The 56,989-nt window shown below is 60.9% G+C and carries 54 protein-coding genes (1 of these 54 running past the window's edge); 22 read left to right on the top strand and 32 right to left on the bottom strand.

Features of this window, described 5'->3' with window-relative positions; all coding sequences use genetic code 11:
• Window positions 1–131 precede the first annotated feature (131 nt).
• Window positions 132–377: a DUF982 domain-containing protein gene (locus tag AB4037_RS04135; protein WP_441770625.1), complete on the top strand. Its 246-nt coding sequence runs from the start codon at window positions 132–134 to the stop codon at window positions 375–377.
• A 175-nt stretch (window positions 378–552) separates the two neighbouring features.
• On the opposite strand, the gene AB4037_RS04130 is transcribed toward AB4037_RS04135, so the two are convergent.
• Window positions 553–1,056 carry a sigma-70 family RNA polymerase sigma factor gene (locus AB4037_RS04130; RefSeq protein ID WP_434960625.1) on the bottom strand — a complete coding sequence of 168 codons (504 nt, stop codon included), beginning with the start codon at window positions 1,054–1,056 and terminating at the stop codon, window positions 553–555.
• A gap of 269 nt (window positions 1,057–1,325) precedes the next feature.
• Here AB4037_RS04130 and AB4037_RS04125 point away from each other — a divergent pair, with 269 nt between their 5' ends.
• Window positions 1,326–2,216 carry a DUF72 domain-containing protein gene (locus AB4037_RS04125; protein WP_441770624.1) on the top strand — a complete coding sequence of 297 codons (891 nt, stop codon included), beginning with the start codon at window positions 1,326–1,328 and terminating at the stop codon, window positions 2,214–2,216.
• 101 nt (window positions 2,217–2,317) lie between these two features.
• On the opposite strand, the gene AB4037_RS04120 is transcribed toward AB4037_RS04125, so the two are convergent.
• Together AB4037_RS04120 and AB4037_RS04115 are read right to left on the bottom strand one after the other, a co-directional pair.
• Complete coding sequence (locus AB4037_RS04120; protein ID WP_434960623.1) at window positions 2,318–2,524, bottom strand: CsbD family protein; 207 nt, start codon at window positions 2,522–2,524, stop codon at window positions 2,318–2,320.
• A 63-nt stretch (window positions 2,525–2,587) separates the two neighbouring features.
• Entirely contained in the window at window positions 2,588–3,043 is a 456-nt protein-coding gene (locus tag AB4037_RS04115) for a hypothetical protein (RefSeq protein ID WP_434960622.1), read from the bottom strand.
• 35 nt (window positions 3,044–3,078) lie between these two features.
• Between AB4037_RS04115 and AB4037_RS04110 the strand changes: the two genes are divergently transcribed.
• From AB4037_RS04110 to AB4037_RS04080, 7 genes are all read left to right on the top strand, one after another.
• Entirely contained in the window at window positions 3,079–3,234 is a 156-nt protein-coding gene (locus AB4037_RS04110) for a DUF3309 family protein (RefSeq protein ID WP_434960621.1), read from the top strand.
• 528 nt (window positions 3,235–3,762) lie between these two features.
• Window positions 3,763–4,764, top strand: a complete 1,002-nt coding sequence (locus AB4037_RS04105) for a DNA topoisomerase IB (protein ID WP_441770623.1) — start codon at window positions 3,763–3,765, stop codon at window positions 4,762–4,764.
• Window positions 4,765–4,891: 127 nt separating this feature from the next.
• The gene (locus AB4037_RS04100) at window positions 4,892–5,206 is read left to right on the top strand and encodes a plasmid stabilization protein (protein WP_441770622.1); all 315 of its coding nucleotides are present in this window, start codon (window positions 4,892–4,894) and stop codon (window positions 5,204–5,206) included.
• Between the two features lie 32 nt (window positions 5,207–5,238).
• Window positions 5,239–5,436: a hypothetical protein gene (locus tag AB4037_RS04095; RefSeq protein ID WP_434960618.1), complete on the top strand. Its 198-nt coding sequence runs from the start codon at window positions 5,239–5,241 to the stop codon at window positions 5,434–5,436.
• Between the two features lie 29 nt (window positions 5,437–5,465).
• Window positions 5,466–6,119, top strand: a complete 654-nt coding sequence (locus AB4037_RS04090; RefSeq protein ID WP_441770621.1) for a UdgX family uracil-DNA binding protein — start codon at window positions 5,466–5,468, stop codon at window positions 6,117–6,119.
• 190 nt (window positions 6,120–6,309) lie between these two features.
• Entirely contained in the window at window positions 6,310–6,588 is a 279-nt protein-coding gene (locus AB4037_RS04085; RefSeq protein ID WP_441770620.1) for an aa3-type cytochrome c oxidase subunit IV, read from the top strand.
• Window positions 6,589–6,616: 28 nt separating this feature from the next.
• On the top strand, window positions 6,617–7,582 hold the full coding sequence (locus AB4037_RS04080) for a DUF6328 family protein (protein WP_441770619.1): 966 nt from the start codon (window positions 6,617–6,619) through the stop codon (window positions 7,580–7,582).
• On the opposite strand, the gene AB4037_RS04075 is transcribed toward AB4037_RS04080, so the two are convergent.
• The 5 genes from AB4037_RS04075 to AB4037_RS04055 form a co-directional block, all read right to left on the bottom strand.
• A complete protein-coding gene (locus AB4037_RS04075) occupies window positions 7,564–8,421 on the bottom strand; it encodes an alpha/beta fold hydrolase (RefSeq protein WP_441770618.1) in 858 nt (285 codons plus the stop codon). The two genes, AB4037_RS04080 and AB4037_RS04075, sit on opposite strands and share 19 nt — an antisense overlap.
• Before the next feature lie 163 nt (window positions 8,422–8,584).
• Window positions 8,585–8,845 carry a PepSY domain-containing protein gene (locus tag AB4037_RS04070; RefSeq protein ID WP_434960613.1) on the bottom strand — a complete coding sequence of 87 codons (261 nt, stop codon included), beginning with the start codon at window positions 8,843–8,845 and terminating at the stop codon, window positions 8,585–8,587.
• 89 nt (window positions 8,846–8,934) lie between these two features.
• Window positions 8,935–10,389 (bottom strand): PAS domain S-box protein, encoded by a 1,455-nt coding sequence (locus tag AB4037_RS04065; protein WP_434960612.1) that lies wholly within the window; start codon window positions 10,387–10,389, stop codon window positions 8,935–8,937.
• 343 nt (window positions 10,390–10,732) lie between these two features.
• Window positions 10,733–10,888: a hypothetical protein gene (locus tag AB4037_RS04060; protein ID WP_434960611.1), complete on the bottom strand. Its 156-nt coding sequence runs from the start codon at window positions 10,886–10,888 to the stop codon at window positions 10,733–10,735.
• Window positions 10,889–10,976: 88 nt separating this feature from the next.
• A complete protein-coding gene (locus AB4037_RS04055; RefSeq protein WP_441770617.1) occupies window positions 10,977–12,053 on the bottom strand; it encodes an ROK family protein in 1,077 nt (358 codons plus the stop codon).
• A gap of 255 nt (window positions 12,054–12,308) precedes the next feature.
• Here AB4037_RS04055 and AB4037_RS04050 point away from each other — a divergent pair, with 255 nt between their 5' ends.
• The 6 genes from AB4037_RS04050 to AB4037_RS04025 all read left to right on the top strand — a co-directional run bounded on the left by AB4037_RS04050 (window position 12,309) and on the right by AB4037_RS04025 (window position 15,426).
• The gene (locus AB4037_RS04050; RefSeq protein ID WP_434960609.1) at window positions 12,309–12,575 is read left to right on the top strand and encodes a hypothetical protein; all 267 of its coding nucleotides are present in this window, start codon (window positions 12,309–12,311) and stop codon (window positions 12,573–12,575) included.
• Window positions 12,576–12,857: 282 nt separating this feature from the next.
• A complete protein-coding gene (locus tag AB4037_RS04045) occupies window positions 12,858–13,274 on the top strand; it encodes a response regulator (RefSeq protein ID WP_441770616.1) in 417 nt (138 codons plus the stop codon).
• A 230-nt stretch (window positions 13,275–13,504) separates the two neighbouring features.
• Window positions 13,505–14,107: a response regulator gene (locus tag AB4037_RS04040; protein ID WP_434960607.1), complete on the top strand. Its 603-nt coding sequence runs from the start codon at window positions 13,505–13,507 to the stop codon at window positions 14,105–14,107.
• Between the two features lie 123 nt (window positions 14,108–14,230).
• Window positions 14,231–14,377 (top strand): hypothetical protein, encoded by a 147-nt coding sequence (locus AB4037_RS04035; protein ID WP_434960606.1) that lies wholly within the window; start codon window positions 14,231–14,233, stop codon window positions 14,375–14,377.
• 263 nt (window positions 14,378–14,640) lie between these two features.
• Window positions 14,641–14,853 carry a hypothetical protein gene (locus tag AB4037_RS04030; protein ID WP_434960605.1) on the top strand — a complete coding sequence of 71 codons (213 nt, stop codon included), beginning with the start codon at window positions 14,641–14,643 and terminating at the stop codon, window positions 14,851–14,853.
• 210 nt (window positions 14,854–15,063) lie between these two features.
• Window positions 15,064–15,426: a hypothetical protein gene (locus AB4037_RS04025; protein ID WP_441770615.1), complete on the top strand. Its 363-nt coding sequence runs from the start codon at window positions 15,064–15,066 to the stop codon at window positions 15,424–15,426.
• Between the two features lie 148 nt (window positions 15,427–15,574).
• Here the strand turns inward: AB4037_RS04025 and AB4037_RS04020 are convergent, their stop codons facing one another.
• Entirely contained in the window at window positions 15,575–16,090 is a 516-nt protein-coding gene (locus tag AB4037_RS04020) for a L,D-transpeptidase family protein (RefSeq protein ID WP_441770614.1), read from the bottom strand.
• Between the two features lie 91 nt (window positions 16,091–16,181).
• Window positions 16,182–17,507, bottom strand: a complete 1,326-nt coding sequence (gene lysA / locus AB4037_RS04015) for a diaminopimelate decarboxylase (protein ID WP_441770613.1) — start codon at window positions 17,505–17,507, stop codon at window positions 16,182–16,184.
• A gap of 128 nt (window positions 17,508–17,635) precedes the next feature.
• On the opposite strand from lysA, the gene AB4037_RS04010 reads away from it, so the two are divergent.
• Window positions 17,636–18,556, top strand: coding sequence for a LysR family transcriptional regulator (locus tag AB4037_RS04010; protein ID WP_441770612.1), 921 nt, complete (start codon window positions 17,636–17,638; stop codon window positions 18,554–18,556).
• A 324-nt stretch (window positions 18,557–18,880) separates the two neighbouring features.
• Window positions 18,881–19,864 (top strand): polysaccharide deacetylase family protein, encoded by a 984-nt coding sequence (locus AB4037_RS04005; protein ID WP_441770611.1) that lies wholly within the window; start codon window positions 18,881–18,883, stop codon window positions 19,862–19,864.
• Window positions 19,865–19,996: 132 nt separating this feature from the next.
• Here AB4037_RS04005 and AB4037_RS04000 read toward each other — a convergent pair whose 3' ends face one another.
• From AB4037_RS04000 to AB4037_RS03945, 12 genes are all read right to left on the bottom strand, one after another.
• The gene (locus AB4037_RS04000; protein WP_434960599.1) at window positions 19,997–20,833 is read right to left on the bottom strand and encodes a peptidoglycan-binding domain-containing protein; all 837 of its coding nucleotides are present in this window, start codon (window positions 20,831–20,833) and stop codon (window positions 19,997–19,999) included.
• Window positions 20,834–20,912: 79 nt separating this feature from the next.
• On the bottom strand, window positions 20,913–21,752 hold the full coding sequence (locus AB4037_RS03995) for a hypothetical protein (protein WP_441770610.1): 840 nt from the start codon (window positions 21,750–21,752) through the stop codon (window positions 20,913–20,915).
• A gap of 191 nt (window positions 21,753–21,943) precedes the next feature.
• On the bottom strand, window positions 21,944–23,368 hold the full coding sequence (locus AB4037_RS03990; RefSeq protein ID WP_434960597.1) for a peptidoglycan-binding domain-containing protein: 1,425 nt from the start codon (window positions 23,366–23,368) through the stop codon (window positions 21,944–21,946).
• Window positions 23,369–23,516: 148 nt separating this feature from the next.
• Window positions 23,517–26,150 carry a type VI secretion system ATPase TssH gene (gene tssH / locus AB4037_RS03985; RefSeq protein WP_441770609.1) on the bottom strand — a complete coding sequence of 878 codons (2,634 nt, stop codon included), beginning with the start codon at window positions 26,148–26,150 and terminating at the stop codon, window positions 23,517–23,519.
• 5 nt (window positions 26,151–26,155) lie between these two features.
• Window positions 26,156–27,184: a type VI secretion system baseplate subunit TssG gene (tssG, locus tag AB4037_RS03980; protein WP_441770608.1), complete on the bottom strand. Its 1,029-nt coding sequence runs from the start codon at window positions 27,182–27,184 to the stop codon at window positions 26,156–26,158.
• Window positions 27,181–29,145: a type VI secretion system baseplate subunit TssF gene (tssF, locus tag AB4037_RS03975; protein WP_434960594.1), complete on the bottom strand. Its 1,965-nt coding sequence runs from the start codon at window positions 29,143–29,145 to the stop codon at window positions 27,181–27,183. Before tssF ends, tssG begins: the two co-directional genes overlap by 4 nt.
• Before the next feature lie 4 nt (window positions 29,146–29,149).
• The gene (locus tag AB4037_RS03970; RefSeq protein WP_434960593.1) at window positions 29,150–29,704 is read right to left on the bottom strand and encodes a type VI secretion system baseplate subunit TssE; all 555 of its coding nucleotides are present in this window, start codon (window positions 29,702–29,704) and stop codon (window positions 29,150–29,152) included.
• A gap of 236 nt (window positions 29,705–29,940) precedes the next feature.
• On the bottom strand, window positions 29,941–30,429 hold the full coding sequence (locus tag AB4037_RS03965) for an Hcp family type VI secretion system effector (RefSeq protein WP_434960592.1): 489 nt from the start codon (window positions 30,427–30,429) through the stop codon (window positions 29,941–29,943).
• Between the two features lie 119 nt (window positions 30,430–30,548).
• On the bottom strand, window positions 30,549–32,042 hold the full coding sequence (tssC, locus tag AB4037_RS03960) for a type VI secretion system contractile sheath large subunit (RefSeq protein ID WP_434960591.1): 1,494 nt from the start codon (window positions 32,040–32,042) through the stop codon (window positions 30,549–30,551).
• Between the two features lie 54 nt (window positions 32,043–32,096).
• Window positions 32,097–32,615, bottom strand: coding sequence for a type VI secretion system contractile sheath small subunit (gene tssB / locus AB4037_RS03955; RefSeq protein ID WP_434960590.1), 519 nt, complete (start codon window positions 32,613–32,615; stop codon window positions 32,097–32,099).
• Between the two features lie 714 nt (window positions 32,616–33,329).
• Window positions 33,330–34,016: a response regulator gene (locus AB4037_RS03950; RefSeq protein WP_434960589.1), complete on the bottom strand. Its 687-nt coding sequence runs from the start codon at window positions 34,014–34,016 to the stop codon at window positions 33,330–33,332.
• 30 nt (window positions 34,017–34,046) lie between these two features.
• A complete protein-coding gene (locus AB4037_RS03945; protein WP_441770607.1) occupies window positions 34,047–34,580 on the bottom strand; it encodes a hypothetical protein in 534 nt (177 codons plus the stop codon).
• A gap of 155 nt (window positions 34,581–34,735) precedes the next feature.
• Here AB4037_RS03945 and AB4037_RS03940 point away from each other — a divergent pair, with 155 nt between their 5' ends.
• A complete protein-coding gene (locus AB4037_RS03940; protein ID WP_441770606.1) occupies window positions 34,736–35,128 on the top strand; it encodes a hypothetical protein in 393 nt (130 codons plus the stop codon).
• Between the two features lie 175 nt (window positions 35,129–35,303).
• Window positions 35,304–35,594, top strand: coding sequence for a PAAR domain-containing protein (locus AB4037_RS03935; RefSeq protein WP_434960587.1), 291 nt, complete (start codon window positions 35,304–35,306; stop codon window positions 35,592–35,594).
• Between the two features lie 93 nt (window positions 35,595–35,687).
• Here the strand turns inward: AB4037_RS03935 and AB4037_RS03930 are convergent, their stop codons facing one another.
• From AB4037_RS03930 to tssK, 7 genes are all read right to left on the bottom strand, one after another.
• On the bottom strand, window positions 35,688–37,163 hold the full coding sequence (locus AB4037_RS03930; RefSeq protein WP_441770605.1) for a PIN domain-containing protein: 1,476 nt from the start codon (window positions 37,161–37,163) through the stop codon (window positions 35,688–35,690).
• A 526-nt stretch (window positions 37,164–37,689) separates the two neighbouring features.
• Window positions 37,690–40,383, bottom strand: a complete 2,694-nt coding sequence (locus tag AB4037_RS03925) for a protein kinase domain-containing protein (RefSeq protein WP_441770604.1) — start codon at window positions 40,381–40,383, stop codon at window positions 37,690–37,692.
• A 21-nt stretch (window positions 40,384–40,404) separates the two neighbouring features.
• Window positions 40,405–41,172, bottom strand: a complete 768-nt coding sequence (locus AB4037_RS03920) for a PP2C family protein-serine/threonine phosphatase (RefSeq protein WP_441770603.1) — start codon at window positions 41,170–41,172, stop codon at window positions 40,405–40,407.
• Window positions 41,172–41,855, bottom strand: coding sequence for a type VI secretion system-associated protein TagF (gene tagF, locus AB4037_RS03915; protein WP_434960583.1), 684 nt, complete (start codon window positions 41,853–41,855; stop codon window positions 41,172–41,174). Before tagF ends, AB4037_RS03920 begins: the two co-directional genes overlap by 1 nt.
• Window positions 41,856–41,866: 11 nt before the next feature.
• Entirely contained in the window at window positions 41,867–45,433 is a 3,567-nt protein-coding gene (tssM, locus tag AB4037_RS03910; protein ID WP_441770602.1) for a type VI secretion system membrane subunit TssM, read from the bottom strand.
• Window positions 45,433–46,893 (bottom strand): type IVB secretion system protein IcmH/DotU, encoded by a 1,461-nt coding sequence (gene icmH / locus AB4037_RS03905; RefSeq protein WP_441770601.1) that lies wholly within the window; start codon window positions 46,891–46,893, stop codon window positions 45,433–45,435. The genes tssM and icmH overlap by 1 nt, the downstream gene beginning before the upstream one ends.
• Before the next feature lie 11 nt (window positions 46,894–46,904).
• Window positions 46,905–48,239, bottom strand: coding sequence for a type VI secretion system baseplate subunit TssK (gene tssK / locus AB4037_RS03900; protein WP_441770600.1), 1,335 nt, complete (start codon window positions 48,237–48,239; stop codon window positions 46,905–46,907).
• Window positions 48,240–48,503: 264 nt separating this feature from the next.
• Between tssK and AB4037_RS03895 the strand changes: the two genes are divergently transcribed.
• Both AB4037_RS03895 and AB4037_RS03890 read left to right on the top strand, forming a co-directional pair.
• Window positions 48,504–49,091, top strand: coding sequence for a DUF1036 domain-containing protein (locus AB4037_RS03895; protein ID WP_441770599.1), 588 nt, complete (start codon window positions 48,504–48,506; stop codon window positions 49,089–49,091).
• An 18-nt stretch (window positions 49,092–49,109) separates the two neighbouring features.
• Window positions 49,110–51,557 (top strand): peptidoglycan DD-metalloendopeptidase family protein, encoded by a 2,448-nt coding sequence (locus AB4037_RS03890; protein WP_441770598.1) that lies wholly within the window; start codon window positions 49,110–49,112, stop codon window positions 51,555–51,557.
• Window positions 51,558–52,014: 457 nt separating this feature from the next.
• Here AB4037_RS03890 and tagH read toward each other — a convergent pair whose 3' ends face one another.
• From tagH to AB4037_RS03875, 3 genes are all read right to left on the bottom strand, one after another.
• Complete coding sequence (gene tagH, locus AB4037_RS03885) at window positions 52,015–53,328, bottom strand: type VI secretion system-associated FHA domain protein TagH (protein WP_441770597.1); 1,314 nt, start codon at window positions 53,326–53,328, stop codon at window positions 52,015–52,017.
• Between the two features lie 46 nt (window positions 53,329–53,374).
• The gene (locus AB4037_RS03880) at window positions 53,375–53,929 is read right to left on the bottom strand and encodes a DUF6931 family protein (RefSeq protein WP_441770596.1); all 555 of its coding nucleotides are present in this window, start codon (window positions 53,927–53,929) and stop codon (window positions 53,375–53,377) included.
• A gap of 307 nt (window positions 53,930–54,236) precedes the next feature.
• Window positions 54,237–55,994: a type VI secretion system Vgr family protein gene (locus AB4037_RS03875; protein ID WP_434960575.1), complete on the bottom strand. Its 1,758-nt coding sequence runs from the start codon at window positions 55,992–55,994 to the stop codon at window positions 54,237–54,239.
• A gap of 281 nt (window positions 55,995–56,275) precedes the next feature.
• Here AB4037_RS03875 and AB4037_RS03870 point away from each other — a divergent pair, with 281 nt between their 5' ends.
• A protein-coding gene (locus AB4037_RS03870) for a sensor histidine kinase (RefSeq protein ID WP_441770595.1) crosses the window boundary here: on the top strand, window positions 56,276–56,989 show its 5' portion. 654 nt of this gene lie beyond the right edge of the window; 714 of the gene's 1,368 nt are visible here — the first part of the coding sequence; it begins with the start codon at window positions 56,276–56,278; its stop codon lies beyond the right edge, outside the window.

Raw genomic sequence — 56,989 nt, 5'->3', positions numbered from 1 at the left:
GTCGCCCCCAAACCCTTTTCCTGCCGATACGTTCCTCAAGGGCGGAGACTGCCTGCCTGCGCCAACCGGTCATGGCGCGCTCCGCCCGGAACCATCCGACCCTACCCGGGTTGTTAATCAGGAGATGTGATATGGACACCCAACCCTGGAGCCGCCCGGTCCAGCTCGGAGCCGACAGCGGAAACGTCAGGATTCTGACTTCCACCGAAGAGGCATCCTATTATTTGCAGAACGAATGGTCTGCTGATATCGGGCCGAAATTCATCGAAGCGCAGCGGACTTGTCTGGATGTTCTGGCCGGGATCGGGGGGCCCGACGATGCGCGAACCGCCTTCCTCGAAGCCTGCAAGGAAGCCGAAATTCCCGTGATGCCTTGAAATTCCCGTGATGCCTTGAGAAGGCATGCATGACGGCTACCCTGCCCGCTCCCCGGGAGTCGCCCGACAGGAGGCCTGCCAACACGGTGCCGCTACAAGCTTGTAACGGTTGGCTGGCGAGGCGCTCCGACTTCTACCAGGAACGCGGATATTGCGGCAGGCCGAGCGTGCGTGACTAGCTCGCTTGCCTATAATCCTCCTCGCCCATTTCAAAGGTCAGGCGGGCCCTCGCCCGGTTGAGCCTGCTTTTGACCGTGCCCACGGCACAGCCGCAGATCTGCGCCGCGTTCTCATAAGATTCGCCCAGGATCACGATGAGGGCGATGATCTCCTTGTATTTGTCGGGCAGGTTCTGGAACGCTCGGCCGACTTCACCCATCCTGACGTTCCATTCCTGTTCGCCCGACGGCACCGCACTATCGAACAGCGTGTCGTCGCCGCGCAGCACCTCACGGCTCCTCTTCTTGGCCTTTGTGCAATAGCTGTTGCGCATGATCGTGAAGAGCCAGGACTTCAACCGGGTTCCCGGTTCGAATTGATCGATATTGGCGAGAGCCTTGAGAAGCGTTTCCTGAACCAGGTCGTCGGCATCGGTGGGTTCCTGACAGAAGGTGCGTGCAAAAGCGCGCAAGGCAGGGATCAGCTTTACGATGTCGGTCCGCTCAGTGTTCTCGGTCACATGATTATCCGGCAAGGAAAATCCCCTTCCTTTGGCGGCTGAGATGGTGTGGTGTGCTAATTCAACGCAGGGAGCGCGAAGGTTGTTCCGCCCCTAAGCGATAAACCTCAACACCTTCATTCGAGTCGCCGCAGCCCGCCGTCCTTCATCTTCGATACCCGCGTCGTCCCGATTGCTGCCGCTCGTTCCTTTGGATAGCGCACTTGGAACAGCATGTGCCGGTGCCGGTTTGATCAAAAATGGGTTTGGACCGCGTGGGGGAGATCGGCATGCGCCGTGCAGATGTCCGCATCGGCATATCGGGTTGGAACTACCCGCCCTGGCGCGGCAAATTCTATCCCGAAGGACTGCCGCACAGGAGCGAACTCGCCTATGCCAGCAGTGTTTTCAAGACGATAGAGGTCAACAGCACTTTCTATCGTCTGCAGACGCCGACGACCTTCGCGCGATGGTTCGAGCAGACCCCCGATGATTTCGTCTTCGCCGTCAAGGCCCCGCGCTTCATCACCCACGTCAAGCGGCTGCGCGAGATTTCGGCGCCGCTCGCCAATTTCTTCGCTTCCGGCGTATTACGCCTGGAGCACAAGCTGGGCCCGATCCTGTGGCAGCTGCCGCCCAGTTTCCGGTTCGATGCGGATCTACTCGCGGATTTCCTGAAGCAACTGCCTCGCGATACCGCCGCCGCCGTGCATGCCGCCAGGAAGCATGACGACAAACTCCGCACCGAACCGTGGCTGAAGACGCCGAAAGAGCAGCCGATACGACATGCTCTCGAAATCCGACACGAAAGCTTCCTCGTCAGCGATTTCATCACACTGCTGCGCGAGCACGAGGTGGCCCTCGTCTGCGCTGACAGTGTCGACTGGCCGCTTGTCATGGATGTCACGTCGAAATTCATCTATTGCCGGCTGCATGGATCAAAGGAACTCTATCGCAGCGCTTACGATGCTGAGGCGATCGATCTCTGGGCAAGACGGGTAAAGGCGTGGGCCCTGGGCAGGACACCGGTCGAAAGCCGGCTGGTGGGACAGCCCGAGGACATATCGCGACGGCGCGACGTTTTCGTCTTCTTCGACAATACCGACAAGCTGCAGGCACCACATGATGCCCAGACCTTGATAGAGCGGGTCCAACGTTTTACGATTCAAGCAAAGAGTTAGACCTATTGTGCCGATTGAGGCGCTACGCGCCGCAGTGGCCGCGATTCCCCCGAAATCAAGCGCGCCCCGGACCACGCGAACGGTGATCCGAGGCGCTTGTTTTATTGCCAGTTCCGGCTGGCGTACCAGGAATCGATCTCCGAGCGGACCTTGTCCTTGGTAAGACCATAGCGCTCCTGGAGCTTGCCCTCGAGCTGCTCACGCTGACCCGCAATGACATCCAGGTCGTCGTCGGTGAGCTTGCCCCATTGCTCCTTCACCTGACCCTTGAGCTGCTTCCAGTTTCCTTCCACGCGATTCCAATCCATGTCGTCCTCCTGTTTCGAGACCGCTACCAAACTCGCCAGGAGCCGAAATGTTCTGAAGCCCATTCATGTCGTGCGGCGGCTATTGAAAGCGGGGGGATCGCTGGCGGGAAAGGATGCGTCCGCCGCCTCATCCACTTCATCCCACTGCCCAGGAGGATAGCGCATCGCCTCAGTCCCGGCATGGCGCTCCCCGCCCAATCCGCGCTTGGACTTCTCGTCCAAGATTGCTTCCCGGGCCATACGGGCGTCGAGTTCCACCCGTAGACGCCGATTTTCGTCGAGCAGCCTGACGATGGCGAATCCACCCGCAAGAGATACCAGTAGACGAAGGCGGGACATCGTATCCTCCCCAACCAGAAAGATTGCTGACTGGTCCGATATCGGCATCTGCAACAGGGCGAGCGTGCCGCGGAATGTCGATTTCAGCCAATCTTCACAAGGAATTCTCCAGATACCTGAATATGCCTTCAGAAATCTGTCAGTAATTATCATACATACACGGAACAATTTCCCAATCATGTGAGTTTCTACCCACCGATTGAAAGGAGATTAGCATGATTTACACAATTCTCCTCGTTATTCTTATACTTGCACTGCTTGGCGCCCTGCCAAGATGGCCTTATTCGACCGGCTGGGGATATTGGCCGAGTGGCGGCCTCGGCCTTGTCGTCGTCATTCTGCTCTTGCTGCTCCTGTTAGGTCGATTGTGATTCTATCGAGACTGGGACGACGGCGGTGCCCGCTTGCGTTTCGTGCCGCCTTCTTCCACGCTCCCTGGTTTGGGAGCCGATCTCTCTGCAGCCTGCCTGACGAGTGCGGGGGTAACGCCGCGCCGGATGGCATCAGCTGCCCTTCAGCATTTCGTTGTCCATCGCGACCAAGCGTGCGGATTTCGTGCCGAGACTCGGCCGCATAGGGCGCCATGCCGGTTCCGCCTTGTTTGGATCTCATGGTATCGCTCCTTTGAGCACAGCCATCCTTGCGGCAACCGTCTCGTGGACTACGCCACACATGGCTCGGTACACTCTCCCTAACCCTCGACAACCATAGGGGTTCCCTGGGCGGATAGCCTGATGTGTTCGCTGCGTTTGGAACCAGTCCCTTTTTGCGCCGTTGATCCGCTGCTAAAGCGTTTTGCGATTTGACCGGGTCACCTGGAATCGCAAAGACGCGTCGAAACAAAGAGTTAGAGTAAAAGTGCGGTTCGGAGAAATCGCACGTTGCTCTAGGAGGGAGCGATGCCAAGATTGAGGATCGTATCGCCCAATCAACTCGACCTTTGCCGGCGCCGCTGCGGGCGGGGGTTTTCATATCTCGATGCTCAGGGCCATCGGATCGCCGACAAGGCGGCCCTGGCGCGGTTTCGCGCCCTGGCCATTCCACCGGCCTATTCTCAGGTCCGCATCGCGTCCGACGAACGGGCGCATATCCAGGCGGTCGGTCGGGATGAAGCGGGACGGCTGCAATATCGCTATCATCCCGAGTGGGAACGCCGGCGGGAAAACCGCAAGGCCTTGAACATGGTAAAGCTGTTGCGCACGCTTCCCAGGATCCGGGCCGCTGTCCGCCGCGACCTCGCCTCTCCGAAGCTGGATCGGAACAAGGCCATCGCCTGCGCCGTCGCCCTGATCGACAGCACGCATATACGGGTCGGTGGCACCGCCTATGCGCGGGACAATGGCAGCCATGGCGCCGCCACCCTGCTCAAACGGCATCTCACTATCAAGGCGGGCCGGGTCGAACTGCGGTTTCGCGGCAAGGGCGGCAAGCCCATACGCTGCATGACGGACGATGCCGCCCTCGCCCGCGCCCTCGGCCGCCTGCGCGCCTTGTCGGGGCCGAGGCTGTTCCAGTTCGTAAGTGCGGACGGCGCCCTCCACCCCATCGAAGCAGGCGACATCAACGCCTATCTGCGCGACATTTCCGGCATCGACGTCACGGCCAAGGATCTGCGCCTGCTGGGCGCCAGCAAATGGGCCGTCCAGGAACTCGCCGCCCTGACGCCGGCTCTTAACATAACAGGCCGCAAACGGCAGATTGCCGCCGTCATACGCCAGGTATCATATCATCTCGTCAACACACCGGCGGTCGCCCGCAAGAGCTATGTCCCGGCCCTCATCCTCGACTCCTTCAAAACCGGCAAGCTGCGCGCAGCGTTCATGAAGGCCCGTTCGAGCAGCTATCGCCGCCGCGCGGAAGCGGCGCTGCATCTTCTGGCCACAAAAGAGCAGACCGTCTGATCGGATCGCTCGCGTCCGGACATGCGGGCCCTCCTCGATTTCCTCGACGATTTTCGCCATGTCGAGGCCATTCGGGAACCTGGCACGGCCGTATTGGTTTGGAGGACCAGCACAAAGGAGGCCCATCATGCCCCGTGGAGACAAGTCGAAATATACCGACAAGCAGGAACGCAAGGCCGACCATATCGCCGAGGGTTACGAGGCTCGCGGCGTATCCGAGAAGGAGGCCGAAAGGCGCGCCTGGGCCACCGTCAACAAGGACGATGGTGGCGGCAAGAAACCGGGCGGGTCGGGGCGTGGCAAAGCCACGATCCATCCGGCTTCCCATAAGGGCGGCAAGCTCGGAGGCGAGGCTTCCGCCTCGCGGCCAGCGGCGGCACGCTCCGCATCCGCCAAGAAAGCAGCCGCCACGCGCAAGCGCCACGAAGCGGGGCATGCCTGATACGGCATGCCCGCAGCGTGAGGGAAGACATCATGACCCGCAAGCCGAAGCCTTCGGACAGGGACCGCGACCAGCCCTACACCACCGAGCGAGAGGAATATCGGTTCGACAAGGTGAAACCACCGACCGATCCGGAAGAACGACGTGCCCACAGCAAGCCTGGCGGCGGAGTCAAGCGCGCACCGGACAAAGGTCGTCCCCCGCACCGATCAGGTGATCTGGATCGATGACGCTACGGCAAGCTCGAACGGGTACCGCCATGCGACCTCCAACCGGCGCAGAGACCCTGGACCCAGATCAGGACGAGATCATCACGCTCGCCGAGGTCAGACGATTGGTTGCTGTTTGCGAGCGCTGCGATCTTTACAAGCATGCCACCCAGGTGGTGATGGGAGAAGGTCGGGAAGATACCCGCCTGGTTCTGGTCGGCGAGCAGCCGGGCGATCAGGAGGACCGGCAGGGGCGCCCTTTTGTCGGGCCGGCCGGCCGGTTGCTCGACAGATGCCTCCAGGATGCAGAACTCGATCGCGACGCGTGCTACCTCACCAACGCCGTCAAGCATTTCAAATTCGAACGCCGGGGCAAGCGCCGGATTCATGAAAGGCCCAATGCCGGCGAGGTGCAGGCCTGCAAATGGTGGCTGGACAGGGAGTTGAAGATCATCAAGCCCGAATTGGTGGTGGCTCTCGGTGCGACGGCTGTCCAGGCCCTGCTCGGCCGTGGCGTCGGTGTGATGAAACAGCGCGGCCAGGTCCTGCCCGGGCCGGACGGGCTCCAGATTCTCGTGACTGTCCATCCCAGCTATCTGCTGCGCATCCCGGACTCCGATATGGCTGCGCGCGCCCGTTCTGCCTTCATCGAGGATCTACGCAAGGTCCACGCCATCCTCGCAAAAAGGGTACAGGCACGATGAAGTCACCTCAGGCACGCCCCGCTGTCCTAGCGTGAGACAGCCTCCAAACGCGCAGTCAATGGAACAAACCTGCCGCATCCGGCTTAGGAAACAGACTCGCGGCCGGCCTCCCCGGTTGCAGTCGAGGTCCGGCCCGCAGCCTGAGGAGCGGGTAAGGCCCAGATTTCATTCGTCGATGAGGGAGGTACGAATGATGCAACCGCATAGAAAATCCTTCGACTTCGCCGAGCATCGTCACGCCTATCAAGGCTTCGTGCGGCTCACACTGATCGTGGTCTTTCTCCTGCTCTCCCACCTCGTGGCACTCGCTGTCGGAGGGGTGGCCCATTTATGGCTTCTGGCTTGCCTGGAGGTCGCTCTATCGATCGTTGCCGCCGTGGTTGGCGCGGCGATCCCTGGCCTTGATTGGAAGCCTGGAGCCGCCGTACTGGCCTTTTGCCTGCTGACCCTGGCGATCGCCGCCGGTTGAGCGTGCCCGTTCGGGCCACGAGGTGAAGATGGGCAGGGTCAAGGCAGCTCTCGATGAATCCCGCACCTTGATGCTCGGGGCACAAATCCTGCTGGGTTTTCAATTGCAGGCTCCTTTCCAGGACGCCTTCGAACATCTCACGCCCGCCGAAAAGGCCATCGAGATCATCGTGCTCGGCCTCATGGTGCTGGTTCTGGGCTTTCTGGTCTTCCCCAGCGCGCACCATCGCATCGTCCACAAGGGGCACGCCGCTCCTGGGGTTGAAGAAACGGTCAAATGGGCGATGGTTGCAACCTTGCTGCCATTCGCACTGGCGCTGGGGTTCGCTCTTTACATAGCCGGGATCCGTGTCGCCGGCTTCGCCACCGGCGTGGCCGCAGCATTGGCCGGGTCCGTCCTCGCATTGGGCACCTGGTACGGCCTGCCGCTCTTTCAATGCCGGCAACAGCGGGAACAACCTATGCCGATCGCCCAGGAAACCTCCATTGGCACCAAGGTCGAACACGTCCTGACCGAGGCGCGCGTGGTTCTGCCCGGTGCACAGGCCCTTCTGGGCTTTCAACTGGCCATCATCCTGACCGAGGGCTTCGAACGCCTGCCCCCGTCTGCTAAGCTCGTGCACGGCTTGGCGCTCGGGCTGGTGGCGTTGTCCACCATTCTGCTGATGGCCCCGGCCTCCTACCACCGGCTGGGCTACCGCGGCCGTGATACCGAAGAGTTTTATGAGGTTGCGAGTCGGCTCGTCCTGGCTGCAACCGTCTTTCTGGCTCTCGGCCTCTGTGCGGACGTCCACGTGGTCGTGCAGAAGATCGCCCAAAGAGATGGGCTTGCAAATCTGCTCGCCGGCCTCTCGGCCGCACTGCTGCTGGGGCTGTGGTATGTGCTGCCTTTGTGGCATGCCCGGCGACGGCTGGGCGAGGAACAGTCAGAAGACACTCCTCCACCGAGACAAGGATCGAGGACAAGGCCCGGTTCTCACAATCTTCCAACGTGAATGACGGAAGTGTGGAGCAGGATTTCCCGTGCGATCTGCGGCCAGTCCTCGGCATGCAGTTCGTGGCCGCCGCCCTCGATGGAGACGAGGCGCGCTCCCTTGATGGCCGCCACCATGGCATGGGCATGGGCGATCGGAAACACCGGATCCGCCATGCCATGCACGACCAGGGTGGGAATCTGGATATCAGCGGCTTTGGCTCGGACGGGCGACGGGGCCGCCGCCGCCAAATGGTTCTGCAGGCTCGAAAAGGATGGCGAACGAGCCAGATCCCTTTCGATCAGACGCCGGGCTGCGCTGGCATCATGCGGGTGGCGTTTGCTTGCGACCGCCTCGGCGTCGCGGGCCAGAAAATCCGCCACCTGATCCCGATCATTCCAATCCAGATGGTCGAGCGTGGCCATGTGCCTCCTGTAGTCGTCGTCGGGCGGCGGCAACCACTCGACGCCGAGCGGCGTGGAGCTGACGATGGTCAACGTCTTGACCCGATGCGGCCTGATGAGTGCGGCCAACTGGGCAATGACCCCACCCATCGACATGCCGACCAGATGACCTGCCTGCAGATTGTAGCCACTGAGCACAGCCATGGCATCCTTCGCCATGTCCTCGAGTGTGTACTTGGCTGTTCCCGGCACATAGGCCGTCGACAGGCCGGTGTCCCTGTTGTCATAGCGGATGACATAACGGCCACCCGCGGCAAGCAATTCCGCGAAGTCATCGGGCCACCAGGCCATCGAGGCGAATGCGCCCATGATCAGAAGGATAGGCGGATCGTCGAGATTGCCGAAAGCCTGCGTCTGGATCTTCACCCCCTCGCCTTCAATGGTCCGCTCTTCCATCGCGCCAAACTCCTTCCTGGTAAGGCCGATCCCGCCATGCGATCGGCCTGGATGGGAAGATTGGGCGATAGCCCATGTCGGTACGACGATGATCCTCCGCCCGGGAGGAGCCAGCCCTGCGGCTCCATCGATACAATTGCCGCGTCAAATGAGCGTATCGGTCCTAACGTGTAGAGCCGGACATGGGATCGAGATGCAATTCGACCTTGGCCTTGTCGGTGGTCATGTAAGTGACCTCATAATAGCCGCTTTGGCTCCATTCCACCTCCGAGATATAGGCAAAGCCCTCGCGGGCTTCGACCTTCGCGATGATCTGCGACAGCTTGAGGCTGCCCTGTGGAGGTAGAGCGGTGCTGGTGGTCTGAGCGCTGGCCACCCCAGCAAGAAGCAGAAGGCCGGCAAGGGCCCCGACTAGTCTTCCCATTGCGCATCCCTCATGTTTCGAATGCACAACAAAAACCAAACAGAAGGCTTTAGGTTCCCAAGGACGTCGCCCCGGGACGTCGGCCAGGATCACGCGCCGACGCGGCTCAGATCCATCGTCAATTCGATGACCAGCCCTTCAGAATGCCATTGGCGCGAAAATCCGCCGAACTGGCTGGCGGCCAGTCGCACGAGACGGCTACCGAAACCTTCCGCGCCCGACGGCTGTACCTTCGGGCCGCCGAGCTCGCGCCACACGATGATGGCATCGCCGTCACGGCGCCCGCATTCGATCTCCACCCGGCCTGCCGATGTAGAAAAGCTGCCATATTTGGCAGCATTCGTAGCAAATTCATGCAGAAGAAGCGCAACCGGCGTAACCGCGCTTTCCGCAAGTTCGAAATCGACCCCCTCAACTGTGAACCGCTTGCGCTCACCTTGCGCTCCTTCCACATAGGGAGCCAGAATGGCCTCGATCAGCGCGTGCAGGGTCGCCGTTTTCCTGAAGCCGTTGTCGACGGTTCCGGAAGCCAGGGTCAGGGCATGCGCCCTCGACAGCGCGCCCAAGCGATCGGCGACGATCGAGGCGAGCATCGCCGGGGTTTCGGCGGAGGCCACGCTCAGATTGACGATGCTGGTTGCAAGGGCGAACAGGTTTTTGACCCGGTGATCCATCTCATGCAGGAGAAGTTGTTGCTGCTCCTGGGCCCGGCGTCGTTCGGTGATATCGCGCGCGATCTTGGATGCACCGATGATGATGCCATCGGCATCCTTGATCGGAGACACGCTCAGCGAGATATCGACCAGGCTGCCGTCCTTGCGCTGGCGGATGGTCTCATAATGGTCGATCCGCTCCCCTGCCCGGATGCGCGCCAGTATGGCGGGCTCCTCATTATGCCGGTCGGGAGGAATCAGCATCATCACCGATCGGCCGATCGCCTCGGAAACGCCATAGCCGAACAGATGCTCGGCCCCGGCATTCCAGCTGGTGATGATCCCCTCGAGATTCTTGGATATGATCGCGTCGTCCGAAGATTCCACGAGCGCGGCCAAGCGGCGGGCGGTCTGATCGCCGTGGTGACGCTCTATCGCAAAACCCAGTTGACGGGCAATGATCAGCGCCAGTTCGCGCTCTTCATCCGCGAAAAGATGGGGTGCCTCATAATAGAGGGTGAATTTGCCGGCCATGCCCTGGCTGACCATGACCGGAATGAAGGCCAACGCACCAATGCCCTCACGCCGGGTCAGCGCCGCAAGGTCGGGCGGTAGATCGGCCTGAGCGATGTCGTCTATATAGACGGGCGCCGGCTCCTCGTCGCCAGGCTCCCATGGCGAATGTCCCTCGACACCGGCCCTATATTCTTCCGAAAGCCACCGCCAGGCCGCAAAACGCAGGACGCCCCCGCCATCGAACCGCAAGATCGATGCACGCGTGCAGCCCAGCATGTCATCGATGGCATCCAGGGCCGCGCTATAGATCTGATCGAGATTGCGTGCGCGATAGAGCCGATCGGTGAAGTGGAAAAGCGAACTTTGCTGGCGCATCCGATGCACGAGCGGCACTTGTTCGTGCGAATCCGCCGCCCCAAAAGCGAGCGTCGGTTTTCCACTCAGCTCCTCCTTCTTGGTTTTCAACGCCGACCCAGCCCTACTTATCTCAAAGACCCGGCACTATTGCTCGATACCCGCTCCGAGATCGATCGGCATATGAGATGCACCACCCTGCCTCGAAGCACGGTAGAATACCACTATCACAATAGCGGCGCCCTTCGGATAAATACACTCCAAAACCCGGCCAGCCAAGTCTTCGACCGCCTGACAAAGGCAGGATCTGCTTCATGGTAAAAAGTGTCGCAGCCAGCAGCAACCTAGCCGGATTCATGCCTTTTCAGGAGGTGTTCTCACCGGCATTGCTGCGGTTCTTGCCTTTGGGCGCACCGGTCTGGTCTTTCGGTGTTTCGCCGTGCTTGAGCTTTTCCGCCTCTTCGTTCCGCCCCTTGTCGTTGGGGCGTCCCAGGGGCTCCATCGCCTTTTTCTCGGGCATCGTGCTCCACTCCGTTGATATATGGTTTTCCAACGGCCCGGAGACAATTCGGTTCCAACCTCATGAGGATGCTGTGTTCGCGGCGGCGTCAGCGGATGGAGGCTTTGCCCTCCTTCTTCTTGTTGGTGAAGCGCGCATTGCCCAGCCCCGTGCCGATCGTCAATATGCCCCAGCGCTTGACGTCGCCCATGCGAGGCACCTCCGACAGGCCCTGGACCACGGCGTCGTTGTGAAGAACGACGTGGCTTTGCTGCCCCCCGATCTTGGGCACGAATTTGAGCAAGGCTGCCGGCAGGTTGAAATTGTCGCTTTCCCAATTGGAGCCCGGCAGATTCTGGCCCCCGCGTGCGATGGATCCGTCGGATTTGATGGCGCCCGGACAACCGACACCGATCACCGGGGTAAGGCTGATCTTGTTCTTCTCCGCCCGCGAACGCAGATCCTGCAGCATCTCCCCAAGCCGACCAATTGCCGCCGTTCGCGCCGGCTCGTCATCGGCATGGCGCCAGATCAGGAGCTTTTCAACTTTTGCCCGGCCAAGATCGGCTTGCTTGTCGACCTGGCTCAACACGATGCCGGCCCGGATGTTGCGCCCGCCAATGTCCACCGCCAGCATGCCGTCGTGATTGGCCAGCACATAGGGCGGCAGCAGATGCAGGCTGCCGATCAACCCCGCTTCATCCGGATGATTGGTGATTGGCACCACCTCTACCGAGCCCTCGTCGGCGCTGAGCAGGGCCTGGGTTCTTGCAATCGCCAGTCTTCCCACACGGCTTTCCCGAAAGCCTCCGCCGATGACGATGCGTTCGGTGCGTCGCCAGGAGGCGGTTCGCAGGAAGCGCCGGATCACGCTCGACAGCGAGCGGGCAAATTCCTCCAACGCACCGTGCACGAGTGCGGCGCTGTTCAAATCGTCGCCGATCAGCATGTCGTCGATTTGCCTGCGCTTGATTTCCTCGGTGGCTTCCTCACCCAGGGGATCATTGCCCGTCTTGCGGTAGAGCAGGCGCAACTCCTCAAGCTTTCCGAGAAAGGCTCCCGTATTGGCCTTGTCGCCGACAAAGCCCTCCTTGTCGCGCAGGCCGATATTGTAGCCATCGACGCGGACGGAAGGCAGCATGTCGCCGCCGTGATTGAGAAATTGCCAGCCCGCTTGATCGTTCATTCCCGAACCCGTCGATCCCCTCGGCAACCGTTGTTGCTGGCGACAACCAATCGCGCACGGGAAGGTTCCCCCCAAAGTCTGCCCCGAGGCCGGCAAAAATGGCTCGCAGCCGGGGGAACCCTCTTCCGCGCGTGTCGTTCGGTAGGCAAGCAGGCATTGAAGCGGACCCTCGGGTTTGCCTGAAGTCGTCGAGGCTGAGCGGCCGACGCCCGCGGCTCACCCGTTTTGCAACCGATCCGACAAAGGAGACCGACGATGTCGCACGCATCCTATCGCATCATTGGCACCGCCGAAGGCTGGGTCATCGAGCACGATGGCCAGCGCGGCGGCGGATACGAACTTCCGGAAGCGGCTTTCGAAACCGCAGTCACTGCTGCCTCGCTGGATCTCAAAGACCGCCGAAACGTCAACATATCCGTGGAATTTCCGGAAGGTCCCGAAGATGGCGAGGCCCTGGCAACCGAATCCGAACCGGCCCGTCAGCGCAGCCAATTCGACAGCCCGAGCGGCAAAGCCGAGTGATGCTGAAAGCGGCAATCGCCATCGTCGGTTCGGGAGAGATTGGGAGAACGACCGACATGTCCCGCATCAAGGCTTTACGCGTCAGCATCGATCGGGGCGAAAGCGGGGGATGGGATTCCGTCTACAGATCGGATCATTATTCTGCCCGGTATGGATGGCGAACCGGGCGGTAATTCTCTAAGCCTGATCAGATACGTTTGGCCCAGGCGGCATCGACGTTCCCTGCCAGCGTCATTTTCCGAGGTGCCTCATTTATCGGTGCGCCGGAATCTGGCCGAATCCATGCTGGCCCTGCGGAAGGAGTACTCTATGATAAAGGACCAGCTGTCCTCCGGCGGCATCCTAGCAGGCAATACGATCCTGGTTGCCGACGATGAAATCATCATCGCGCTCGATATCGAGGATACGCTGGCATCCGCCGGCGCCCGGATCGCGGGTCCCTGCCTGACTTTGGCCTCCGCGCTGGAGATCACCGATCAGCAATCCATCACGGCCGCCGTTCTGGATATAAGCCTCGGAAGGGATACGAGCGAACCCATCGTCGACTTGCTCGCGGCCCGTGGCATTCCCATCGCATTCTGCACGGGCAAGATGCTTCCAGAAGCCTTCCGGCAGAAAGTTCCCGACGCGCCGGTTCTGGGCAAACCGGTTCAGCATCAGCTATTGCTGGAAACAATGGCCCGCCTGACCAGGCAGTAAAGGTCTGGGCAGTAAAGGTCTGGCGCGGCGCCATTCCTGGCGGATCCTTAGACTGTTCCAAACGCTCCATGGAACATGCACAAGTTTGGGTGGTTACAGGCAAGCACTGGTGGAAATCGTTAAGCGCCGGCCTCGAAAGAAAAGGCCACGGCGTTTTCACGCGAACTCCACCAGGGCAGAAGGTGCGGCAGCCGCATTCGGCCGGATTGACTCAAAACAAGTGACGACCCATGCAGCAACTCCACGGCCTACGTCTCCTCATCGTCGAAGACGAGATCTTTCTCGCGGGCGATCTGGCCGACTATTTCGAGCAGAAAGGGGCTGTGATCCTCGGGCCGGCATCAACGATCGAGGCGGCGCAATGCCATGTAAGTTCGGCGAATGCGGCCATCCTGGACGTCAACATCAATGGCAAGATGGTCTTCCCGATCGCGGACCGCCTGCTCGCACTGGGGATCCCGTTCGTCTTCTTCAGCAGCTATGACGAAGACGTCATCCCCTTGCATCTCAAACATGTCGACAATGTTCGCAAGTCGGGCGACCGTCACGCTTTGCTTGAAACCCTGTTTGCGGCGCGCCGCAGGACGCAGGATGAAATCAAGGGCCTCGCCGGGGATCCGACCAATGACGTGGCCGGTTTCCTTCCCGAACTCAGGCTCAGGGCACGCCAATATCTTCCCGGCAAGGCTGCCGCCGACCGGCTGGTCGAACAAACGCTGCTTGCCGCCATCGATCTGGCGGATGGCAAGCCCGGAGATCAGGATACGCTTCCCTGGCTTTGCGAGATCATGGATCGGGCTTTCATTGCCATCGGTCACCAACTGCTCGATTGAACGGCACAATCTTCGAGTTTCTTCCGCCGAAATTTCAGGCCAATCCGCCGGTCTTGGACACAGCGGAACCGTGAAGGGCAACGACGCGTTGATGTCCCGTAGTCGATCGCGTCGGGAGATTTCATGAGCCGCAACACCCTCATTTTGCTGATTGTCGTAATCGTGGCGGCTGCCGGTATTGGCGCCTACATTTACCATGAGCAAAACAAGAATACCGTTGAAATTACTATTGGCGGCCAGGGCGTCAAAGTTAAGGGGCCCTCCGATTGAGCGGCACGCGTCGCGTTTGAGCCTGAGAGGCCGCAGCCGTGATGAGACACCCGGCACCGTTGCATCAGTGCACATCCCTATGCCGAAGGTAATGCGAGGATTGCGTCCTGCGTCCGGAACATTGTTCGGTAAGGATGGTTAGCAAGGCCATATCGAGTCCGTCCCCGCGACTTGCGAGGACGACAAATACGACAGGACCTTTGCAAGTGACTTCCCCGCACAAACCTCTTAGTCTGTTGGCAGGCGACCGAGGAAACCGCTCCTTGACGTTCTTCGGCTCGAGCAAGTTGCCCCCGACCAACGGCGAGATGAGCAGTTCAGTGGACAACGATCAGAAGAGTGACAAGGCCAGATCCACAGACAAGGAAGTGGCACGCATTCTGGCCCGCGTCGAGCGGGAACCCATTCCGCAGCGTCTGCTGGAACTTGCCTTCAAGCTGCAAAGGGCTCTGAGGGACGCCAAGAAGGCTGGCTAGAGCGCGTGGGATTAGAGAGCCGACCAGCGTTCAGTTGCGAACGTGGCCTGGAACCAAGCCGCCTCGAGTGCGGTGGGGAATCCTCCATGCCGGGCCGCTCGCAACATATTCCGATCCACAAAATTGCCACCTGACGGGCAAACGATCGAACGCTTCTTGTGCGAGACTTGACGAAGATGATCCCTGACCATCTTCCGGAAAGGAGACATCATGTACAAGCTTCTGCCCGCAACGCTCGCACCGATCGTCCTGGCTGCCGGCATTGCCACCAGCCTGGCCCAACCCGCGACCAATCCGCCGGATTCGCCCGATGACGGCGTTATCGAGCGGGCTCCCGGCGAGATCAGAACGGTGACGGTCTCCACTCTTGACGAGCTGTCGATTCCTCAGCGGGTCATGGTCAATCAGCAGATTGCCCAAACAGGCCCGAACGAGCTGCAGCGCATGAGGAAGGTCATCGCCGATACACCCCGCCTGCAAGCCGCGCTAGAAGATCATGGCGCGGCGGCGTCCTCGGTGATCGCGATGACATTCGATGACACGAACGAGGTGACGCTGGTTATCGCCTCGTAAATGGCCTTGGTCCACGGCATGTTTGCCCTGGTTTTCGAGATCTCGGTTGTCCTGTCTGAACACTCGGGCACCGCAGACTGAACCGAGGTCTGATTGATCTTTGCGCCTTTGGCTCGGACAATGTGGCGCTGATTTGCCAGCTCCTTTGTCAGTTGTCTGCCTGGAAACAGAGCCGCGTTCCAGGTCTCGCCATTGCGAGGAATGCCAGCAGATCTTCTCGCCTCATCGAGGCGCAGCCCGCGGTCGGGCCGTATCCCTCGCTGGCAATATGAAGGAAGATCGCACTGCCTTCGCCGGGAACGATCGGCGCATCGTTCTGACCGAGAACCACGACGATGTCGTAAAGATCGTCGTGGCGCCACATCTCTTCGTGGCTGGCGTCGAACGGGAGCCGGACCGGGCGGTTATAGTCGGGATGATCGGGCGCGTCGCACCAGCCGTCCTGCGGATCGATGGCCGTCGTTTCGAAAACGGATACCGGGGCGGCCGGGAATTTATCGGCGCGATAAAGCACCCGGCGGATCGGCCAGCAGCCGACCGGGCTGACGCCGTCGCCCTCGGTCTTCTCTCGGCGGATGCCGCTGCGACCGACAGCCGCGCGCCAGACCTGGTCTGCATAGACAGCCTGCCAGCTTTCGCCACTGCGCTTCACGATCAAGTCCAAACGCGCCTCCTTCAAGATACAAGCGGGAAATGGCAGCTGACGACCCCACCACCCTCGACCAGGAAACACCACGCCGACACGATCGGCGACCTTATCCTGCCTGGGTGGTATTCTGCCATGGCCCGGCCTGCTCATGGGCCAAGACATCCGAAATGTCGACCCTGCGCCGGATGAGCCTGAACACTTCGCCGTCGATCAGAACCTCGGGTACCATATCGCGTGAATTATAGGTCGAAGACATCGAAGCGCCATAGGCTCCGGCATTGTCGAATACCACAAGGTCACCGCTCTGGATCTGCCCCAGCGTCCGGTATTTGCCGAAGACATCGGAGCTTTCGCAAATTGGACCGACAAGAAGGCTCGGCCGTGCATCCGCATCGGCCCGCGGATCGTGTACCGTCAGTGCAGGATGGCGAGCATCGTACAATGCCGGCCGCATGAGATCATTCATCGCGGCATCCAGAACGACGATGGAAACGCCCGCTCCATCCTTGACGTAGAGAACCTCGGTAACCAGCGCCCCAGCCCTGCCAACGAGCCAACGGCCCGGCTCGACATTGAGCGCGCAACCCAGGCCAGCCACCGTCTGCTTGATGATCGCGGCATATTCAGCAAGATCGGGGCCATCGCATACGTCGTCCCCGATGCCCAGCCCTCCGCCCAGATCCAAACGCTCGACCGACAGGCCTCTGGAACGCAGATCACGCACGAGTTCAGCCATGACAGTCCAGGCGTCGCGGAAGGGAGAGAGATCAAGGATCTGCGAGCCGATATGCACGGCCAGCCCCACCATATGCAGCTCGGCGCGGGAAGAGGCTGCGGCATAAAGGGCCGGGATGTCATCGATGGCAATGCCGAACTTGCTATCTTTTCTGGCTGTCGTGATCTTGGCGTGGGTCATGGCATCGACGTCGGGATTGACGCGCAACGCCACGGGCGCACGCAGGCCCATTTCACGCGCGACCGAGGCTACGGCTTCAAGCTCGGCAGGGCTTTCGACATTGATCTGATGCAAACCAGCGGCCAGCGCCTGGCGGATTTCCGCACGGGTCTTGCCCACCCCCGAGAAGATGATGCGGGAGGCAGGAACCCCGGCAGCCAATGCCCGCGTCAGCTCACCCCCGGAAACGATATCCATTCCGCACCCGAGCTGGGCGAATTCCTTCAGGACGCTCAGGTTTCCGTTGGCCTTGACTGCGAAACAGACACGCGCTCCCAAGGGCGCAATCGCCTCGGACAACTCGGCATAGGCCTGTCGCAGCGTCGAGGCGGAATAGCAGTAAAATGGCGTGCCTACCGTCCTGGCGATATCGCTCAGCGCGACACTTTCGCCATACAGCGCGCCGTCTCGCCGGGCGAGCCAACGCGGTGGCCTGTCGGTGGTGGCAGGAGGAGCGATCTCAATAATATCGGTCATGATGGCGCGCAGCACTCTGTTCGTGTCGCGAAGCCATTACAAATCGCCACCGGATTGTGAAATGCTTCATTCGCACCCCTTATTCATTCTCGATATATAGATATCGGTCGGGGACAATGGGGTGGAACATGAATTTGAGCCTGCGCCAGATCGATATCTTCAATGCGGTCATGGTCAATAAGAGCGTTACCGCTGCCGCGGCGCGGCTGGGTAGCTCACAACCGACCCTCAGCCGTGAAATCCGTGAAATGGAGCAACGTATCGGCTTCGACCTGTTTCAGCGTTTCGGCAAAAGGCTGACACCGACCGAACAGGCAATCCTGCTGCATGAAGTCGTCTTGCGTTCCTTTATCGGGCTTGACGAAATCAACCGTGCCGCTTCCGCGATCCGAACCCGCAACGCGGCGAATTTCCGCATCGCCAGCATTCCAGCCTATGCGGAATCCATCATTCCCCGCGCAATCCGGCTCCTTGTGAAAACCCGTCCCCCTGTCCATTTCTCGATCCATTCGCATGAGGAACATTCGCTGCGCCACGAGATGACAACACAGGTTTTCGATCTTGGCCTGGCCGAAAATCTATTTGGCCCCGAAGGGGCGACGACCGAGACCATCCCGGTAGGGGATATGGTCTGCGTTCTGCCGAACAATCATGCACTGGCAATGCATGAGGCGCTTTCGCCGACGGATTTCTCCGGGCAGCCCTTTATCTATTTCGGTCAGAACGATCCCTATCGCCACAAGCTTGACCATGTCTTCCTCGCTGGTGGCGTAGCCCGCAACTATGCCGCGGAGACGACCACGGCCGCCAGTGTTTGCGCAATGGTAGCGGCGGGAGTCGGAGTTTCTGTCATCAATCCCTTGACGGCTGCCAGCTACACGGGTCGTGACGTGATGTTCCGCCGCCTGACGGTTTCGGTACCCTACAGCCTGTCAGTCTGGCGTCCGATACGCAGCAAGCGCGCCGTCCAGGCTGAAAAATTCGTCGCCGCCCTGCGCCAGACCTCCACTGAAATGTCGGTAGAGCTGCAACGGATTTTGGGACCCTAGATGTGGTCTCGCGGTGCAAAAATGCGAATTGGCTTTGAGGATTGACGGCTTCCTCTTCAGGTCCCACATGCCCGGCAGCCTCGCCGATAGTCGGCAAGATCGGCCTTCGGAAAGCGGGGATAGTGCCGGGCCATTCTTATCGGGCCGACGGCGCGATGGCCGTATCCGTGATTGCCACGCCTGGGGCCGGTTCCTGCACCCTGCAGACCGCGCATGTTTTGTGGCCGTGCCATGACAAACGGAATCATGGCTGTGGCTTTTTCCCTCGAAAGGCCTTTTGATCGATCCGCGAGGTCTTATGCCAAGAGGCAATGAAAATGCCTCTTGGTTCCGTCCCACGATTTTCGCCAGATCTTTGATTGGGTGTCGAAAATCGTGAAGTTGTTCAAGTCTTGTATGTGTCGGAATGGTCGAGACTTGGTATTGGTGAGGTTCAAGGCAGTGTCACGTATCTGGAAGGGCAGTTCGAAGCAAAGGCATGGCAAAAGCCCGCACCGGATATGCATAGGCATGCTGACTTTCCTCGCGGCCTTGTCATGGATATTGCCGAGCCGCCCCGCCTTTGCCGGTCATCAGAGGCATGAAACACAGGCCCTGATACCTTGCGTGGCGCTAACCTTCGATGACGGGCCGGACGCGACGTTGACACCTCACCTTCTCGATATTCTGGCACGTGAGAAGGTGCACGCGACATTCTTCGTGGTCGGCAAACGACTGGCTTACTCGCCCGGCCTGGTACGACGCATGTTTCTTGAAGGCCATGAGATTGGCAACCACACGTTCGACCACCGGGCGCTCACCGAACTGACAGATGGCGAAGCCATCGCCGAAGTGGAAATGACGGACGAAGCCATCATGGCGGAAACGGGCCATAGGCCCGATGTTCTGCGCCCACCTTGGGGTAAGATCGATGCTCGTATCGAGACCGCATTGCGTGGCGCTGGCCTATGGCGCCAAATAGTCTTCTGGAACTTCGACTCCTTCGATTGGCTGGACGACGAAGCGCCCCTGACCAAGCTGATCGGCGCCGGTGCACCGGCAGGTGCTGTCATCTTGATGCATGATATCCATGCCAGCACCATCGAGGCCGTGCCAGACATCATCCACACCCTCAAAATGCGAGGCTTCCGGTTTGCCACGGTTGGTCAACTGCAGGCATGTCGGCACGGGACCGACCCCGCCACCGTATCGGCAGCGCCTTTTGTGCGGCCTGCACCGTCTCATGACTGGTCGCATGGCGCCTTCGCCCATGTCATGGATAGCATCGCCCCCTTGGAGGAATATCTCGCTCATCGGCTCGGCTCCTGATCGAGAGGCTCCAGATCCTCCCATCCGCCCGTCGCCTGGGAGCCTTGAGGGATATTGTCATGGTGCCGCTTCCAGAGCGGCGGGCCGTTGAAGGCGCCGTGCACACCGTCACCCTCGTTCCACTCACATGCATCAAACCGCGCGGCAAACCGGTGAGCTGCGGATTTGCTTTAGCTGCTTTTCGGTCAGTGCCAATGGCGTCGGCCCGTTGCTCGATGTTGCGAACATCAGGTTGCGCGTGCTGCCCGAATGCACGGGTGAGAAAGAACTCGTCAGCATGACGTGGCCGATCTCGTGCGCCGGATCCCAACGCGAGCAATCATGCGTGACGGCGCAGGCTGGCTTGCCGATGGCATGGCCGCCGCAGCCCAGCACGTTATTCTCCTGGAACCTGTTGACGAAGAACAGCTTCACGTCGCTGACGGGAACCGGGGTTCCAAGAGCGTGAAGCTCTGCGAACTCGCCCGAATCCATCTGCCAGGTGCAGTTCTGACCCACCACGTTGAAGCGGTTCTCTTCCTCCTGCGTCAGGCCGAGCGACTCGCCGGAGGCGAAGAAGATCTCGATGCCATATTGGGCGTAGACGGCCTGGGCACTCGACAGGATGCGCTCGAACGGCACGTCGCTCAGGGCCAGCGAACGGAAATGCACTTTCACACGGTGCTTGAATCCGCCAATCTGCTTGTCGATCTCGCGGATGGTCGCCTGCCCCAGCTTGCCATCGTCGACGAGAGGCGGGTTGCGCCGCTGGAACGCCTTCACCACCGATTCCGTCTCGATGCCGTAGACCCCGTCGGGGCTGTAATCCTGGCTCTGGGTCGAGACCGGCATGGCGAAGCCGAGATCGATCAAGGCCATCTGCAGGAGATGGACATGACGGCCGGACATGCCGCGCAACAGAACGTCGTTGCCGGCCTCGATGCGCTGCAGAGAGGGTTCATTCTTGAAACGAACTGATGTCAAAGCCATGATGGCTTTCCTTTTCGCTGTCTTCTTGACGATGTTTCCGAATAATTCCAAGCACTATCCAGGTCTTCGATATGGAAGATCATGACCATCCATGCGGCTCTTCATCATTTGGGCGCTTGAATATGTATCTGAAGGAATCAACCGGCTTGACGTTGCTTCTGGCTGCCCAACCGATGCCATAGGCCTTTTCCGGCCCCTGGATGATGGAATAGGCCTTCGCTTCCTTCGAATAGTGGACTTCCTCGCCGCCATACCAGCCCCATTCGACCAGTTGGATGTTCGCTGTCGAACCGCTGACGGTGCAGGAGTCGATCAGGGCGATATGCTCATAGGGTGAGGCCGCACAATGGGTGACGACCACATCGCCCTGCTGGATATCCCCGATCCTGGTCCGGCGCCGGGCGGTCGAGGCATAGGCATCGATGGAGGCAGAGGGGCTGCCGCCATAATAGTTGCCGACCAGCCCGTTGCAGTCGAGCGTGATGAAATCCGTCGCATAGGCCTGGGCCGTCGCCCGGGCGCAGGGCTGTCCCGCAACATCCTTGCCAGTGCCGATACGGCCGATCGCATAAGCGAGGCGGAGCGTATCGATGATCTCGTCGGGGCTGCCCTTGCCGACAAAGGCCTGGATGAAGGTGGTGGCGTAGAAGTCCTCGGTCGGCTGGATCAGGCCGAGCGGCTGCTGGTCGAAGAAGAACTTGGTCCCGCACGGCTTGTTGACATTGCCATGGTGAGCCATTCGGAGCGCCGCCGCGAAGGCCGCGTGCTCGCGCTGCATCACCTGGCCGGTGCCGGCTTTGCCGTTTCGGAAGTCCCAGCCCGAGCCATACATGCTGATGCCGGCCGAGATCAGCTCATTGTTGAGCGGGCTGTAGAACTTCAGATAGGTGTATCGGTCCAGATATTCTTTTGGTGTCACATTGTCTCCTCCGCCTTCGATGACCGAAGAAATACTTCCAACTCACCGACAGACGATCGAATAGATTTATCGATGTCTTATATTACGTGTCCAGCACCAGCCGAACATCCTACAAAGACAGGAGACGATGCAGATCCAAATCCGAGACTACCCCTGAGCATGACGCCACGATACATTGCAACCTTAACGCTTTACGGCGTTTCGGTGACTGCCTGCGGCTGATTGATCAGCGTGCGAAAGTCGGGAACGGCGCTCCCGCCTGCAAGGCCAAGTTTCATGTCCTTGCGAACGAATTTGTGAGGCACGGTTTGGGCAGGAGGAAAGTAGGCGACGTTAATCGTGAAGCCGATCACCTTCGTGTTGAAGAATGTCGCGATGGACTTGACGAAGCTCTTAAGCTGACCGGTATGGCAGGCATAAAGAACGATTATTGCGTTCTCGGCGAAACGAGTACGAATTTCTGCCACTGTTACTTTTTTCTTTTGGTTTCCGGAACCAATCTCGAAGAATACGCCGGGCTGATTGAGATTGTTCATGCTCGTCGGGTCCATGGCCGTCAGATTGTCCCCAGAGCTGTTGGTATTGATCATGACGTCTGCCCGCCCGACGGTACGTCGTTGGATCTGGCCGCTAAAACCAATAAGATCCTTATTGGCGTGCGTGAAAAGGTTAAGGCGGCTGATACTGCCGGGTGGCTGGATGAAAATGGCACCCAGCATGTTGCCGAATGTGGGCGTGACTGCGACTGTCCCGCCTGGGATGGCTGAGAAATCAAGCGTGCCGGGCTCCCAGCGATTGGCCGCCAACTCCTGCAGGAGATCGTCATCGCTCATCGCGGTGTCCCACTCGAATTGCCCGACCAGATTCAGTTCCTTGGCGCCGCCGGACGGGGGCACGCCGACCTTCACCTGAAGAAAGGCCTGACCACCCATGCTCGGAAAGCTAGCGATCAGATTTGCGCCCGAGGCCATGGCCATGACCGTCGCCGTGCCGGCTTCGACGGTACTGACAATTTGAAAAAGCTGTGGGGTTCGGCGCACTTCCATCCCCCCCACCGGCCCGGCCATGGTTCCATCAGAATCCCGAAGGGTGGCGATATCGCTGTCGATCATCACTCTGCCGCCAACGGCGTTCAGGACCTCGAAGCTCCCGACGCCGTAGGGCGGAATTTCCAACCTGGCAGCTGAACCAGAAAGGCTCTCGATGCGACCGGCAGAAGCACTGGAATTTTGAACGAATGCCACCTTCGACTGGGCAGACCTAATCGAAAACTGAGATATGGGCTTGATCTGAACCGGGGCGGGCGGGACAGATTCTCGTTTCAATATCTCCACATCGAGACTCGCCATCGTCATTTTGCCAACGATGTTGTCGGCCTGTGTCTGATAGCTCGGATTGATAATGTTCCGTTTCCGCTTGTAGGCGAGCACCGCCGCAGCGGTCTTCGGCCCATATTGTCCGTCCGGCGTGATGGTCGCGCCATCCAGCTCGATCAGGGCTTGCTGAATTTTCCTGACATGATCTCCCACAGCGCCGGGCATGATATGGGCGGGGTCGGAAATGGCTGCGGCTTCAAGTTTCTGATCGCCGCGAAAGAGCTGTGATTGAAGAGGCATGGGGTAATCCTCATTCTGGTGCCAGAAGTCCTTGGAACGTTCTCGTTTGAGCCAGGCGGGATTTCCTCAAAACGCACCTTTTCCTCTAACTCTTTGTTTTAGATTACCTTCTTGATCGGCATACCCGTCTATCACTCTGGAAAATGCCCTAGCTCACCGCATAGGCAAACGCGCCATCCTCCACCCCCACCCACGCTTCCTCGATCTGCTTTCCTGCGATCGCCTTGCCGAGAATCTGCTGCGACAGCGCCGGCAGCAGCGTGTTGGTGACAATGTTGTCGACCATGCGCCCGCCGGAGTCCGGGTCGTTGCATTGGGAAACGATCTTCTCCACCACGGCATCGTCGTAGCTGAAACGGGCGCCGTGATTGTCACGAATACGCTTGCCGATGCGGTCGAGCTGCAGCCGCACGATGGCGCCCAGCATGTCGCCCGACAGCGGGTAATAGGGGATGGTGACGATGCGCCCCAGCAGCGCCGGCGGGAAGACCTGCAACAGATGCGGCTTGAGATCCACCGCCAGCGCCTCGGGTTCCGGCTTTTCCGAACCATTTGCCGCGGCATCCATGATCATGTCGGTGCCGGCATTGGTGGTGAGGATGATCAGCGTGTTCCTGAAATCGATGCGCCGGCCCGAGCCATCCTCCATCACGCCCTTGTCGAAGACCTGGAAGAAGATCTCGTGCACGTCGGGATGGGCTTTCTCCACTTCGTCGAGCAGCACCACGCTATAGGGCCGGCGGCGCACGGCCTCGGTGAGTCGGCCGCCTTCGCCATAGCCGACATAACCGGGTGGCGCGCCCTTCAGGGTGGAGACTGTATGCGCCTCCTGGAATTCCGACATGTTGATGGTGATCATGTTCTGCTCGCCGCCATAGAGCGCCTCGGCGAGCGCAAGCGCCGTCTCGGTCTTGCCGACGCCGGAGGGGCCGGCGAGCATGAAGACACCGATAGGCTTGTCGGGATTGTCGAGCTTGGCGCGGTTGGTCTGGATGCGCCGGGCGATCATCTTCAGGCCGTGATCCTGGCCGACCACGCGTTTGGCCAGAATCTCGCCGAGGTTGAGGATGGTTTCGACTTCGTCCTTCACCATGCGGCCGACCGGAATGCCGGTCCAGTCCGAGACCACCGAGGCCACGGGCTGCTCGTCGACATAGGGGTAGACCATGCGCTTTTCGGGATCGATCGCGGCGAGGTCCGCCATGATCCTGGTAAGCTTCTCGCGGGCAACCTCCACCCCCTCGCCGCCTTCGACGATATCGCGGCGCGCGGCCATCAGGTCGGCGACGATGGCCTTCTCCTCGCCCCAGGCCTGCTCTAGCGCTACCAGCTTCTCCTTGGTGGCGACGATGAGCTGCGTCACCTCACCGATACGCTTCTCGTCGGCATTGCCGACATCACGCTCACGCTCCAAGGCCTTCAGCTCGCGCTCGCTCGCCTCGATGGCGACGCGCACATCCTCGACGGCGGCCGGCGTCGCGTTCTGCGAGACCGCCACGCGCGCGGCGGCGGTGTCGAGCAGGCTAACCGCCTTGTCCGGCAGTTGGCGCGAAGGAATGTAACGGCTTGACAGCTTGACGGCGGCGACGACAGCGGCTTCAGAAATGTGGACGTTGTGGTGCTTTTCCATCGGCGCCAGCAGGCCGCGCATCATGTTGCAGCACTGCTCGATGCCGGGCTCGCCGACATTGATCGGCTGGAAGCGGCGGGTCAGCGCCGGGTCCTTCTCGATATGCTGGCGGTATTCCGACCAGGTCGTCGCTGCGATCGTCCTGAGCGTGCCCCGGGCCAAAGCAGGCTTGAGCAGATTGGCGGCGTCCCCCGTGCCGGCTGCGCCGCCGGCGCCGATCAGCGTATGCGCCTCGTCGATGAACAGGATGATCGGCGTCACCGAGGCCTGGACCTGGTCGATCACGGAGCGCAGACGCTGCTCGAACTCGCCTTTCATCGAGGCACCGGCCTGCATCAGGCCGATATCGAGCGCGTAGAGCTTGTTGCCCTTGAGCGGTGGCGGCACGTCGCCGGCCGCGATGCGTTGCGCAAAGCCTTCGACCACCGCCGTCTTGCCGACGCCGGCCTCGCCTGTCAGGATGGGATTGTTCTGCCGCCGCCGCATCAGCACGTCGATGACCTGGCGGATCTCTTCGTCGCGACCGACGATGGGATCCATCGTGCCGCTGGCGGCACGCTCGGTCAGATCGACGGCATAGCGATCGAGCGCAGCGGTACCCTTGGAGGCAGGGCCCCCTTCGCCGCCCGCCCCCTTCGCGACGGGGCCCGAGCCATCCATCGGACGCATATTCTCCTCGGCCGATTGCTGCCAGATCTTGCGGTGCTCATTGGTGAGCCGCTCGACATCGATCAGGCGGAACTGCTTGGAGAGACCATTGAGCGTGCGCACCAGGCGCGGCTCCTTCAGGATGGCGGTGAGCACATGTCCGGTCCGCACCTGGGTTTCGCCAAACATCAGCGTGGCGTAGTTCCAGCCCTGGCTGAGTGCATCGAAAATATCGTCGGAAAAGCCCGGCAGTTCGGTCTTGTTCATGGCAAAGCCGGCGGTGACGGCGCTGAGATCGGCCAGCAGCCGGCCACCGTCGAGCTTGAAATGGGCCACCGTCAAGGCAAGATCACTGCGGTCGGCCTGCAGCACCGCTTGCAGCCAATGCGCCAGTTCCAGATTGCGGTTGCCCGCGCCCTGGGCCAGGCGGAAGGCCTGCATGAAGCTGTCATAGCCGAGCGGATTGAGTTTGCCGGTGAGGACTTCAAGGCTGACGTCGGCCATGGCAACTACCCCTTGCTCGGTTTGCGGCGGCGCTCGGCGCGGATCTCGGCCGGATGGAAATGGCAGTCCCAGCGCATGCGGTCGGATACGGCGTCGGGGCCCCCTTCCCTGCCCATCCAGCAGGTCCATCCCAGGCGGCCGAAACCGCCGAGCTGAGCGGGTTTGGTCTTGCTTTCCGCCAGGCCGAACTCGACGTCGTAGATGAAGGCTTCACCAAGATAGAAGCGGATGATATCCGCCAGCGGTTCAAAATGAAGGCCGTCGGGCAGGAAGGTCTCCAACTCGTCGAGATCGGCGACTTCCAGCCTGATGCGAAACTTGTCTCTGAGGCTGTAAGCTGAGCGGCCGATGATGCTGTCGACACCGAGCGCGCAACTGCCGGCCGCCAGCACCGCCTGCTCGCGCTCCTCGAGCGGCAGCCAGACTCCGACGAATTCCTGCACCTCGACTTTGGCGTCGAACAGCCAGCCGAGCATGCCCTCAATGCGCGAGGCGCTCTTGACCGCCGGGGCCATCAGGCCGGCCAGCGCCAGCTTGGAGAAATCATGGAGCCGGCCGCGCCCGCGCATGGCTGGCGTGCCGATGCCGATCATGGCGCCGAGATAGGTAAGGAACTGGTTTTCGTCCGGCCGGTCCGCCTGCACTGCCGGCCGGGCATTGGCCCAGGCCCGGAAGAACAATTGCTGGAAGCGGTTGTTGAAGATATCGAGGAAGCGCGCGAAGGCCACCTCGCGCATATTGGCCCAATGGGTCGCTTCATAACTGGTGTGCAGCGGCAGCGCGCCCTGCGGCCCCAGCATACCAAGGAAGCGGCTTTCCACTTCGGCAGGACCGCCTTCCGAAGCGCCGATGCGACTGACATTGGCGTCGGAAAAATCGATATGGGGCTGCTGGCCCAGCTTCGCCACGGCCTCGGCCGAGGAGGCGCTTTCGCCGATGCGCGGCTTGGTGCCCGCCAGATGTTCGAGGCGACGCATGAGGTCGAGGAAATCGTAGTTCCCCGGTTCATGCGGAAGGGAGGCAGGCCCACTCATAGCTGGGTCCGCCGCCCGAGCTGTGCCGGCCAGCGCATGATCTCACCGCGTTCGGTCGAGCGGATGACCGTCTCGACCACGTTGTTCAGGCCGACATATTCGGTAAGAAAGCGATCGAGGATGGCGCCGAGCACAAAGATGCCACTGCCCTCGAAATGTTTCTCGTCGAGTGTCACCGTGACTTCCAGCCCGCGTACGACGCCCGCGCCGGTACGTTGACGGATGCGCCGGGTGATCGGCTTGCTGTCGACGGCGAGGATGCCCTGGATGCGCCTCTCGATAGCGGCGCTGCCGCGAGTGGCGAAGAGCGAGAGGATTTCGCGTAGCGATGCCGCCGAATCCCGCGTGCCATAGCCGGAGAGCCCGAAATGATTGAGGCTCAGCATGCTGATCAGCCGCCAGGCCGAGGTGCCGCCCGCGCCATGCTGGCCGCGCGCCTCGGGATCGGTCGCGATGGAATCGCGCGGCAGGGTCGGCCCGACCACGCAATCGACCCTCAACGTGGTCCTGTCTTCAAGAATGAAGTCGGCGCCCCCCTGCCCGATAGGCAGATGCTCGGTGAGGTGGCGGTTCGAACACAGAGCCCGCAGGCTGAGCTCGGCGACATGGAGGCCATCCGCCCTGTCGCGATGGTTGGTGAGCGTAACGAACATGTCGCTGCCGACATATTGTGTCGGCTGGGCATTGCGCCGCTCCTCCTGCGAGCGACGGCGCGGCAGGCGCCGCACGGTATAGAACATCGTCTCGGTGGTGGAGACACCGAGCGGGGGCGCGGCATAGAGTGGAAACACCTCCATCTTGTCGCTACTGCCGGTGACGTGGGCATGCATCCTGATTAGGCGGTGGGCTTCGAAATCGAGATGGCGCGAACGATCGGTGACGATGTGATATTCGTGCTCATTGTCTCTTATCGGCACGCGCGCCAGCTGCATCTCGAAGAGATTGGAGGCGGAGGCCGCGTATAGGGCAAAGCTGTCGGCCCTCACCACCGATTGCAGCCGGCTGTCTCCCTGCGCGAAAGCGATGACGATGTCGCAGCGATTGGTCCTGATCGCCGACAGGATAGGCTTGAGATTGCTTAGCTTGAAGCCGAGGAACTTCGCCGGCAGCACGAAATATTCGCGCAGGAGATCAAAACCCCTGAACACCCGCCGATCGGAAGGAAACAGCGGCTCGTCGGGAGCAAAGCCGATCTGGGTCAGACAGCTCTTGGGCAGCGGCACGATGATGGGGTCGCCGGCCTCATCGAGATAGCGAAAATAGATGCCGGTGGCGGCGCCGAAGAGCTGCTCATAGAGCCTGACCGCATCGCCCTCATGGCCAATGAGATGGAAGGTCAGCTCATCGGTCCGGCAATTGGCAAACCAGCAGTCGGGCCGCTGTGCCACCTGCTTGTCGGCGGGCTCGGTAAGGCGATCGGCCGCGGAGCGCCGCAACAGGGAAAGCCGCAAGCCCGCTTGGCTGGTCGGGCTCGCTTCGATGCCGAGCGCCTGCAACGTCGCCGGCCCGCTCAGGAATTCGGCTTGGCCGAGTTCGAACGGCCATAACGTGATCTCGCTAGCGAGGCGGTATTTACAGGCAATGCGGCGTTCCCGCTCGACGAAGCGCGCATCGGCATAGCAGCCGGCGGCGATCTTCATGCCGTCCTTGAGATTGGGATCGCCATAGGGCGGTTCCACTCGCAGCAGCGCCGCCGACGGTACCGGTGCCAGATAATCGGGCAGAAGCTGGTCGAGTAAATTGTCGGTGAACTCGGCATATTCATGCTTGAGCTTGAGCTGTACGCGGGAGGCCAGATAAGCGGTACCTTCGAGCAGCCCCGCGATCATCGGATCCGTGTTGTTCTCCAAAAGCCCGCCCAGGCGCTCGGCTACGCCGGGAAATTCGACCGCGAACTGCTTGGCTTCCTCCTTGAGAATACCAAGCTCGCGATTGTAGAGTTCGAGGAATTCACGGTTCATGGCGTCACAATCCGAAGACTCTGATCTTGCCGCTCTCGACCTCGACATCCGCCACGAACTCTACCGGAATATCGGCGGGCGTCGACACCATTTCGGCGCTGATATGAAGCTTCAGCTGTCCGGAAGCGCTGTCGTCGAGCGGTTCACTGGTTATGACCACCGAGCCCGGCACCAGCCGGCAATCATAAAGTTCCAGCCTCTGTTTGAGGAGATAGGCGACCCGCTGCGCCGCTTCCGGGCTGGCAACGATCGCGGTCAGATCCGGCACGCCGAAATTGAGGATCGAGGCGGCCACGGCGTCGCAGCCGTTGAGGTCCTCGATCGCCGCCAGCTCAACAGTGTTGAGCAAGGAGGCAAGATCTTCGCCGAGTTCAGAGCGCAGCACGACCTCCCCAACCGCCGAACGCGGCGAGGTACGCCGACCGGCAATGACGCGCTCGCCCGCATCGTTGCGGGTGTCGATGGGCTTGGCGGCATCGCGCAGGCGGAAGGCCTCCCGAAAGGCATGCATGATGGGAGGAACGAAACGATCGCTCTTGGCGGCTCGGGAACGGGTCACATCGATTTCCACGCTCTGGAGCGTTTTGCGATTTGACGAAATCGGCAAGAATCGCAAAGGCGCTCTAGCCAATCCTTTGGATTGGCTTGGAAACAAAGAGTTAGAGTAAAGAAGCGTTCACACGTAAACGCGCTTTGCTCTAGAGGCTGTTATGGACCGTGGTTGAGAAACAGTCCTTGCAGAGGCGAGCGGCCGTCACGCCTGTACGGCCGCCCGGTCCCTGATTGGATCAAGAATTAAGAATCCTTGCCCGTGGCGACGTTGAAGGTGAACTCGATGGGGCCGCCATCGGCAGCGCCGCTCTTGTCCTGGGGCTGGTACTCGTCGTGAATTTGTTCATAGGTGACGGAGAAGCTCTCCATCCCGCCGCCATCCGATCCACCGCTCTTCTGATAGCTAGTAATGAAGCAATTGGTGAGCGTGACGGTGATATAAGTGAGCTTGTCCTCACCAGCCGCCTTGCGCGCGACGAGCTTCACCTCGTCAATATGATTGCCGAAGGCGCAATATTGGAAGATCGTCGCCGAAGCCTTGTCCACGGCCTTGGTGCAATGCAGGTCCTGCAGGACCGACTTGCCCTTGCCGCCGCCAGTGCCGCTGCCGAAGGTCGAGGAGTTGGAGCCGCCGATGCTCCAGCTCAGCAGCTCCATATAGCCATCGAGGCCATCCTGCTGGGTTTCGCCCGTGATACCTTTGATATTCAGTAGTGCGTCAGATTGTGCCATTTTGCTCTCCTGTGCGTTGGATGATCGGCCTTTGTTGCGATGCGCATGGCCGTTCCACACGGACATGAGTCATCGTTCGCTCGTCGGAGCGTTGGCGCAGGCCGGCTTCTTTCCTTTGGTTACCTCTGGCTACCGGGCAGTCTCGAGACGAGGCTGATACCGATATCCATTCCTTCGAGCTGGTAGTGCGGCCGCAGATAGAACCTTGCGCCGTAATAGCCGGGGTTCTCTTCGTCGGGGAACACATCGACCTTGGCCGCGGCCAGCGGTCTCTTGGCCTTGATCGCCTCGGTCGAATTCTTGGGATCGCCATCGACATAGCGATTGATCCAGGTCTGCAGCCATTTCTGCAGTTGGTCCTGCTCCATCGTGGCGCCGATCTTGTCCCGCACCATGCATTTTAGATAATGCGCAAAGCGCGAGACCGCGAACATGTAAGGCAGGCGGGCCGAAAGGTTTTCGGAGGCTGTCGCCTCATCCGTATCCATCTTCCTGGGCTTGTAGAGCGACTGGGCGCCGATGAAGGCTGCCTTGTCGGTGTTCTTGCGATGGATCAGCGGCAGCACGCCCGATTTAGACAGCTCCGCCTCGCGCCGATCGCTGATGGCGATCTCGGTGGGGCATTTAAGGTCGACGCCGCCATCGTCGGTGGGAAAGGTGTGCGTGGGCAGGTTGACGACTTCGCCGCCCGACTGCACGCCGCGAATACGCACCGTCCAGCCATATTCCTTGAAAGCGCGGTTGACATTCACAGCCATGGCATAGGCGGCGTTCATCCAGGCATATTTCGTGCCGTGATGGCCGTCCGTATTTTCTTCGAAGGCGAATTCCTCCACCGGCTCCGACTTCGCACCATAGGGTTGGCGCGAGAGCACACGCGGCATGCACAGGCCGACATAGCGTGAATCGGGCTGGTCACGCAGCGAGCGGAAGGCGGCATAGTCGGGCGTATCGAAGATCTTGCCGATGTCGCGCGGATTGGAGAGTTCGTTCCAGCTATCCATGCCGAACAAGGCCGGATTGGCCGCCGCGAAGAAGGGCGCATGCGCCGAGGCCGCGATCTTGCTGATGTCGCGCAGCAGTTGCACGTCGGGTGGTGAATGGTCGAAATAATAGTCGCCGATCAGGGCGCCATAGGGGTCGCCGCCCAGCTGTCCGTACTCGGCCTCGTAGAGCTTCTTGAAAATCGGGCTCTGGTCCCAGCGGGCGCCAGGATAGACCTTGAATTCGCGGAAAAGCTCCTCCTTCGACACGTTCATGAAGCGGATCTTCAGCGTGGTGTCGGTTTCGGAATTAAAGACGAGATAATTGAGGCCGCGCCAAGCACTCTCCAATTTCTGGAACTCGGGCGCGTGGATGACTTCGTTGAGCTGGATCGAGAGCTGCTCGTCCAGCTTGGCGATCATTGACTCGATGGTATCAAGGACATCTTCCTTGACCAGCGAGGTATCTTCGAGCGCCTGGCGGACCAGGGTATTGACGGCGTTTTCGACCTCGCTGGCTGCGCTGTCGTTGCGCGGTTTGAAGCTCTTGCGCAGCAGGCTGGAGAAGGTCTCCAGATCACGGGTTTCGGTCGCGGGAAGGGTCTGTGGGGTAGCAGTTGTTTCGGCCATATGGCTGAACTCCTGACTTGATCTTCTGGCTTGGTCTACTGGCGGGAGCCGTGGTCAGTTCTCTTCAGGCTTGGCCTGCTCGCTATTGTCCTTGAGCAGCCGCATGAGTTCGGGATCCTTCAACAGGGCCTTGATCTGATCCTCGGCCGCAACCTTGCCGTCCATGTAGCGCTGCAGATTGGCGAGTTGCTCGCGCGCCTTCAGCAGTTTCGCCAGCGCCGGCACCTTGCGGACGACCTCGGCCGGGTTGAAGTCGGTCATTTTCTCGAAATCGAGCTTGATCGACATCTTCTCGTCGCCCTTGGCGTTGCCGAGCCGATTGGTCACCTTGAAGGCAACGCCGGGCTTGATGGCCTTCATTCGGTCATCGAAATTGTCCATGTCGATGTCGAGATATTTGCGCTCGGCGATCGGCGCCTTCTCGACCTCGGATGCATTGCCGGACAGATCCGACATAACCGCCGTTACAAAAGGAATCTCGACGAGTTTTTCCGCATTATAGGGATCTTCATACTGAATCTGAACCCGCGGCGGGCGGTTGCGCTTGATGAACTTCTGTCCGCTGTCAACCATGACTTTGCCTCTTTCCTCGACACTGCGGTGGGAGTTCCCGCCCACCGAAGGAAACGGCGGAAAAGTTCCAACCATCGCGCTTGAATTCATTGAGGTTGGTGAGCGCCGGCCCAGCGGGCGGTGTCATCCCCCTTGCGAAACCAATCTTGCGCCAAACCCCCTCCCCCGTAATCCCCTATTTGGGGGGCCGGCGCCGAGCCCCCTCTGTCGAATACTGTGATCGATGGCACATACCGGCTCTCTCAAAGCAAAACCGGCCGTGCTGCGGGAATTTCGGGAAACGAGACTGGCCCAATAGCCAGTTTAGACAAGCCAAGTGATTCCGGCGTGACATCAGGCAGGAGCTGCACCCGCAGGAGGCCTCGATCCGTCCGGCACCGGCGCAATGAAATCACGAGCCGGCAATCTTTTGTGGCGAAGACTTCCCCCTGCTCGCCTCCTTGTGAATGTTACGACGATCGGAGAAGCGTGCGGCGATGACTGAGCCTGTTAGGGGAATATATTCTCCTAACTCAGTATAGAACGCAAGATTGATTCCAAGCTTAAGATGAGGCTTGCAGAGGCGGGCGCAATCGGGCCGATCTACGGAAGGAAAGTCCAACGAGCGCCGGCGGGCCCAGGCAAAGGGCCGATCTGTCCAGGCGCTCGCCCCGTGCGAAAAGGAGGCTCCGATAGGCTTGAGCTTCGGACCGTGCCGTCAGATTTCGGTGCGCCTCAGCGTGGCATGTTGATGACGCCCATGCTCGAGGCCTCGAAGACGGCCTCGGCACGAGAATTCACTTCGAGTTTCTGATAGATGTTCTTGACATAGGTCGCCACGGTGCTGCGGCCGATCTTGAGAATGTCGCCGATCTCGACGAAGGTAAAACCGCGTGCCAGGAGCTTGAGCACCTCGAGCTCACGCTTCGACAGCAATTCGAGGCCTTTCTTGTCCGCCTCCTGCTCGTGCGGCTGGAATTCCTTGAGCAATTGACGGGCGATCACCGGACTGATCGGCGAACCGCCCCGCCGCACCTCGCGGATACTCTCAGCAAAACTATCAAAACGTTCGTCCTTCAGGAGATAGCCGCGGGCACCGGCCTTGATGCTTTCCAATACCTTGTCCTGGTCAGCGAAAATCGTGATGACCATAATGTCGACATCGGCATATTTCTGGGCCGCATAGCGGATGAGGCCGATGCCAGAGCCATCAGGCAGCCCGAGATCGCACAACAATACGTCGAACCCACCCTTGTCGATCATGGTTTTTCCATTGGCGGTGTTCGGCGCACTGGCGATGACCGAAATGTCCGGCACAGACTCCAGTGCCGCGGTGATGCGTTCCAGGGCCGCAGGATCGTCTTCGACAACGGCAACGCGAATGAGAGGCTGGGGCGCTTGCGTGGCAGGAGCTTCTGTCATCGGAAGATATCGTCCGGTTCGGCGTTGTTTTCACGGCAAAACGGCGATCGACCGTGCAAGGATCGGCCCTGCATATTTGCCCGATATCGCCAGTACCCATTCATGTGCGCTCTTTCCTCCAACTTGCCAAGACCTCTGTTTGGCGTCAATCTTGTGGCAATCGCCGCTTGCTCGGCAAATCTTGGGACACGAGCCGGTCTTGCCGGTCCATGCGGGACAGGATCCCGCGATCATCGCCTCCCTGCCCTCCGCAATCATCGCCAGGGCACTAGGAGACCGAGCATGGACGCGTTTCAGCAAAGAACCTTTGATACGATCGTGGCCCGCTGCAGGGACCTGATCCCCCCCGATCGATATCGTCAGACACATCAAGGCAGGCACCTGGCAGGTGGCGAACAACACGCTTGACGGCATCACGTTCGAGGCGGTGGATCCGGACGATCTCATCGCTGAACTGGGTGGCCGTATGAAGTTGCCTGGCGCCGGCAACGCGCCCGCACCGAGACCTTTCTCCATCGACACCACGCGCAGTCCACGTCCGGCCAATGCCTCGATGATCAGCATGAAGGAAGACCCCCAGCATTGGGCCCTCAAGGCCTCGTTCGGCGCTACCGTCGGCGAGGGCTTTCGGCGAGACGGGCAAGCGCCTGACCTTCACGGCCCTTCATGCCGCCGTCTCCAAGAACAAGTGCAACATCCATGTCGACGAGCGCGGCTTCGTGGTGGCCACACCGGATGGCGCCGTGGTTACGCCCACCTTCTGGGGGCACATCGCCAATGAGTTGCTGCTCAAGACCATGTTCCGGGACTGGCTCGACGGACTGGTCGGCGACAATGTCGTCGGAGCACTCGTAGTCGAAGCGGTCAATCGCCTGTCCTTGCGCTTTTCCGATGCCGAGAACGGCTTTGCCGGCCTGACCGAGCGGGTGAACCGCATTTCAGGCATCGGCGATGTCAAGGACATCGGCAAGACGCTGCTGCCCATCGGCGTGTCGGCGGATCTGGTTCGTCTCAAGAACTCGGCGATCCAGGCCAATTACTACTGGCATGACGGCCAGCAGACGTTGACGCTGACCTGGGGCGGCACCTTCGACAGGTTCGGTTCCAAATAAGCGGCACGGCAGAGTTCTGCCCGAATTCCCCCCGTTTGAAGGATGTGCCTCGGGCGGCCTCGGCCTATGATTGGTTTGTACGATCGGGGCGGCGTGACAAAAACGCTGCAGTCGGACAGAGTATGGTGCAACGTCGCGCGTTCGGTCCTGAAGGACGCGGAACAGGAAGTGGCTGATGGGACAACCTGCTTCACGTCTGGGCGACATGCATGTCTGCCCGCTGGTGAATGTGCTGGTGCCGCATGTCGGCGGTCCGATCGTGATGGGGTCGGTGAATGTCTTCACCGGCGGCCAGTTGCAGGCCCGGGTCGGGGATATCTGCATCTGCGTCGGGCCGCCTGACATGATCGCACTGGGATCGACCACGGTGTATGTCAACGGCCAGATGGCGGCACGTATCGGCGATCTCACCGCCCATGGTGGCACCATCGTGGGCATGTGGCCGACCGTGCTGATCGGGGGGTAGTTGTTCGAAAGCTGGCCGTAGTGCGAACGCGCAACGGCATCGACATCGGACCGAGGCTCGTCTCGGACTGACACTCGAATTCTTCCTGGACGGCTACAAAAAGCGCAGCAGATGGATATTTTTAGCGCGTACCCACCGGATCATGTTGAAATTCACATAGGTCCCGAGGCTGAAATAGTTTCCCGTAGGTGAAATTAGTCCGAATACCTTCTCCGTCCATTCATCCACAGGAAAGACCATCGCTGCTTTCGCGTGGAACGGGCTCCATGGATCGAGATCGACTACCTTGATGGTGTTCTCGTTCGCGGTCTTATCGTCCAGGAGTGGAACGTTGACGGATTGCCGCCCATTCATATTGTACCAGTAGACCTGAATTGGCGGTTCAAGGACGGCAAAATCGACATTGGAGTCGGCTGGCAGTTCAACGCTCGTTTCAACCACATCGTCAAAGCCACCAAGAATGTTGAACTCCACCTGTTGGAATTTCGCCTTGTTGGAGTCGCCAAGAAAGAACCGTCCTATCGCAATGGGTTTGAATGGACATTTGGCGGTGGTGACAGCAGATCTCTGAAGCGGTGCTATCCAGACTTCCTGCGAAAAGGCGCGTTCGTTTGGCCCGGTGCCCCGCGATAGTGTCGGCACGCTCAATGCCTCGCGAAGCGCTTCGTCGCGGGTGGTCCCTTTTCCCCAGGTTAAATGATCGAACACGGCGCCCGGCTTGATGAGACTCTCATCGGAAGCCTGATACTGGGTATAGTAAAATAACAGCAGAATGCCCATCCGCGGATTCGACGCGCGTTCGCTGGCAATGCCCGGCCTGACCTGATCTAGAGCTTGCGTGACCTTTCCCTTCTGGATGTAGTCATTGACGAGATTGAGGACGAAATTGACCCCTTCGAAAGCCAGCTGAATCCCCGCTATCGTTGCCGTGCCCTTCGGGGATGGCCCGACGTATTCCGGCACAGTATTGTCGGCCACACCGATTGAATAGCTGCCGCCAGATCCGCCTCCCGATCCTCCTGACGGCGGCACCGGTTTGCCATTGGCGCCAAGGGTGCGTGGATTAAGTCCGAGTAGCTTGCGTGCTATCGCTACGTCCTCGACACCGCTGCGGTCGCCAATACTGCACTCCGGCGCCAGTCTCACGCCGAGTGCGGGCGCCGCATTCTGTACTTTCCTATCGAACGTCCACAGACGCGCGTTGATAGCCTTGGCCTGGGCTACGACGAACACGTCGCCTGGCTTGGTGGTATCGTCCTTGCGCGAGAAATCCTTCAACTGCGGGCGATTGGGAGCGGGAGTATATTGGATGTTGTCGGCATAGACGTCGCCGCGATCCTTGATGCTGCCTGACGGTGCAATCGTGATCCGCGCATCCTTGAGCAGCCAATCATATTCGCCGCCCTGTTTTTGAGTTTGCGCCCGCGTCACCAACTCGTCATAAGCAGCGCGCGAAATATAGACCGGCGTTCCGGACTTCAAGTATTTTTTCAAACTCTCAGCCGCCGGCTGATTATTCCTTGCAATCGACGTGAGTACGTTCTTGTCCAGGATAATGGGGTCAGCCATAGGGCCTCCATATGATTATTACTGGAAGTAAGTTTATTTTCTAAAACTCCAATAATTCTATTTTAAAAAATATACTTAAATTATACAAATAAATAATGCACTTGTAAATATATAGGGTAAATATATTAAATATTACACTAAATTTGCATGAGTATTATTCTAGTATTTAATTATTATTCTAAATAACAATGTTATAAATATTACTATGCAGTCAATTTCAGATTTTATAATCGGACATGAGAAAATTCTCCGCACAGGAATAAGAAAGTCTTTCGAGTAGGCTTCATCGATAATCCATCTGAAAATATTCATCGATTCAAGGAATTCGGTAAGTGCTCAAAAGCACTTTCTAAAAAAATTGATATACTCTTTAGTTAAGTAAACTGCATCGAGCTTTTACACGCGAAATTGGAATAGCCCTCTCCGGAGGTGCTGTAGAACTTCTCAGGTCCTGAAGCCAGAGGGGGCGGAAAGTCACGCCCCATTCCACCAAGTCGCCGCCCGCAATCTGCTCCGCGCTGCGCCGTCACTGGTCGCGGAGCTTGAGATAGCCCGCCACCGTGGTGACATCCCGCGCATTCGCGATCTCCTTCAGGAAAGGCGTGATGAAATCATCCGCCTCGAAGGCATCCTGCGCGTTGATGCTGATGAGCGGCCGTGACGAAGCCACGGCGAATACCAGCATCGGATAAAAGGAGGGCCGAGCCTCGCCATCGGTCCTGGCCGGCGCCGACAGGCTGAGTCCGGCCTCGATTTCCCCTGCCTTCATGGTGATGCAGGAGGCACAGAGCCGATTGATGTTCTGGATCCCGCCCTTGTGGTCCATCACGAACAGATAGATGTTGCGCTCTCCTGCCCCGGTTACGGAGACGGTGAGTGGGTCACCCGGCGTGCCCTTATCCGCGTCGCCGCCGCGGATCTCGGCTTTGCTCAAGACGATCTTCAAAGGTGGCGCTCCGGCAACCGACATGCGGCGCAACGCGCCGACGAAGCCGCATTGCTGGTCGGAAACCGCATCGAGCTTCACCGTCGGCGTAAAGCCAGCCTTCTGCCTGAAGGCATCGGCGAAGCTCTGGTCCACCGTTGCCGTGCCGAGAGCCGTGACGGTTGCGGAATTGGCCGTTACATCATCTGCCGTTGCGGCAAAGCAGCTATCCGCGCCAAAGCCTGCCACGAAATCCCGGAGCGCGGCCGGCGTGGGTGATGTAACAGCCGCCAATTTGGTGCCTTCTATCGCGGCCTTTGCCTTTGCAGCCAGATCATCGGGGCAATCGGCACCACATTGATCGAGGAATCTCCTGAGTGCAGTGGCATTCTTGCCAGCAGCCTTGAGCTGCACCGCGAGGCTGTCATGCTGCGCAGCCAATTTCTTGGCCGCATCGATGCGGTTCCGGGCTTGCTGGGTGAGATCGCCGGGGCAGTCCGCGCCGCACTGGTCGAGGAAGCTCTGCAGGGCCGAGCTGTCCTGCCCGGCGCTCGCCAGTTGCTTCTCCAGCCGCTCACGGCGCGCGGCCTGCTCCTTCAGGGCACTGATACTGCCTCTGGCCTGCCGCGCGAGATCATCAGGGCAGTCCGCGCCGCATTGGTCGAGGAAGCTCTGCAGGGCGGAGCTGTCCTGCCCGGCACTCGCAAGCTGCTTCGCCAGGCGCTCACGGTGGGAGGCCTGCTCCTTGAGGGCACTGATACTGCCCCTGGCTTGCCGGGCTAGATCATCGGGGCAGTCCGCACCGCATTGAGCCAGAAAATTCTGCAGCGCGGCCTCGTCCTGGCCAGCGCTCGCAAGCTGCTTCGCCAGGCGCTCACGGCGAGTGCCTTGCTCCTTCAGGGCAGCGATACTGTTCTTGGCTTGCCGGGCCAGATCATCGGGGCAATCCGTGCCGCACTGGTCGAGAAAGCTCTGCAGGGCCGAGCTGTCCTGCCCAGCGCTCGATAGCTGAGCCGCCAGGCGCTCACGGCGCGCAGCCTGCTCCTTCAGCGCAGCGATACTGCTCCCGGCTTGCTGGACCAGATCATCGGGGCAGTCCGCGCCGCACTGGTCGAGGAAACTTTGCAGGGCGGCCTCGCCCTGGCCAGCGCTCGCAAGCTGTTTCGCCAGACGATCGTGTCGCTCGGCCTCCTGCTTGGCGAGGGTCTCCTGGCTGTTGCCATCCGGCTGCTTGTTATCGGGCTGCCTAGTTATGGGTGGGGTATTGCCCGAAAAGAGGTTCCCATCGGTATAGATCCAGCCCCCCAGCGCACCGAGACCGATGACCGCGAGAGCGGTGGTGGCAAAAATCGTGTTACGAAGGGCGTGCGAAGGCTTTGTCTGGGAGACCTCGGCCGATTTGGCGCTGGTGGCTTTCTTCTCGACTTTCGGCTTGGGGCTTGCCGGACTATCCGGCCAATCGCGGATAGCGGCCATGTCCTCCGGACGATTCGCGGGGTCGGAGGCCAGCATCGCGGATAGTACGGCGTGAAATTGTTTGGGCACACCATCGAGATCGGGCAGGCTGCGGCGCTTCTCGATGATGTCGAGTTGCGAGCCTGTCATGTCGAGCGGCCGGCCTCGCATGGCGGCTACCATCACCAAGGCCAGGCTGTAGATGTCTGATTTGGGCGTGACCTCGCCGCCATAAAGGCCGAGCTGTTCGGGCGAGACGAAATTGTATTTTCCGGCGAAACTGCCGCCCAGCAGGGTTTCGCCGCCGACATTGGCGGAACGCGCAATGCCGAAATCGATGATCTTGGCATTCTGCACGAGGCCACCGGGCAGGATGACGTTGTCGGGCGACATGTCACGGTGAATGACGCCAGCCAGATGCGCGCGGTGCAGACCATCGGCCAGCCGGCGCAGCAAGTGCATGAATTCGGAGGGGGCAAGCGGCGCGTTCTTCACATGGGCGGCGAGCGAAGGACCATCCACATATTCCATCGCTAGGTAAGGCCGCGACAGCACCGGATCGAACGAGAACACGTGATAACGGACGATGGCCTCGTGATAGAGGTGGTTGAGGATGCGGGCTTCCTTGCGGAACAGACCGACAATGGTCTCGTCCCCGGCAAATTCCGGCAGCACGATCTTGATCGCCACCGGATCGCCGGTCTGGATGTTGTGGCCTTTATACACCTCTCCCATGCCGCCGACGCCGAGAAGGGCGTCGATGCGGTAGGTCTGGTTGAGTTCGGCGCCGATGCTCACGGCCGAGCCGCGGATCGCGATCCGGGTTCGGTCATCGTTCACGGACGGTTCCATCGGCGGCCATTATCGCATCACAACCGTTGTCGCGCCTATGTCGACGACATTGACGACGACAACGGAAATGTTGTCCTTGCCACCGCGCGCCAAGGCGAGTTTGAGAAGTTCGTGGCTCGCCTGGTTCGCGCTCAGCCCGTTGCTCATGGCCAGGATTTCCTCATCCTTGACATGTCCGGTCAGGCCGTCGCTGCACAGCACGAAACAATCGCCCGACTTTACCACACCGGTGGCATGTTCAAGCTGGAAATCATCGATGGCACCGACGGCGCGGGTAATCACGTTCCGGCGTGGCCAACTTGCCGCCTCGGCCTGGCTGATGATGCCGCGATCCACCAGTTCCTGCACTTCGGTATGGTCATGCGAGAGCTGCTCGATGCGCCCGCCGCGCACCAGATAGCAGCGGGAATCGCCAGCCCACAGACAGCAGTAATTGCCATCATGGGTCAGCAGCGCCGCAACCGTCGAGCCGACGATATGCTCCGGCCGACCTTGGGAACGGGCCAGAAGTTCGGCATTGACGATGCCGATCTCTCGCCGGAACGCTTCCGCGAATTCCATCAAGGAAGCGCTCTTGCCGACACCTCGCGCGGCATCGGCGATCATCGCGCTGGCGAGATTGCCGTCGCGGTGGCCCCCCATTCCGTCGGCCACCACCCAGATGCCGCGCTCGCCATCGGTAAAGATGCTGTCCTCGTTGAAGCGGCGCACAAGGCCAGGGTGGGTCAGTGCTGCGGTTTCGAATTTCAGATGGTCGCCGGATGCCCAAGGGTCCATCAGATCGTCTCCCCCGTCATCAGGAACGACAAGAACTGGGCGTCGGGCTTGCCCTCGGCCACCACGAGCCTGGCCTGATGGCCGCCCAGAAGGGCGCCTTGGCCGCCATGCGTCCACCAATAGCTACGGCCGCCGTTGCGGGCATCGCCGTCCGCCATCTCCAGCGAGCGGAAAGCGTCGGTGACCGGCATTTCGCTGCCGGGCCACAGCAGCAAGCCACCGTCGCGCTGTGGTGGCGGCAGGCGCGATACGAGGGGTGGAAACGGAATTTGCGCCAGCAGATGGGAGGGCTCGCGCTCGAAATTATCGTCGAGCATATGGAGCAGGAATTGCTCGCAGCCCTCGTGCCACTGATCGAGCCCGCGTGAGGGCGGCGGTTCCAGATAGGCGTCCGGCGGCTCGCAGGCGCATACCGTCAGCGGAAAATAGCGCCCGACGCCGTCGACCGAGGCCATCAGCGCGCCGGTCACCGCCGAGCCGAAGACCCGCCTGCCGCACCAGAAGCGCCAGATCGGAAAGCCGAGATAGATCTCCTGCCAGCGCTCGGCGAGCGCGTGCCGGCTGGCGGCGACGGCACCCTGGAGCCACTCCTCCCATTGGTCGAGAAAGGGCCGCGGCATGTTGTAGGACACGAAGTCGCGCTTGGAGGGCAGCTTTCCGAACATGCCGCACATTGTCATCATGACGACGGGTCCTACAGGTCCGACGGACAGGCGAATTTGAGTTGTGACAGGATGGTGAAGGGATTGTCGAGCGTGTCGAAGGTCAATTGATAGGTGACCTCCCTGCCACCGACGACGAAACGGGCCGTCGCCTTATTGCCGGCTTGGCGCATGTCGCCCTTCTGCAGCAAACGATAGAGGGACCAGGCGCCGGTGAAACGCAGCGAGGGTGAGGTGCCATCGCTTTCAGGCATGGTGATCGAGGCGGTGCCGTCGGGAGAACGGCCCGGCCATTCGAAATCGCCGCGCGAGACCACGCCGAACGGGCTGTCGAGCTTGGTGCCGTTGACCTCGAAGCTCACCGAGGCCGTCTTCTGGCTCATCGACTGCGCCACCAGCGCGAATTTCACATTGGGCGAGGTGCCGCGTCCGCTGAAAAACGCTTCCTTGATGCGCGCGGCATTCTGGAACTGATGCAGTGTCTCGGGCGAAAGCGCCTGGCTGAACTTCGAGTTCTGCTTCCAGCCCCAGGCCGCGCCGGAGGTATCGACCAGTCCCGCGAGCTTTTCGCGGAAGAAGGTGTCGAACACCCCGTTCGGCCCGAACAGGCGGCCGAATTCGCCGATCGGTACCTCCTGCTTGCTGCCCGGCGAGAAGGGATATTTGTTGCCGACGATATTGAGGCATTCGCGAGTTACCGAGCCCTTTAGGTCGCCCTTGAGGTCGGCCACCTTGTCGCCGATGATTTTCTGCTCGAATTCCGCCATCGCATCGCGGAACATGGTGTCGAACGGGGTTTCGAGCCGCGACGAGCTGGTGGCGATGGAGCCGAGGAAAGTCTGCATGTTCTGCCGCGCCTGCGCCGCGCGCTCGAAGTCCTGCTCGTCGATCAGGCTCTGGTAGAGGCCCTTCAACTGCTCGACCAGGAGGTCTATCTGGCTCTTGTCGCCGTTCTTGCGGGCAAGGTCGTGATAGCGGCGGAAATGTTCCTGGATGATGGCGCCCGGCACGAAGGGTGCCTCGACATTGCCGCCACGGCCGGAGGCTTTCTTGGCGGCGTCGAGGCCGATCGCTGCCATATCGTCGAGCCTGCTGCCGGCAGCTCTGGTGACGGCCTTGGTAGCGGCTTTCACCGCAGCATCCTTGAGCTTGCCGCCGACGTCACTATCGGCTCCCTGCCGTGCCTCGGTCAGCCTGGTTTGCCCCGAGATGGACTCGAACAGAAGCTTGATCGGCGAAGCGGCACCGGTGGCGGCCCGCAGCGTGGCATAGCCTGGCTTGTCGGCGGCGAAGCTGTTGAGCTTCAACTTGCCGAGCGCCGCAGTCCACGCCTTGATGAATTCCTGGTCGTAAATGCGGTAGAGATCGGGGCCGAGATTGGCGTATTGCTCGTCGATGGCCTGCGTGCTGCCTGCGTCGCCCAGGACCCAGCGCTCGTTCTGCAGAAGCGTGATCACCGACTTCATCTTGTCGAGGAACAAGGCGTAGAAGCCATCATAGGTGAACAGCGACTGGACGCCGACACTCTCGATGGGCGAACCGTCATTGGTGCCGAAGACGACGGCAGCATCCGGCCCGGCATTGCCTGCCACGGTCCAATCCCTGACGCTCTGGTCATGCGCGGTCGACTTGATGATGGCGAAGGCGCGTTCGGCCAGCGACAGCCGCGTCAATGCAACCTGGCTCGCCTTGACGAGATCACCATTGAGGGCGATCGGACGCGGCGTGCCCTCGATATTGAGCATGGCGTCGAGATGCTGGCTCAGGCTGTCGCGCGTCGCCTTGTTGGGCTCGCCCGGATAAAGGCTTTCCCAATCACCCCGCATCCAGCCCTCGATCAGGGCCGTATCCACCGGAATGGCGGGATCGCCGCCCAGCATCATATAGACCTTGAGGGGTTCATAGAGCTGTTCGGGCTGGTCCTGCAGATCGGCGAGCCGTTTTTCGAGATGGAAAAGAATGCGCGGACGCAAGAGCCGGTCCAGCCCGTCGCGATAGGCTGCCACGCTTGCCGTGCCGATGCGCTTGTGCTGGCCGAGCCCCAATGTTTCGTTGATCTGCGGTTCGCTGTCCAGCCGGTCATAGCCCCAGGGAAAATCGCGCAGCTTGCCAAGCGGCCCGACGACCTTGAGGAAATCGGCATCGTCGACTGGATCCTCCTTGAGCAGTGCCGCCGTATCGTTCGCATAGGCGGCAGTGGCGACATCCGTGCGGTCGATCAGGGCTTTGTTGCCGTAATAGCTGGTCAGCCAGCCGGCGAGCGCGGCCAGGGTCACACCAGCGACGAGCACATAGCCCGAGGTCTGCAGCAGGATCTTGCGGCGCACCGCCGCGGCGTTGGTGGAAACCCAACCCGCCTCGCCGAACACCACCTTGGTGAGGAGATGCTCGAGGAAGAAGCTCTTGGCCCGTCCCGAATAGGCAAGGCTGGCACCGGCCTGCAGGCCGAGGTCGCGCGACAGCGAGCCCAGCAACTTGTCGATCGGCGTGCCTTCCTGCGTACCGGAGGTGAGGTAGAAGCCCCGCAGCGCGGCACTGGTCTGATAGCGCGTCGGCTCGAAGATCTGGTTGAGGAAGCGGGTGATGACCGGCTTCAACGCCGCAAGCTGGGACGGCAGGCCTGTGAGCCTCACGCGCGAAATCGGGTCCGGCTCTTCCTGCAGGCGATCGGGCAATTCGGCGCTCAGCCTTGACACCAAGAGGTCGATCTCCGGCCCGACGTCACCGACCCGGTTCTCCTTCTTGTTCTTGGTCTGGAAGGTGGCACCCCAGACGGCCTTGCGCTCCTCGGGGTCGAGATTGCCGAAATACTCCATGAAGCCCGCGACCAGATCGGCCTTGGTGAAAATGACATAGACTGGAAAATCCACCTGCAGGCGATTGTTGAGCTCGGCCAGGCGCTTGCGGATGGCGACGGCATGGGCGCCGAGCTCGGCCTCCTTCATCGACAGGAGATCGCCGATGCTGATGGCCACCAGCACACCGTTGATGGGCTGGCGCTCGCGGTGGCGCTTGAGGAGATCGAGAAAGGCGAGCCAGCTCTTGCGGTCGGATTCGGTGTCGGAATCCTGCGTGGTGTAGCGGCCGGCGGTGTCGATGAAGACGGCGTCCTCGGTAAACCACCAATCACAATAGCGCGTGCCACCACTGCCCGCGATCGGTCCGGTATGGGCGGCCAACGGGAATTTCAGGCCGCAATTCATCAGGGCCGTAGTCTTGCCGGCGCCCGGCGGCCCGACGATGAGATACCAGGGCAGCTCATAGAGGAAGTCGCCCTTGGTGCGGCGCGAGCCCTTGAGCGTGAGCAGGGCGTCACGCATCTTGTCGGCCAGGACGACGGCATCGGAGCCGTCATCCTCCGGCTCCTGCACTGCGATGTTCTCGGCCAGCGCCCGGGCCGATTGCCCGTGTTTGTAGATGCGATAGGCCAGCCAGCAGAAATAAACGGCCAGCAGGAGGCCGATCAGCGCCAGCCGCAGCCAGGGATTGTCGAAGGGCTCGATGCCGGCCACGGCGACAAGCGGCAGCACCAGCCAGATCACCGCGCACAGCGCGACCACGGCCAGGAAGCTGACGATGAAGATGATCCAGCGCTTCATCACAGATCCTCGCGCGGGATGAACACTTCGACGCGCCGGTTCTTGGCCCGGCCCTCGGCCGTGTTGCTAAGATCGATCGGTGCAGTATCGGCCAGCCCCGAAGTGGTCAGACGCTGCGGATCGGCGATGCCGGCGACGAGGATCTTCTCGACCGCCTTGGCTCGCTGCTCGGAAAGCTGCTGGTTGTCCTTGTAGCGCACGGTGGCGCGGACCGGCGTGTTGTCGGTATGCCCGATGATACGGATCTGCCCTGGTTCCTTGTCGAGCGCAGCGGCGATATGGCCGATGGCAGCAACGGCATCGGGGCGCACCGTGGTGCTGCCCTTGTCGAACAGGGAATCATTGAGGAGCCGCACCACGATGTCCTTGCCGGAATAGTCGGCCGATGCCTTCTTGGCGGCGATGTCGTCCTTCAGGCGCTCGCGGATGCGCTCGAGCTGGCCAGTGACCTTGATCGGCGGTGTTGGCGGCGGCGGTGCCGGCACGGTCCGATAGATATGGATGTCGCCGGTCGGATGCAGGGCGAGCAAGCCGGCGCTCGCCGTGTCGGACATGCCGCCGAGCAGCCAGCGGAACGCCAGGAAGCTGAGGAGGAGCAAGCCGACGGCGACGGAGGTGATAGCCCATACCGGCACGGTCCGCCGTACATAGGCGGCGGCGATGTCCTGGCCCCGCCAATGCGGCGAGATATGATCCGTCACCCGTGCCTCGCGGGCGCGGAGGGTTTCATAGAGGTCGCGGCGGATCTGCTGATGCGGGACATCGCCGCCGGCAACCCGATATTTGCCTTCGAAGCCCAGCGACATGCAGGCATGCATCAGGCCGAGCAGATTATGATTGATCTGCGGGTGTTGCCGCAGCTTGGCCAGTTCGTCGAAAAAACCGACGCCGCTGTCGCGCACCTGGAAATAGCGGCTCAGCATGCTGTACTGGGTCCACAGATTGCGGTCCGAACTCGGCAGGTTCTGCACGATGTCGTCGGCGGTGGCACAGACCGCATATTTGGCGGTTCGCACCTGCGGTTCGGGAACCCCCCGCGCATTGAGCTCGGCTTCGAAGGTCTCGATGCCCTGCGCCACCGTGCTCATCATCGGCGCAACCTGGGGAACCTGCCTGGCGATACGGATATTGGCGAGCACGAGCAGCAAGGGCATGGCCGCTTCGAGGATGGGATTGGGCCCGCCGGTCCTGTCGCTGACGCCGAGCGCTTCGAGATCGACCGTGGCGGGCGTGAGCGGCAAGGCCGACTGGGCCCGCGGTGTCTCTGCCAGGGGCTGGTAGGGCTGCGGCGTTGCAGCGCCTGCCGCCACGCGCGGCCCACCCCAGATATCCTGGGCCGGCGCGGGGGTTCCGCCCGGATTGGGCGCACCTTGGCCGTCACGCCGGCCGCCCGGATTGGGCTTGATCACCGTCTTTTCGGAATCCGGATTAGACCCGAACGGGCCCTTGCCGTTCGTCATGTGCCCACATCCTACTTCACGTCTTCCTTGACGACCCACAGATTGAGCTCAAGCCCGGGCCAGTCGCCGGAAAAATGCATGCCGATGCCGCTGGCGGTGCTGAACTCAGGCCAGAGGGGTGACATGCGATCGAGGGCGAAATAGACGTGGCTGGTGATCGCCCGGATCTGCGCCGGCGGCGTCGGCAAATGAATAAGCCCGATGCCGGGAAGATGGGCGTGCACGATCTCGTTCATGCGCGTATTGGGGCCGACCTTGAACAGAGCCGGGAACTGTGTCTGCAACTCGGTGAGCGAGCGCTGGGCCGCCACTTCGAGCACGAATGTCGAAGCCCGGAACAAATTGCGGTCGGTCACCGTCGCCAGGAAGGCGTTGGTGGCCTTCTCCACGATTTCGAGCCGGATGGCGCGGCTGATGTCGACGCTGAGGAAGCGCTGAATGTCGGCCAGCACCGGGGCGAAGGTGGCGCCGGGATTGTCATGGTCGTATGCCGGATAGTCGTTGGCGCGTCGTTCGCGCGTGGAATAGGTCGCCAATTCTCCGGCCAGACGCAGCAATTCCACATAGAGCCGCTCGGGATGGGTATATTTCGAGCGGCGCATATGCCGAAGCGCCGGAATTTCACGATTGAGCATCTGCAGCACGAAATAGTCGACGCTCTGCATGCCGCCGCTGGAGCGCGGGTCCGAGGCAAAGCGCGCCAACTCGTCGAGCTTGGTCTCCACCCAGCCGATTACGCGGTCGAGCCAGCCGGTGACGGCGGCATGGGCGGCGACCACCAGCACGGGCGGCGCAAAGCGTTCGTCGAAGACGATGGTCTTGTCGTTGACCTCGATGATCCGGGCGCAGAGCATGGAAACGAAGCCTGGTTTCGGCGTCCGGCGGATTTCGTAGCTGAAACGCGGCACCGCGATGTCGATCTCTTCCTCGATCTGCAAGGCGGAGGAAGCGTCGATCAGCGTCTCCGATTGCACCACATAGCGGCTGCCACTTTCGCTCTCCGGCTCATCGACCTCGCGGCTGTTGGGCTGGGCCATGGGCATGCACAGCCAGACGAACAGCCCGGCTGCATTTTCGGGCACCATGGCGGGTGGTGGCGGCGGGCAATCACCGGGAAAACGGAACGGTGTGCCGTCCGACAGGACGCCGGCGGCGCGGCGCAGGCCGAATTTGCTTTGCTGCGCCAGGTCGCGGTCGATCTCGATTTCGCTGAAGCCCCAGGGATAGGGCGTGATCTGGCTGGTGCGGCCCTCGAGCAGGTGTTCGAGATAACGATCGCCCTGCTGCAAGTGATGCGGCCGGAGGAACAGACCTTCCGACCAAGCGACTTTGCTATACCAGGACATTGATCAGCCGCCCGAAGGATTTGGTTGTGTGATTGTCAGGCTTGGCAATGCTGTCGCAAGGCCTCGCCAAAAAAACGTTCGGCCGCTGCGCGAGCGAATTCTCTCGGCTTCTCATGAACTGTGCCATATGACCTGAGGAAGTCAAGCGATCCACCGGCTTACATCCACCATACCACTGTAGTTTAAAGCAGGCGTTCGACCGTCGCCTCCCCCATTGTGAGGTAGACAGAAAGAGGTGCGGCGGATACGAAATTCTGTCATCGCGTGATACAGTCGATCAGTGCTCTCGAAGCTGTTTCTTCAATGTCTGTGGTTGCGAAGGCCAAAGTGCTTTGCGATTTATTGGAATTGCCTAGAATCGCAAAGACCCGTCGAAACAAGGAGTTAGAGCAAAAGCGCGTTTTCTCTAAAACGCACTTTGCTTTAGGCCTCGCCATGACGTCGTTTGGCTTGATTCTGGGCCATGGCGACCCGGCCGAAGCGGCTTTCCGAGTGTGCAATCAGTCGGTCACTTTGTACAATGTCGCGATCGGCGCGGAAATCGACAGGAAATTCGCCACCGAAGGCTGGTGGACATTGCCAGGCAATACTTGCGTCACGCCGATCAAGGAAGATTTGGCCGGCCTCAAGCTTAGATATGTTTATATCTATGCGACGACCGCCACAGGTGACAGCGCATTCGAGGGAAGCTGGGACATGTGCGTCGACACCAAGCGCTTCAAAATCGAAAAGGTGCAGGACCAGCCCTGGGATTGCTGGGTGCGCGGTTTCGTGCAGGCCAAGTTCAAGGAGGTCGACACCGGCGATACCGGCTCGTGGACGGTGTTCATCCGCCCCGACGACAAACCCTGACCTCGGCACGCCTCCGCCATGGACGACAAGACAGTCATAGCCGGGCAAGCATCCTCCGATCCCGCGGATCCCTCCCGGCCGGGCGTGGCCAAGCCGCAGACCGAAGCGGCCGCCGAAGACACCAACGCCACCATCATCGTGCCGGCCAAGCCCGTCGCACGGGTCGCGAAGAAAACCGCCAAGCCCGCGCCAGACGGCGCCGGCCCGGCCAGGAATGTTCCCAAGGATACCGGCAAACCAACTCCGCCGGCCGCCCGCCCCGCAGGCGCGCTGGTCTATTTCGCCATGGCTGCCGCTCTGGTGTTTCTCGGCCTCGGCTCGGCCGTGACCACGATTTATTTGCTTGCTCCCGATCGAACCCGGCAGCAGGTCACCGTGACCGACAGCGACCTGCAGGCCAGCCTGGTTCCTGTGCAGGGCGAGGACAATGAAGCGGAAGACGAGGCCCTGATACGGGCGGCAATCAAGCCGCGCATCATCGATCTCAGCGGTGACCCGGTGATCGTGCCACAGCTTGCGGGCGCTCCGCGCCAATTGATCAAGCTGGCTGGTGACACGCAGCGCAAGGCAGCAGTCAACCTCGGCATCAAGAACGAGGTGTTTCGGCTGAAGGACGTCCTCGACCTGCCCACTCCGCAATCGCAGGTCGCGGTGCTGGGGTCCCAGGAGGACATCGCCATCGCCCAGGAGGCGCCGGCTTCCGCCGGCGCGGTCGACAACGCCCCCGGCGCCGACACGGCCACCGGTTCCTCTTCGATCGCCGCTTCGAGCAGCAGCGCAGGCGACAGGGTCGCGGATTTTGCCGAAAAGGCCAAGGTTCGGATCCCCCTTACGGACGCGCTCGGCAATCTCGGCCTTGATACCCAGCGGGCGAGTGCGGCCGGGGACGCCTTCAATGCCTTCTACAGCCGTCCGATGCTCGAGGCCGATGACCGCTACGTGGTGCGCGCGATCGCCGTTGATGGCGATCCCAACCACATGCAGCCGGTGCAGGTGTCTGTTTATGCCAAGACCGAGCTGATCGGCTCCATCGCCCTCAACGATGTCGGCGCCTATGTGCGTTCCGAAGATCCCTGGTATCGGCGCGATCCCTTCGCGGCGCCGCTGGCACCGGCGCAGGTCGATCCGGAGAACCAGCCACGCCTGCTCGATGCGATCTATGTCACGGCGCTGCGCAACAGGCTGCCCGCACCGGTGATCGGCGAAGCGATCATGCTGCTGTCGCGTGCCCAGGACCTGGAGCAGAAGGTGCAGCCAGGCGACACGATTTCGCTGATCTACTCGCCCGCTCCGCGGGATTCCAAGCAGGGCCTCGGGCGTATCGTCTTTGTCAGCATCGGGCGTACCACCGGTAATCTCGATTGCTATGTGATGCAGCCACAGGCGGGTGCGCCCTTCGAATGCGTGTCGTCGGCGGGCCAAGGCAGCGTGCCGGATGGCGGCATGGTCACGCCCGTCAACGGCGTGATCGTCGCCAGATTCGGCCCGCAGGGCTCGGACAGTTCGGCCGCATCCATGAATTATGGCATCGACTGGACGGCTCCCGAGGGGGCGCCCGTGGTTGCCGCCTATGCCGGCAAGGTCACCGCGATCGGCGAGGAGAGCAATTTCGGCACGGTGGTGCGGCTCTCCCATGATGATGGCAAGACCTCGATGTATGCCTATCTCGCCCGGGCGGCGACCGGGCTTGCCGTTGGCAATAGCGTCCAGGCCGGTGAGGCCATCGGCTATGTCGGCACGCCGGCCTCCAGCCGCGAGCCGCGCCTGCATTTCGAAGTTCGGAACAATGGCGTGCCGGTCGATCCGGTCGCCGACAGCCAGGTGAGTACCAGCACCGGCACCCCCAACGCTCCCAGCACGAGCACCAGCGGTGCGAACGGAGCCGTCGACCAGTTCGTCGGTCGTATCATCACCATCGAAAGCGCCAACAAATGCAATGCCGCCAACCCGCTCTCCACGGCGGTCGGGCTCGGCCAGTTCATCGAGTCGACCTGGATGACCACCATCCGGCTGCATCGTCCGGATCTTCTGGTTGGCAAAAGCCGCCAGGAGGTGCTGGCGCTGCGCACCAATTGCGACCTCGCACGGGCGATGACAACAGCCCACACCCGCGACAATGCTGCGGTGATCAGGCAGGCCGGCCATACCGTCACGCCCGGCAATCTCTATCTGGCGCATTTCCTCGGCTCGGGCGGGGCGGTGAAGGCGCTCCGAGGCCCACAGAACAGCCTGATCTCCGACGTGTTCGGCGCCGCCCATGTGCGGGCCAACCCCTTCGAACAGGGCAAGACGCTGAGCTTCCTGATCGCCTGGGCCGCCAAGAAGATGGGTGCGGCGATCTCGGGCAGCTCCACGCCGTCGCAGGATACGGGCACCAGCACGGCCAACAACGAACCGCTGGCGAAATTCGCCAGCGATCCCGCCTTCGCCGCGCTCAAGACATCCGTGCTGGCGCTGCTGCAATGAGGGGTCGTGCCGGGCCTCATGCGAATCGGAGTTGGGACTGCCCCTTCCCCAAGGCGTCTCGCCTGCTCTTCCCATCCGCTCGCCCGAGCGTTGCCATGGCGACCAAGACGCCTACGGGCGCCAACTTTGCGGGCGACGGCCCAGTGGAACCAGTGGTCAAGTTCGGCTGTAATAGCAGGTCGCGTTGAGATTGATTCTCTGGAAACACGGCAATTGCGGAACGGAGAGCCGATCGTCCGACACTCTCTTGAGTGTCGCAGGGACGTCCGCGCTCCCAGGAAAGCCACGTCTTCGATAGGTCAGGGTTTTTGAGACTTGATGCTATGCGACATGTTCTGCGACCGGTTTGGGCCGAAAATGGACGCGGAGCTGGCTATGGTATCATTTCACCCTCTTCCGGAACCCCGGAAGACCGACGCCGTCCCGGCACACTGCCTGCAGGTCATAAAGGCGCGCCTTACGAATGCCTATTGCGGTTCGAGGCGCTCAGCTTGTCATATTGCTCGGCATAGAGTTCCAGGAAGGCGCCCAGCATGCCATGTTCGCGGCGCCCGGCCCTGGCGGCCCAGCGTTCGGCATAGAGCTCCCAATAGTTCCCCTTGCCGGAAAACAGGGATTTCCTGGCATCCGCGGCGGTCTTGATGGCCTCGGGCGACAATTCGTCGAAAAGCTCGGTCAATGCTGCCTGCATCGAGGCCAGAAACGCGACCTGGTGCATTTTGAGGTCTCCGAAAGCGTTCTCAAGCGCGGCCTGACCGTCGAGATAGCCCCGCGTCCGCGGGCCGAGCATCACCCGCAAGGCCTCTTCGGGGGTCGGCATGAATTTCAGTGGATTGTTGTCCTCGGCGCTGATCATGGTGCGGTTGCCGGCACGCGACAGCGCCTTGGCCTCGGCCCTCGCCCGTAGCAAGGCCATCACATGCAGGCAGGCGATGTTCAGGAGCCGTCCGGCATCTTCAGCCAGGTCGCCGGCATCGGCACCGCTGAGAACGTTTTCTGGAATACCGGCACCGGCCGCAAAGCGGCGAATGAACTCGGCCGCGCCGCCATCGTCCGAAGATGGCGCCGCAACGTTCTTCGCCACGGCTGGCTTGGGGGCCTCCGCCGCCTCCCCGGGCGTGACCACGATCGGTGCCGCCTCTTCAACTGCCGGTTCGGCCTTGGCGGGTTCGACCGGCCGGGGGTGCTCGCTTTCCCACAGCGCTGCGGCCGGGGCAGGCGTTGGAATGGCCGGCCTCGGCTTGCGGATCGGTTCCGCCTCCTCGAGGGGTGGCGGCACATAGGCTGCCTGGTGCAGGAAATCCGGCCCGCGGTCGACTTCGCTCAAACGCGGCACCAATTGGCTGGCATCGATGGGCGGCGGCACCTCGTGCGGGCTGTCCCAGATATCCGCACTTGCCAAGGACGGGCTCGGGTCGGGAGACGGCACCGGCTGGGCCGGCTGGACCGAGACTTGCGGCAGCTTGACCGACACCGCCAGTACATAGTCACCCACCGCCAACCTGTCCCCATCGGCGAGACGATAGGGACTTTGCAGGCGCTTGCTGGCGCCATTGAGAAAGGTGCCGTTGGTCGAGGTATCCGTCAGCCAATAGGCACCATCATAGAAACGCACTTCGCAATGCTTGCCGGAGATTACCCGGTTGCGGTCGGGCAAGGTCCAGTCGAGATGCTGGTCGCGCCCGAAATCGAAACCGCGCTTGTCGATCGCAAACTCCAACGGCCCGCCATCGGGCAGGCGATCAAAGTTCTCGATCCGGAGTGTCAGCATGGCGGTTGCGAGGTCCTGTCACGTCATGAGGCCAAATGTAAACTGATCAGGTACCGCCGCGGCGCAGCAGCACCACGGCATCGCCGACGAGGTCTTCCATCCCATCGACCTGCTTGGCCAAGGGCAGGCCGGCGATCAGCAAAGTCAAGCCGACATTCACGGCATGGCCGGTCAGATGTGGGGGCGGTGGTACCGGATGTTCAGGATTGGGCGACAAACTGCCCCCGCTCCAGCCCACCGCCAAGGCGGCCCAGGCGAAGGCCCCCTTGTTGGGATCGTCCATGCCGGCATCAAGGGCCGCGCGGCGGGTGAATTCAATCGGTTTCTTCAGCCAGTCCTCGACCAGGCGGAGCAGGTCGGTCTCCGCCGCGCTCGGCGGCGGCTGGCGCTGGCGCAGCGCCAGGCTGAGCCATTGCACCGCCTCGCGGCGCGGCAGCAAGAAGGCGCAGAACGCCATGGCCTTGCGTGCGCCGCCCTGTGCCAGCAAGGCGTCGATGAACGCGAAAGGCTCAAGGTCGAGATTATATCCGGAAAACTCGCCATCGAGATTCGGGAAAGCTTCGATCACCTGCCGGGCCGTCGAGAACCGAAGATGCTTCATCTCGTCTCCTGCGACCGTTCGAACGCGCTCCTTCTGCTCGCGGTCACACCCCAATATCGCATCACTTCGTGCTGCGATGCGCGCTCAGGCACAACTTGCAGACAAGTTGTGCCTGGGATGACACGAGTGAGCCGATAAGGCGGCACCATTCTTTGCACTAACTCATTGTTTAAACGTATTTTTGCAATTTCTCGCACTTTCGTCCAACCAAAAATGCTTCCACAGCATCCCAACCGATTTCTGAAAATGCGTTGCGGTGCTGTGGATCTTTACTATCGCTTGTTCGGCCGGACGGTAAAGACACGCGCTAATTGACGAAAACCAAGGCACCCTGAATCGTCAAGGGTGCGCCGGTCGTCACCTGGCCGAGCGCATCCGACTGTACTTGCAGCAATGCGCTGGCCTTGACGGTGATCATGGTCGACTTGAGCGTTATCCCGACGGGCGTCATGGTAAATGTGCTCGTGCCCACGGTGAACTCGATCTTCTGATTGGCCTTCACCGTCCAGGTCGACATGATGGTTTCGTCACGGTTGTTGCCGATCTTCACCTCGACATTCTGACCGATCTCGCGCCTCTCGTCGTTCTCGACCTTGCCCTCGAGGTCGTGCTGGGCGTGGAATCGGATCAGTTCGTTGCCGGCGGTATCGTCCATGATCAGCTCATTATAGCCCGATCCGCTGAGCGTCTGCGTCTTGGTGCCTGATACGGCGTTGAGCTTGTCCTTCACATAGGGCGCGACATTCTCCGCATTGTAGACACTGCCCGTCACCAAAGGCTGGTCCGGGTCACCCTCGATATAATTGACCACGACCTCCATGCCGACCCGTGGGATCTTGACGTCCCCCCAGCCATTTCCGGCCCAGTTCTGCGCGATCCGCACATAGCGGGACTGGGTCTTGTCGCGATCCCAGAAGAACTGCACCTCGATGCGGCATTGGTCGTCCACGTCGCTGACCACCAGCGCGGTCTGCGGACCGTGAATGACCGGCTTGGCCGTCACGGCCGGTGCCCGGAAGGCAATGTCGAGCGGCTGAAACTCGTAGCTGCCGGAATAGCCTTCCTCGCCGGACGCGTCGACCGAGCGATAGGCTTGGGCGCGAAAGAGATGATGGGCCCGCACGATCAGATATTTAGTGCCTTTGCTGGCCGGGGGATTGCCAGCAAGCGTCATGGTGAAGCCCGGGCAGCAGGTGACGGCGTCGCCGCCGGCGGTCACGCGCTTGTCGATGGCCTGCTCGGCCTCCAGCCTGACATTGGCAAGCGTGGTGCCATCGCCCTTCTCCGTATAGCGGCCGGGATAATCATAGAGTTCGAGGTCGCCATGCTGGTACCTGGCGCTGGCCGCCTTTTCCGCCATCAGGTCAGTGCTGGGCTTGTGATAATCGTAGTCGTCCAGCGTGACCTTGCCGGATCGCAGGCGCCGGCCTTCGGCCCATTCGTTCAGCCTGTCCTTGAGGGTGATGTTGTCGAGGCCGACAGCCGCAAATTCGAGAGCCGCGCCACCGAGCTTGGGCTCATGCGCCGCACTCGCATCCGCCATGACGAGCTTATGGTCGGACTCGCTATGTTCGAAATAATAGTAGATTCCGTATTCCTCCATCAGCCTTGAGATGAAGGCAAAATCACTTTCGCGATACTGCACGCAATATTCGAGCTGCGGATAGCTTTCCGATAAACGTTGCTCGAACTGGATGAAGCCGCGATTGTTCAGGACCTGGCTGATGATCTCCGGTACGGTCATGTGGCTGTAGATCTTGCAATTGGTGGTCCTGGTCAGCAGCCACAGCCAAGGGCGGAGCACCAGGCGATAATAGCGCAGATCCTGGTCCCTGCCGATCCATTGCGTCTCCACCAGCACGCCGTTGAAGTTGCGTTTGACACCCTCATGATGGGACTGGATATCCAGACGGCATTTGGTGCCGAGAATCTTGTCGAAATCGACCTCGTTGTCGTCGCTGACCACTTCGAGGCGATATTCGAAAAGCTCGCTGAGGCCCTCCGAGCCTTCGAACCGGGTGACGACGAGCTTGTCCTTGCCAAGGCTGCTCGTGAAAGAGCCCATTCGTGTGTCTTGACCGAATATTTGTGCCACAGCCTGCCCTCGCTCTACCACGTCGGCCAATGAAGGCTAGCTCTGTTCAAGTTCAGCGTCTACGGCATAGACGCTTTGTCGCTTCCCACATTTAGGGGGTCCCGGCCATAGTCCTCGCATCTCGGGCTGGTGGGTTTCGACATTCTTGCTATTCTTATTGGAGGGCCTGTCGCTGTGCTGATTTAAGCGCCTGCTGCTCCGTTGACGAGCGGCGATCCAGCCGGGCAGCCATATTGCATTGAGGACGGTGTATGAGCCCGGTTGCGGAAGATTTGGGGCAGTTGGGACATCTGCTCGCCACCGATACCTTGGCTGTCATCGCGGCAATTGCCCTGATGAGTTGGCTGCTGCGCCGACGGGAGAACGTCCTGGCGTGGCTCTGCTGTGCGGGTGTTGCCTGGTGCCTGTTCAATCTCGAGGGCCTGGCCGAGATCGAAGCACGGCCCTTCGGCCTTCCGGTCAACCGGATCGCCCTGCTCTATCCGCTGCTTTTCACCACACTCGGCCTGGCTGCGAGCCTGGTCGGTGCGAGTCTTCCTCGCGGCCTGGTGGTAGCGATGGCGTTGGGCTGCCTCGGCCTCGGCGCCGCAGCTTTCCCATTCCATGGCCTGGAGATCATGCGGATCGCGGGCCTTGCGACCATAGGCGTATCGCTGCTCATACTGGGCTTCTTCGCAACGAGGGCGGAAGCACAGATCGGCGCGCCCGAAAAACTGGCCCTGGTCATTCTCTATGCGCTCGGTCTCGGCGCGGTTGGTTTCGATCTCTATGCCGGGACGATCCGGTCCGGCCACGGCACGCGGCTCGCGCCTTATGCCGGAGTCGTCCTATTGGGCTTCAGCGGCTTCGTCATCCTCAGGCATATCCTGGCCAATGCCGAGGCACGAGAAAGGCTCAACCAGACGCTCGGCCAACGCATCGAGACCACCAAGGCCAATCTCTTGGCGAGCGAAAGCGCGAGGCAC

The organism is Labrys sp. KB_33_2, assembly GCF_052114505.1.
Lineage (GTDB): Bacteria > Pseudomonadota > Alphaproteobacteria > Rhizobiales > Labraceae > Labrys.
Note: the sequence above shows the minus strand (reverse complement) of the source record. Positions and strands in the feature narration are given on the sequence as shown.

Bases quoted from the DNA above. Each gene is read 5' to 3' on its own strand.
- AB4037_RS04135 (WP_441770625.1), top strand. From the start codon at position 132: ATGGACACCCAACCCTGGAGCCGCCCGGTCCAGCTCGGAGCCGACAGC.
- AB4037_RS04125 (WP_441770624.1), top strand. From the start codon at position 1,326: ATGCGCCGTGCAGATGTCCGCATCGGCATATCGGGTTGGAACTACCCG.
- AB4037_RS04120 (WP_434960623.1), bottom strand. From the start codon at position 2,524: ATGGATTGGAATCGCGTGGAAGGAAACTGGAAGCAGCTCAAGGGTCAG.
- AB4037_RS04115 (WP_434960622.1), bottom strand. From the start codon at position 3,043: ATGATTGGGAAATTGTTCCGTGTATGTATGATAATTACTGACAGATTT.
- AB4037_RS04110 (WP_434960621.1), top strand. From the start codon at position 3,079: ATGATTTACACAATTCTCCTCGTTATTCTTATACTTGCACTGCTTGGC.
- AB4037_RS04105 (WP_441770623.1), top strand. From the start codon at position 3,763: ATGCCAAGATTGAGGATCGTATCGCCCAATCAACTCGACCTTTGCCGG.
- AB4037_RS04100 (WP_441770622.1), top strand. From the start codon at position 4,892: ATGCCCCGTGGAGACAAGTCGAAATATACCGACAAGCAGGAACGCAAG.
- AB4037_RS04095 (WP_434960618.1), top strand. From the start codon at position 5,239: ATGACCCGCAAGCCGAAGCCTTCGGACAGGGACCGCGACCAGCCCTAC.
- AB4037_RS04090 (WP_441770621.1), top strand. From the start codon at position 5,466: ATGCGACCTCCAACCGGCGCAGAGACCCTGGACCCAGATCAGGACGAG.
- AB4037_RS04085 (WP_441770620.1), top strand. From the start codon at position 6,310: ATGATGCAACCGCATAGAAAATCCTTCGACTTCGCCGAGCATCGTCAC.
- AB4037_RS04080 (WP_441770619.1), top strand. From the start codon at position 6,617: ATGGGCAGGGTCAAGGCAGCTCTCGATGAATCCCGCACCTTGATGCTC.
- AB4037_RS04075 (WP_441770618.1), bottom strand. From the start codon at position 8,421: ATGGAAGAGCGGACCATTGAAGGCGAGGGGGTGAAGATCCAGACGCAG.
- AB4037_RS04070 (WP_434960613.1), bottom strand. From the start codon at position 8,845: ATGGGAAGACTAGTCGGGGCCCTTGCCGGCCTTCTGCTTCTTGCTGGG.
- AB4037_RS04065 (WP_434960612.1), bottom strand. From the start codon at position 10,389: ATGCGCCAGCAAAGTTCGCTTTTCCACTTCACCGATCGGCTCTATCGC.
- AB4037_RS04060 (WP_434960611.1), bottom strand. From the start codon at position 10,888: ATGCCCGAGAAAAAGGCGATGGAGCCCCTGGGACGCCCCAACGACAAG.
- AB4037_RS04055 (WP_441770617.1), bottom strand. From the start codon at position 12,053: ATGAACGATCAAGCGGGCTGGCAATTTCTCAATCACGGCGGCGACATG.
- AB4037_RS04050 (WP_434960609.1), top strand. From the start codon at position 12,309: ATGTCGCACGCATCCTATCGCATCATTGGCACCGCCGAAGGCTGGGTC.
- AB4037_RS04045 (WP_441770616.1), top strand. From the start codon at position 12,858: ATGCTGGCCCTGCGGAAGGAGTACTCTATGATAAAGGACCAGCTGTCC.
- AB4037_RS04040 (WP_434960607.1), top strand. From the start codon at position 13,505: ATGCAGCAACTCCACGGCCTACGTCTCCTCATCGTCGAAGACGAGATC.
- AB4037_RS04035 (WP_434960606.1), top strand. From the start codon at position 14,231: ATGAGCCGCAACACCCTCATTTTGCTGATTGTCGTAATCGTGGCGGCT.
- AB4037_RS04025 (WP_441770615.1), top strand. From the start codon at position 15,064: ATGTACAAGCTTCTGCCCGCAACGCTCGCACCGATCGTCCTGGCTGCC.
- lysA (WP_441770613.1), bottom strand. From the start codon at position 17,507: ATGACCGATATTATTGAGATCGCTCCTCCTGCCACCACCGACAGGCCA.
- AB4037_RS04010 (WP_441770612.1), top strand. From the start codon at position 17,636: ATGAATTTGAGCCTGCGCCAGATCGATATCTTCAATGCGGTCATGGTC.
- AB4037_RS04000 (WP_434960599.1), bottom strand. From the start codon at position 20,833: ATGGCTTTGACATCAGTTCGTTTCAAGAATGAACCCTCTCTGCAGCGC.
- AB4037_RS03990 (WP_434960597.1), bottom strand. From the start codon at position 23,368: ATGCCTCTTCAATCACAGCTCTTTCGCGGCGATCAGAAACTTGAAGCC.
- tssH (WP_441770609.1), bottom strand. From the start codon at position 26,150: ATGGCCGACGTCAGCCTTGAAGTCCTCACCGGCAAACTCAATCCGCTC.
- tssG (WP_441770608.1), bottom strand. From the start codon at position 27,184: ATGAGTGGGCCTGCCTCCCTTCCGCATGAACCGGGGAACTACGATTTC.
- tssF (WP_434960594.1), bottom strand. From the start codon at position 29,145: ATGAACCGTGAATTCCTCGAACTCTACAATCGCGAGCTTGGTATTCTC.
- AB4037_RS03965 (WP_434960592.1), bottom strand. From the start codon at position 30,429: ATGGCACAATCTGACGCACTACTGAATATCAAAGGTATCACGGGCGAA.
- tssC (WP_434960591.1), bottom strand. From the start codon at position 32,042: ATGGCCGAAACAACTGCTACCCCACAGACCCTTCCCGCGACCGAAACC.
- tssB (WP_434960590.1), bottom strand. From the start codon at position 32,615: ATGGTTGACAGCGGACAGAAGTTCATCAAGCGCAACCGCCCGCCGCGG.
- AB4037_RS03950 (WP_434960589.1), bottom strand. From the start codon at position 34,016: ATGACAGAAGCTCCTGCCACGCAAGCGCCCCAGCCTCTCATTCGCGTT.
- AB4037_RS03945 (WP_441770607.1), bottom strand. From the start codon at position 34,580: ATGCTGATCATCGAGGCATTGGCCGGACGTGGACTGCGCGTGGTGTCG.
- AB4037_RS03935 (WP_434960587.1), top strand. From the start codon at position 35,304: ATGGGACAACCTGCTTCACGTCTGGGCGACATGCATGTCTGCCCGCTG.
- AB4037_RS03930 (WP_441770605.1), bottom strand. From the start codon at position 37,163: ATGGCTGACCCCATTATCCTGGACAAGAACGTACTCACGTCGATTGCA.
- AB4037_RS03920 (WP_441770603.1), bottom strand. From the start codon at position 41,172: ATGGACCCTTGGGCATCCGGCGACCATCTGAAATTCGAAACCGCAGCA.
- tagF (WP_434960583.1), bottom strand. From the start codon at position 41,855: ATGATGACAATGTGCGGCATGTTCGGAAAGCTGCCCTCCAAGCGCGAC.
- tssM (WP_441770602.1), bottom strand. From the start codon at position 45,433: ATGAAGCGCTGGATCATCTTCATCGTCAGCTTCCTGGCCGTGGTCGCG.
- icmH (WP_441770601.1), bottom strand. From the start codon at position 46,893: ATGACGAACGGCAAGGGCCCGTTCGGGTCTAATCCGGATTCCGAAAAG.
- tssK (WP_441770600.1), bottom strand. From the start codon at position 48,239: ATGTCCTGGTATAGCAAAGTCGCTTGGTCGGAAGGTCTGTTCCTCCGG.
- AB4037_RS03890 (WP_441770598.1), top strand. From the start codon at position 49,110: ATGGACGACAAGACAGTCATAGCCGGGCAAGCATCCTCCGATCCCGCG.
- tagH (WP_441770597.1), bottom strand. From the start codon at position 53,328: ATGCTGACACTCCGGATCGAGAACTTTGATCGCCTGCCCGATGGCGGG.
- AB4037_RS03880 (WP_441770596.1), bottom strand. From the start codon at position 53,929: ATGAAGCATCTTCGGTTCTCGACGGCCCGGCAGGTGATCGAAGCTTTC.
- AB4037_RS03875 (WP_434960575.1), bottom strand. From the start codon at position 55,994: ATGGGCTCTTTCACGAGCAGCCTTGGCAAGGACAAGCTCGTCGTCACC.